Annotated in this window: 36 protein-coding genes and 4 pseudogenes (2 of these 40 only partly in view); 19 read left to right on the top strand and 21 right to left on the bottom strand. The window is 70.8% G+C overall.

All coding sequences use genetic code 11. The features are described from left to right. The 3 genes from SGA01_RS23270 to SGA01_RS23260 all read right to left on the bottom strand — a co-directional run. Nucleotides 1–267, bottom strand: partial view of a hypothetical protein gene (locus SGA01_RS23270; RefSeq protein WP_141298357.1) — the beginning only. Its footprint begins 282 nt before the window's first position; the window shows 267 of its 549 coding nt (coding positions 1–267); the start codon lies at nt 265–267; its stop codon lies off the left edge, out of view. Continuing rightward, the gene (locus SGA01_RS23265; RefSeq protein ID WP_218037847.1) at nt 264–1,334 is read right to left on the bottom strand and encodes a ParA family protein; all 1,071 of its coding nucleotides are present in this window, start codon (nt 1,332–1,334) and stop codon (nt 264–266) included. Before SGA01_RS23265 ends, SGA01_RS23270 begins: the two co-directional genes overlap by 4 nt. A gap of 64 nt (nt 1,335–1,398) precedes the next feature. After that, nucleotides 1,399–1,929 carry an ATP-binding protein gene (locus SGA01_RS23260; RefSeq protein WP_141298356.1) on the bottom strand — a complete coding sequence of 177 codons (531 nt, stop codon included), beginning with the start codon at nt 1,927–1,929 and terminating at the stop codon, nt 1,399–1,401. A 162-nt stretch (nt 1,930–2,091) separates the two neighbouring features. Between SGA01_RS23260 and SGA01_RS23255 the strand changes: the two genes are divergently transcribed. Then, nucleotides 2,092–2,967 carry a helix-turn-helix domain-containing protein gene (locus tag SGA01_RS23255; RefSeq protein WP_141298355.1) on the top strand — a complete coding sequence of 292 codons (876 nt, stop codon included), beginning with the start codon at nt 2,092–2,094 and terminating at the stop codon, nt 2,965–2,967. Next, nucleotides 2,967–3,170 (top strand): DUF397 domain-containing protein, encoded by a 204-nt coding sequence (locus SGA01_RS23250; protein WP_141298354.1) that lies wholly within the window; start codon nt 2,967–2,969, stop codon nt 3,168–3,170. The genes SGA01_RS23255 and SGA01_RS23250 overlap by 1 nt, the downstream gene beginning before the upstream one ends. A gap of 24 nt (nt 3,171–3,194) precedes the next feature. On the opposite strand, the gene SGA01_RS23245 is transcribed toward SGA01_RS23250, so the two are convergent. The 3 genes from SGA01_RS23245 to SGA01_RS23235 all read right to left on the bottom strand — a co-directional run bounded on the left by SGA01_RS23245 (nt 3,195) and on the right by SGA01_RS23235 (nt 15,716). Beyond that, the gene (locus SGA01_RS23245) at nt 3,195–7,346 is read right to left on the bottom strand and encodes an Eco57I restriction-modification methylase domain-containing protein (RefSeq protein ID WP_141298353.1); all 4,152 of its coding nucleotides are present in this window, start codon (nt 7,344–7,346) and stop codon (nt 3,195–3,197) included. Then, a complete protein-coding gene (locus SGA01_RS23240) occupies nt 7,343–10,312 on the bottom strand; it encodes a DUF8741 domain-containing protein (RefSeq protein WP_141298352.1) in 2,970 nt (989 codons plus the stop codon). The genes SGA01_RS23245 and SGA01_RS23240 overlap by 4 nt, the downstream gene beginning before the upstream one ends. Before the next feature lie 124 nt (nt 10,313–10,436). Continuing rightward, the gene (locus tag SGA01_RS23235) at nt 10,437–15,716 is read right to left on the bottom strand and encodes a DEAD/DEAH box helicase (protein ID WP_141298351.1); all 5,280 of its coding nucleotides are present in this window, start codon (nt 15,714–15,716) and stop codon (nt 10,437–10,439) included. Between the two features lie 223 nt (nt 15,717–15,939). On the opposite strand from SGA01_RS23235, the gene SGA01_RS23230 reads away from it, so the two are divergent. Together SGA01_RS23230 and SGA01_RS23225 are read left to right on the top strand one after the other, a co-directional pair. Beyond that, on the top strand, nt 15,940–16,905 hold the full coding sequence (locus SGA01_RS23230) for a serine/threonine-protein kinase (RefSeq protein ID WP_141298350.1): 966 nt from the start codon (nt 15,940–15,942) through the stop codon (nt 16,903–16,905). A 115-nt stretch (nt 16,906–17,020) separates the two neighbouring features. Next, complete coding sequence (locus SGA01_RS23225) at nt 17,021–19,081, top strand: N-6 DNA methylase (protein ID WP_141298349.1); 2,061 nt, start codon at nt 17,021–17,023, stop codon at nt 19,079–19,081. A 28-nt stretch (nt 19,082–19,109) separates the two neighbouring features. Here SGA01_RS23225 and SGA01_RS23220 read toward each other — a convergent pair whose 3' ends face one another. Then, nucleotides 19,110–20,588 (bottom strand): serine/threonine-protein kinase, encoded by a 1,479-nt coding sequence (locus tag SGA01_RS23220; RefSeq protein ID WP_141298348.1) that lies wholly within the window; start codon nt 20,586–20,588, stop codon nt 19,110–19,112. Nucleotides 20,589–20,770: 182 nt separating this feature from the next. Here SGA01_RS23220 and SGA01_RS23215 point away from each other — a divergent pair, with 182 nt between their 5' ends. From SGA01_RS23215 to SGA01_RS42195, 6 genes and pseudogenes are all read left to right on the top strand, one after another. Further along, a complete protein-coding gene (locus SGA01_RS23215; protein ID WP_141298347.1) occupies nt 20,771–22,516 on the top strand; it encodes a PD-(D/E)XK nuclease family protein in 1,746 nt (581 codons plus the stop codon). Next, nucleotides 22,509–23,777, top strand: a complete 1,269-nt coding sequence (locus SGA01_RS23210; protein ID WP_141298346.1) for a pPIWI_RE_Y domain-containing protein — start codon at nt 22,509–22,511, stop codon at nt 23,775–23,777. The genes SGA01_RS23215 and SGA01_RS23210 overlap by 8 nt, the downstream gene beginning before the upstream one ends. Further along, nucleotides 23,770–27,552: a pPIWI_RE_Z domain-containing protein gene (locus tag SGA01_RS23205; RefSeq protein ID WP_141298345.1), complete on the top strand. Its 3,783-nt coding sequence runs from the start codon at nt 23,770–23,772 to the stop codon at nt 27,550–27,552. The genes SGA01_RS23210 and SGA01_RS23205 overlap by 8 nt, the downstream gene beginning before the upstream one ends. A gap of 82 nt (nt 27,553–27,634) precedes the next feature. Further along, a complete protein-coding gene (locus tag SGA01_RS23200; RefSeq protein WP_141298344.1) occupies nt 27,635–30,682 on the top strand; it encodes a pPIWI_RE module domain-containing protein in 3,048 nt (1,015 codons plus the stop codon). A 138-nt stretch (nt 30,683–30,820) separates the two neighbouring features. Then, nucleotides 30,821–31,084, top strand: a pseudogene (locus tag SGA01_RS23195) (transposase); the annotation flags it as partial. Then, nucleotides 31,066–31,221, top strand: a pseudogene (locus SGA01_RS42195) (cytochrome P450); the annotation flags it as partial. The pseudogenes SGA01_RS23195 and SGA01_RS42195, both read left to right, overlap by 19 nt. A 483-nt stretch (nt 31,222–31,704) precedes the next feature. Here the strand turns inward: SGA01_RS42195 and SGA01_RS42190 are convergent. The 7 genes and pseudogenes from SGA01_RS42190 to SGA01_RS23160 all read right to left on the bottom strand — a co-directional run. After that, a pseudogene (locus SGA01_RS42190) lies at nt 31,705–31,815 on the bottom strand (HipA family kinase); the annotation flags it as partial. A gap of 24 nt (nt 31,816–31,839) precedes the next feature. Then, a complete protein-coding gene (locus tag SGA01_RS23185; protein ID WP_141298343.1) occupies nt 31,840–33,765 on the bottom strand; it encodes an APC family permease in 1,926 nt (641 codons plus the stop codon). A gap of 175 nt (nt 33,766–33,940) precedes the next feature. Then, entirely contained in the window at nt 33,941–36,961 is a 3,021-nt protein-coding gene (locus SGA01_RS23180) for an alpha-mannosidase (RefSeq protein WP_141298342.1), read from the bottom strand. Nucleotides 36,962–36,991: 30 nt separating this feature from the next. Then, nucleotides 36,992–38,254, bottom strand: coding sequence for a glycoside hydrolase 5 family protein (locus SGA01_RS23175; protein ID WP_141298341.1), 1,263 nt, complete (start codon nt 38,252–38,254; stop codon nt 36,992–36,994). A 40-nt stretch (nt 38,255–38,294) separates the two neighbouring features. Further along, nucleotides 38,295–39,137, bottom strand: coding sequence for a carbohydrate ABC transporter permease (locus tag SGA01_RS23170; protein WP_141298340.1), 843 nt, complete (start codon nt 39,135–39,137; stop codon nt 38,295–38,297). Nucleotides 39,138–39,140: 3 nt separating this feature from the next. Then, nucleotides 39,141–40,013: a carbohydrate ABC transporter permease gene (locus SGA01_RS23165; protein WP_141298339.1), complete on the bottom strand. Its 873-nt coding sequence runs from the start codon at nt 40,011–40,013 to the stop codon at nt 39,141–39,143. A gap of 111 nt (nt 40,014–40,124) precedes the next feature. Continuing rightward, on the bottom strand, nt 40,125–41,405 hold the full coding sequence (locus SGA01_RS23160) for an ABC transporter substrate-binding protein (protein WP_141298338.1): 1,281 nt from the start codon (nt 41,403–41,405) through the stop codon (nt 40,125–40,127). Nucleotides 41,406–41,525: 120 nt separating this feature from the next. Between SGA01_RS23160 and SGA01_RS23155 the strand changes: the two genes are divergently transcribed. From SGA01_RS23155 to SGA01_RS23140, 4 genes are all read left to right on the top strand, one after another. Further along, nucleotides 41,526–42,542: a LacI family DNA-binding transcriptional regulator gene (locus SGA01_RS23155; protein ID WP_055644699.1), complete on the top strand. Its 1,017-nt coding sequence runs from the start codon at nt 41,526–41,528 to the stop codon at nt 42,540–42,542. A gap of 292 nt (nt 42,543–42,834) precedes the next feature. Continuing rightward, nucleotides 42,835–45,267 carry an endo-beta-N-acetylglucosaminidase gene (locus SGA01_RS23150; RefSeq protein ID WP_141298337.1) on the top strand — a complete coding sequence of 811 codons (2,433 nt, stop codon included), beginning with the start codon at nt 42,835–42,837 and terminating at the stop codon, nt 45,265–45,267. 363 nt (nt 45,268–45,630) lie between these two features. Further along, entirely contained in the window at nt 45,631–45,981 is a 351-nt protein-coding gene (locus SGA01_RS23145; RefSeq protein ID WP_167534166.1) for an STAS domain-containing protein, read from the top strand. A gap of 1,198 nt (nt 45,982–47,179) precedes the next feature. Beyond that, nucleotides 47,180–47,626, top strand: coding sequence for an SRPBCC family protein (locus tag SGA01_RS23140; protein WP_141298335.1), 447 nt, complete (start codon nt 47,180–47,182; stop codon nt 47,624–47,626). Nucleotides 47,627–47,712: 86 nt separating this feature from the next. Here the strand turns inward: SGA01_RS23140 and SGA01_RS23135 are convergent, their stop codons facing one another. The 4 genes and pseudogenes from SGA01_RS23135 to SGA01_RS23120 all read right to left on the bottom strand — a co-directional run. Next, complete coding sequence (locus tag SGA01_RS23135) at nt 47,713–48,009, bottom strand: DUF2188 domain-containing protein (RefSeq protein ID WP_141298334.1); 297 nt, start codon at nt 48,007–48,009, stop codon at nt 47,713–47,715. A gap of 128 nt (nt 48,010–48,137) precedes the next feature. Then, the gene (locus SGA01_RS23130; protein ID WP_141298333.1) at nt 48,138–49,259 is read right to left on the bottom strand and encodes a glutamate--cysteine ligase; all 1,122 of its coding nucleotides are present in this window, start codon (nt 49,257–49,259) and stop codon (nt 48,138–48,140) included. Nucleotides 49,260–49,412: 153 nt separating this feature from the next. After that, complete coding sequence (locus SGA01_RS23125) at nt 49,413–49,586, bottom strand: CsbD family protein (RefSeq protein ID WP_141298332.1); 174 nt, start codon at nt 49,584–49,586, stop codon at nt 49,413–49,415. A gap of 73 nt (nt 49,587–49,659) precedes the next feature. After that, a pseudogene (locus tag SGA01_RS23120) lies at nt 49,660–50,190 on the bottom strand (HAD family hydrolase); the annotation flags it as partial. Nucleotides 50,191–50,432: 242 nt separating this feature from the next. Here SGA01_RS23120 and SGA01_RS23115 point away from each other — a divergent pair. From SGA01_RS23115 to SGA01_RS23105, 3 genes are read left to right on the top strand one after another with little or no spacing between them, the layout of a single operon-like run. Beyond that, entirely contained in the window at nt 50,433–51,122 is a 690-nt protein-coding gene (locus tag SGA01_RS23115; RefSeq protein WP_141298331.1) for a HemK2/MTQ2 family protein methyltransferase, read from the top strand. Further along, nucleotides 51,106–51,360, top strand: coding sequence for a CDGSH iron-sulfur domain-containing protein (locus tag SGA01_RS23110; protein WP_229918337.1), 255 nt, complete (start codon nt 51,106–51,108; stop codon nt 51,358–51,360). The genes SGA01_RS23115 and SGA01_RS23110 overlap by 17 nt, the downstream gene beginning before the upstream one ends. Further along, entirely contained in the window at nt 51,357–52,388 is a 1,032-nt protein-coding gene (locus tag SGA01_RS23105) for an iron-containing redox enzyme family protein (protein WP_141298329.1), read from the top strand. Before SGA01_RS23110 ends, SGA01_RS23105 begins: the two co-directional genes overlap by 4 nt. A gap of 39 nt (nt 52,389–52,427) precedes the next feature. On the opposite strand, the gene SGA01_RS23100 is transcribed toward SGA01_RS23105, so the two are convergent. The 3 genes from SGA01_RS23100 to SGA01_RS23090 are packed head-to-tail and all read right to left on the bottom strand — an operon-like array spanning nt 52,428 to nt 55,142. Beyond that, on the bottom strand, nt 52,428–53,459 hold the full coding sequence (locus SGA01_RS23100; protein ID WP_141298328.1) for an NAD(P)/FAD-dependent oxidoreductase: 1,032 nt from the start codon (nt 53,457–53,459) through the stop codon (nt 52,428–52,430). Then, complete coding sequence (locus SGA01_RS23095; RefSeq protein WP_141298327.1) at nt 53,456–53,971, bottom strand: isoprenylcysteine carboxyl methyltransferase family protein; 516 nt, start codon at nt 53,969–53,971, stop codon at nt 53,456–53,458. The genes SGA01_RS23100 and SGA01_RS23095 overlap by 4 nt, the downstream gene beginning before the upstream one ends. Nucleotides 53,972–53,984: 13 nt before the next feature. Further along, a complete protein-coding gene (locus SGA01_RS23090) occupies nt 53,985–55,142 on the bottom strand; it encodes a type III polyketide synthase (RefSeq protein WP_141298326.1) in 1,158 nt (385 codons plus the stop codon). A 6-nt stretch (nt 55,143–55,148) separates the two neighbouring features. Between SGA01_RS23090 and SGA01_RS23085 the strand changes: the two genes are divergently transcribed. Both SGA01_RS23085 and SGA01_RS23080 read left to right on the top strand, forming a co-directional pair. After that, nucleotides 55,149–56,051: a UbiA family prenyltransferase gene (locus SGA01_RS23085; RefSeq protein ID WP_141298325.1), complete on the top strand. Its 903-nt coding sequence runs from the start codon at nt 55,149–55,151 to the stop codon at nt 56,049–56,051. Nucleotides 56,052–56,220: 169 nt separating this feature from the next. Further along, nucleotides 56,221–57,671: the 5' portion of a glycosyltransferase family 39 protein gene (locus SGA01_RS23080; protein ID WP_141298324.1), read on the top strand. Its footprint extends 85 nt past the window's final position; the window shows 1,451 of its 1,536 coding nt (coding positions 1–1,451); it begins with the start codon at nt 56,221–56,223; its stop codon lies off the right edge, out of view.

Below are 57,671 nucleotides of genomic sequence, written 5' to 3'. Positions count from 1 at the left end.
CACTCCCGGAGCTCGCCGGCTACGCCTCGGGCGTTCTACCGGCTGAGGCGCTGTCTGCGAATCGGGAGGCGTCAGCGCCTTGGCCAGTGCTCGGGCGAAGCGTGTCGTGCGTGCGGCTTCGGACGCCACCACACCGAGGACACGGGCGAGCGTCGCTGCGAGCTCCAGATCGGACGCGCCGAGCTTGTTCAAGGCTTCTTCGGCCTCCCGCACCTGGGCGTTCAGGAGACCGTTGTCGTCGGGCCGACTGTCGCTCTGCTCGATCACGCCTTCTCCTCGACCAGTTCGATGAACTCCTGCGTCATGCCGCGGAAAGCGTCGAACCCGCCCTGGTAGCCGTACTTCTGCCGCAGGGTACCGCGACCGACGAACTCCGCCGAACCGGCGATGTCGTTCTTCTCGGGGATGAAGGTCGGCAGCACGGCCGGGAGCTTGTTGTCTCCCTGAAGTCGCCTGACGGTGTTCCAGTGGACCGTCGAATTGGCCTTGTATTTCGTGATGACGATGCCGATCTCTTTGATGGTCTCCCCCAGGTCTTCCGCGAAGGCCCGCACCCGCCGCTGGATCTGAGGGATCCCGTAGGTGGACAGGACATCGGGAATGGTCGGGATGATATATCCCTCGGAGATGCGCAGACCGTTCAGAGTGACGATTCCGAGGTTGGGAGGGCAATCGACGAGCACGTAGTCATAATCATCAATGATCTTCCGGATCGCCTTGCGCAGGAGATCGGTGGGGTTGTTGGCGTGGAAACGCCCCCTGGGCATGGACGCCAGGCGGTCCTGAACATCGATGAGGTCCAGCGAAGAAGGCAGGAGGTCCACCTTCGTCACCGCATCGACCGATGAGACATTGCGCTGGAGTGTCTTCTCCAGGTCGAACTCCAGAGGCTCGTCCTCGGGCCGCAGTGCGTCCTTGAAGAGGGTCGCCAGGGTGTACCCCTCGTCATTGAGCTCCTCCCACTTCTCCTCGCCGATCAGGACCGTGGTCAGATTGGTCTGCGGGTCGAGATCGACCACCAAGACCCGCTTGCGGAACTCCGCGGAGAGGAACTCCGCAAGTCCGGCCGTGGTGGTGGTCTTCCCGACGCCGCCCTTCAGATTGATGGTCGAGATGACATGGGCTTTGGGTGCCATGTGCTTCTTCCTCCGTTTGAGGTAGCGCTGAATCTGACTCGCCCGGAAAACCGGCCCGCTCCGCAGGTCCGCGATGGGAGCGGGGAAGTATTTGTCACGGGCGCGCCAATTCGCTACGACCGTCCGACCGACCCCCGCCATCTCCGCCACTTCGAACAGTCCGACGAGTTGGTCATCCGCCTCGGGCATGCCTTCCATGACATCTCCCCGTGAACGGCCTTCACGATTACCTGTTAAGCGTGAAGGCCGTTCACAACCACCGTCAATCCCCAACTCCTGCGATTAGGTGCATAGTTGAGTTCACGCGCCCCCCCTTGAGCGCGGGTTCACGCCGGGCGCACTCGGCCCAGACCGTCTTGCCACCCGGGCGGTGGGGCTCGCAGCCCCAGGCGTCGGCGAGCGAGGCGACGAGGGGCAGGCCGCGCCCCGACTCGCCGTCCCCATCTCCGTCGCCGTCTCTGCCTGGCGCCAGTTCGGGCAGGCGGTCACCCCGGGCGTCCGTGACCTCGATGCGCAGGGTGCCGGACGTGAGGGTCAGGGCGAGGCGGGCGTGGCGGCCCCGTACGCGGCCGTGCAGGGCGGCGTTCGCGGCGAGTTCCGCGATGAGGAGGGAGGTCGTGGCCGCGTCCTCGTCGCCGGCCGCGGCCTCAGGGCAGTCCCGCTGGTCGGCGAGCCAGCGTTCGGCAGCGTGGCGGGCGGTGTGGGCGCCGTGTCTGCTGGTGGGGAACATGACGCGGAAGTGGTGGGTGATGACGGTCGGTTCACCGGTGACGATGACGGTTTGCTGGATCACCTCACCAAGAGTGACGGAGCGCTTCTACTGCGTGGAGGGTGCGGGGCGGTACGGAGGATGACTGTCCCGGGGCGGAGGGCGGGATGTCCGGGCGTACGGCCGTGATTGGCCGGACGTTCGGCGGTTCACCCCTGGTGCGACGGAAGTGGGCGGTGGTACGGGATGGCGACACAGGAGGGCGGTTCGGGGGTTCCCGCCGGCGGTGAGGCGGACGTTACGGACGAGGTGGCCGACCTGTTCCGGGCGCTCGGGCGGCAGATCAAGGTCGCGCGGGCACGGGCCGGGATGAGCCAGAAGGAGCTGGGCGACCGGCCCCGGTCTGGGGAGGAGACCATCTCGTCCGTGGAGCGGGGGCGACGGACGCCTCAGCCCGAACTGCTGCGCACGGTCGATGAGTTGCTGGAGTGCGGGGGGCTGCTGGCTGCGGCTGCGGAGGATGCGGAGCGGGCTCGGGCGCGGAGGAGGGTTCGGCATCCGGAGTGGTTCAGGGATTATGCGCGGCTGGAGCGGGACGCGGTTGAGATCAACTTCTACAACAACCATGACATTCCGGGGCTATTGCAGACCGAGCGGCGGGCCCGTGCCCTGTACGAGATGCGTAAGCCGCTGCTGGACGAGGAGACCATCGAGCATCGGGTGACCTCTCGGATGGGACGTCAGGAGATCCTGACCAGTTGGCCTCCGCCAATGGTCAGCGCCGTCATCGAGGAGACCGTGTTGCGGCGCCCTCTTGGCGGGCGAGAAGTCCATGGGGAGCAGCTGGAGCAGCTGCTCAAACTCGGGCAACTGCGCAATGTGGAACTGCAAGTGATGCCAACCGACCGCAGCGAGCACGCGGGGATGGGCGGTGCGTTCGTGCTCCTCACGCCCAAGGGGAAGGCTCAGTTGGGATACACCGAGGCACAGAACTCCAGCCGGTTGATCACGGACCCGGAGGAAGTCCGTATCCTGGCCGCACGGTACGGCAGCATCAGGGGACAAGCGCTCACCATGCGCGAGTCCCTATCCCTGATCGAGAACTTGCTGGGGGAACGATGATGAACACTGCGGAACCTGCGCGACTTGTTTGGTTCAAGAGCAGCTACAGCGGCAACGAGGGCGGCGAATGCCTGGAGCTCGCCGCCGACGGGACCGCCGTCCGCGTACGGGACTCCAAAGAGCGGGGCGACGGGCCGCAACTCGCGTTCACGCGGGACGCGTGGGCCGGGTTCGTCGCGGACCTCGGGCGGGACGGGTTCTGACCGACCCGCCCGAGGCTGCGGCACTCAGGCCTCGTGACGCGGTCCCTTGCCCGGCGGCGGGGCCAGCACGGTTCGGTACTCGCCGCCGGTTGCGCGGGCCTCTTCCATGCGGTCGTAGATGTCGAGGATGAGGTCCTTGGTGCGGTAGGCGCCGCCGTGGGCGGCCTCGTTCTCGCGCTTCACCACGGGGAAGGTGTCCATGACGTACTCCACATCCGCCCGGCTGACCCCGTAGAGGTGGAAGAGCGCCGCGTCCAGCTCCACGCGCAGCAGCTCACGGCGTCCCTCATCCCACCTGAACGAGGCTCCCTCGTAGCCAAGGTCTTCGGCGAAGTCGGCCATGTCACGGCTGGTGTAGGCGAGTTCCACCACACGAGCAGTGAACCACTCCGCCCCGCCTGGCACCGCGCGGAAGTCGGCGAGCAGCGGAACCGGGAGTTGGTAAAGGTAGCCGTACGTCAGGTGCGTTCCGGCGATCTTCTGCCGGATCACGTAGTCGAAGACGAACGACGACATGCACGCCTGAAGCAGCGCAGCCGACTCGGCGTCCTCCGGGAACATGAGCGGGTTGGTGTGCCCGACGCCGTAAGGCGGGAGAACGGTCGCCATGGTCGTCCGGGTGTCAGTGGAGCGGGCGATGTCCCGCCACCCCATCAGCCACCCGTTCCACCACTCCCGCTCCGCAAGCCGCGTCTCCACCCCCGCCCACATGATCCGGTTCCCCTTCTTGTCCCGCTTGCCGGAGTCCACATCCTGCTCCGGCACCCAGTACCGGGGCAGCGGCGCGAAGTCGGGGTCGTCGTGCTGTTCCGGTGTCACGCGCGGGAGGGTGCCGACGTTGGCCTGGGCCTGGGTCTGGCCCTCGTACGTGCCGAGGCGGTGGTCGAAGTGGTGGAGCATCTTCGCCTCGTACAGCGGGAGATAGCGGCGCGTCTTCCCCTCTTCATCGACGCGCGCGAAGACGTTGCCGATCAACTGCCAGCCCTCGTCCTCCAGTTCCCGCTTGCCCCGGAACAGGTGGGAGTCGTTGGACATGTGGAACATGGTCATGAACGTCAGACCCCACGGGTTGGTCCCGCCCCAGCCGTTCTCGTCAGGCTCCTTCATCAGCACCGGGACCCGGTGGTAGATCCCGAGGGTGATCTCCGCGTCCCGCCGGGTGCGGAACACCGGAAGGGTGCCCGTGTTGGGGTTAACCAGCAGGATCTCCTCCGGAGGCATGGCGAACCGCCGGCTCTCCAGGTCATCCATGTACCGGGTACCGAAGGCGAAGGACGCCTCGTCGACGCGCGCACCAACGCCGGTGACGGTGAACAGGGAGAAACGCACCGAGTGGTGCACATCCCGGCTGAGGATGAACGCCTCGTTCTCGAAGTCCAGGAACGACGCGAGCCGAGCCGCGCGCACCAGGTCCGAGAAGAACGGCGCCGTCGTCGCGTCGGTGGCGATGCCGGTCGGCAGGACCAGGCCCAGTCGCCCGGTCGACGCGACGCCCAGGGAGGCGGCCTCGGCGAAGACGGCGTACGTGTTGACGTCGCCCCGTCCGGCCAGTGGGAAGCGGCCCGAGTCGCGCAGCAGATGGCTGACGCCCTCGGAGAGGCGGCGCGCGTCGATGAACTCGGTGTGCAGCGTGCGGTCCGTCTCCTCCTCGCTCTCGGCCAGCGCGTCGATCATGCGCTCACGCGCCGCCTTGTTCGCGGCGTTCGCGATCTTCTCGTCACGGGTGGCGAAGAACTCCTGCTCCTGGAGCTTGACCCGCTCCCACGGCGGGTTCCCCAGCACGCAACTGAACCCGCCCTTCCACCCGGTCCGCTCGTCCACCCCCGGCGCCTTCGCATCCGCCGGAACCCGGAACACCTCCGGGAACTCCAGGTGCCAGTGGAAGAACCGGTACTCCTCCCGCAGCCGTGCAACCTCCTCCACCGTGCCGCCCGGCAAGCTCGCGCCGCCGTCCTCGGAGTGCAGCGTGAGCAGCGACTTCGTAGTCAGCGCGGGCGGCGTCGCCGTCTTCGTCTTCCTCCAGACGAACGCCGCGCACCACGCGTCGGCCAGCTCCACGGCCCTGATGTAGTCCGGGGACGTGGTCAGCTCGCGGTACGCCTTGGCCTGGTTCCGGACGTCGTCCAGCTCCTGCGAGTCCGTCCCGGTGATCGCCGAGACCTTCTCGCCGAACGCCGAGTTGGACTCGGCCAGCACCTCCTCCTCCGCGAACAGGGCGTCCTGGTTCGCCCCGTGCCGCAGCGCGGTCTTCCATGCGGTCCGCTCCGCCGCGTTGCGCTTCTTCAGATCGGTGACGTGCTTCGGCTCGTCGCCCTCCAGCGGCTTGAACGCGTCGTCGGGCAGGCCCTCGGCCAGCAGCTTCGGCGTCGTGCCCAGCAGGCCGTTGCCGTGCTTGATGTGGGCGTCGAGGAAGGTGAGCGGCCGGCCCGGCTCCATCGCCTCGATCCACAGGGACACCTTGGCCAGCTCCACGGCCATCTTGTTGAGATCGACGCCGTACACGCACCGGGCGATAACGTCCCGCAGCGCGTGCCGTACGTCCTCGGCGCTCGGCTCGGGGTCGTCCGTCTCGATCTCGGCGAGGCGGCGGGCGATGCGGCGGGCGGCGGCGACCAGGAAGTGGCCGGAGCCGCAGGCGGGGTCGCACACCGTCAGGGCGAGCAGCGCGTCCTTGCGCTCCTTCTTCGTCGTACCGGACTTGACGGCCTGGTCGATGACCGGGTCGAGGGTGGAGTCGAGGAGGCAGTCGATGAGGGGGGACGGGGTGTAGTAGGACCCGGAGGTCTTGCGGTCGTTGCCGTCCAGCTTGGCCAGGACGTACTCGTTGCCCTCGCCGAGGCGCGGCTCCAGTTCGAGCAGAGACTCGTAGACCGAGCCGAGCTCGTCGGCGCCGAGGTGGCGGTAGTCGACCTTGCGGGGGCGGCCCAGCTTGGCGTCGTACACCTCGCACAGGGCGTGTACGGCCTCGTACAGGGACTGGTTGGACAGGCTGAGGCCGTCCAGGATCGCCTCCGTGGCGGTGGGCTCGAACAGGCCGCCCAGCGCGGGGAGGCCGAGTTCGGGGCGGCCGCCCGGTGTGCCGAGGCCCTCGATGACCAGCCGCAGCGCCTGCCACTGGTCGCCGTGGAGGGTGCCGGTTCGGCGGGCGACCCGGCGCAGGCGGGCCGTGGAGAAGTACTTCTCGTACGTCTCGCGGGCCTTCTCGGTGGCGTCGGGGTGCAGGAGGAGGTCGCGGTCCTCGGTGACGAAGAGGAACAGCAGGCGGTAGGCGAGGCGCAGCAGGGCCGGGTGGAGGTCGTCGCGGACGTTCTTGTCGCGGGTGCGCAGGGCGTCGCGCAGGTCGGCGTTGTCGGGGTGGGCGATCAGGCCCGTCCCGATCACGGTCAGGGCCTTCTCGACGCCCTTGCGGAGTTCCTTCAGGGCGCGGGTGCCGCTGTCGATGGCCTCGGTGCGCCACTTCTCCAGTAGGCAGGTCGCGGCCGGCTCACCCTCGGCACGGGGTTCGAAGCGGGTGCGGTGCAGCAGGCGCCACAGGAGGACGAAGTCGTCGGAGCGGTCGCCGTCGAAAATCGCCCGGAGGTCGAACTCGATGAACGCGGCGCCGGTGAGGGATGCGGACTCGCGCAGCAGGCGCAGCTGGCGGCCGTTGGAGAGGACGCCCCAGAGGGTGGAGTCCGCCGAGCGGTTGAGGTACTCCTGCACCATCGACTGCGGCGCCTGCTTGGCCAGTTCGGTGGTGCGGGTGTCGAGGGGGACGTTCCAGCCGGTGAGGTGGACGGGGACGTGCGCCCAGTGGTGGCTGACCTCGAAGTCCTTCTCGCCGTCGTGGGAGGGCAGGCCGGGCGCGGGGACGGGGGTGAGGGCGCCGAAGCCGAGCTGTTCGAAGAGGGGCAGCAGCCAGCGTTCGGTGGTGACGCCGACCGCGTGCACGCCGGGGTCGGCGTCGGCGCCGTCGCGGGCCAGGGCGTCCTGGTAGGCGGCCCACACGCCGCGCAGATAGCCCCAGGAGCGCTCGGCGGCGTCCCGTACCGAGTCGCCCTTGGCGTACAGGCGGTAGTCGGCGGGCTTGGAGCCGGTCTGCTCCTTGCCCTCCTTGATCCTGACCAGGAGGTCGTACGGCAGGAGGCCGCCGACGGTGGCGACGGAGTCAGTGACCTGGGTCCTGGCGGTGCTCATGCGCCCACTCCCTGGGAGAACGTCGGGGCCGGGCGGTAGTGGTACACGCCCAGGATGTCCGGGTCGCCCTGGGGGACGACCTTCAGGCCCGCGAGACGGGCGCGGGAGGCGGTGCGCACCCTGCGGTGCGAGGCCTCCAGGGTGCGGCCCAACTCGGCCGACTGGTACCGCAGTTCGGGCATGATCGCGGGCAGGGAGGCCAGAATCTCGGCGATGTGCTCGGTGGCGAACTTCGGGTCGGTGTTCTGCGTGGCGCGGGCGTCGAGGAGGGCCACCGCCTCGTCCTCCGGCAGCCATTCGGGGGCATCGGGCCTGCCTCGGTAGGCGACCACGCGGGCGTCCTCGGCGAGCTGCTCGCGCACCGAGCCGTCGCGGGCGGGCAGGTTCAGCTGGAAGCGGTGACGTACGAGCAGGAGCGTGGTGTTCCGCTCCACGGCTGCCGTACGGACGACTCCGCAGCGGCGGGCCGGGCGCTGCCACTCGGGGACCTTGCCGGCGTCGTCGAGGGCCGCGTCCAGCACGAAGCGGGCGACGGCGGCGACCACCGGGTCGGTGCGGGTGAGGGCGGCCTCGCCGCGCGGGGCGCTGGGGGCGTCGTGGAAGACGACCGGGCGGGGGTGGCGGGGGCCGAGCGCGTGCGAGACGGTGTCGCGCAGGCCCTGCGGGAGGGCGTCGGTGTGCGCGGTGAAGCCGCCCTGCTTCGTGGGCGCGGGCATACCGCGCAGGGCGCCCAGGGCGCGGCGGGTGAAGTCCCGTACCTCCTCGCCGGTGCCGAGCGCGGCGCGGACCTCGTCGACCTCGGCGGCCACCTCGTCCTTCTTGATGGTGAGCTGGGCGTACCGGGAGCGGTGGCGCTTCTCCCGGTCGGCGGAGGACTGCCAGGCGATCTCCAGTTGCGCGGCCACCTCCTCCTGCGCAAACAGCCCCTCCTGCTCGTACGGGGACCGCTCGCCGCGCAGGATCAGGCCCTCGAACACGGCCTGCATGGCGCTCTCGGACTCCTGCGGTACGGGCACGGAGATGCCGGTGACGCGGCGGATCCGCTCGTGCTTGCGGAGCAGGACATTGAGGACGATGCCGTCGACGGGGTTGTCCGCGCCGTACAGGGTGAGCGCCTTGACGACGTCGGTGCGCTGGCCGAAGCGGTCCACGCGGCCCTCGCGCTGCTCGTGGCGGGTCGGGTTCCACGCGAGGTCGTAGTGGAGGACCGCATCGAAGGACTCCTGGAGGTTGACGCCCTCGGACAGGCAGTCGGTGGCGACCAGGACGCGGCGTTCGGGCGCGGGGTTGCCCTCCTCGTCGGTGCCGGTCAGCTCGGCGATGCGGGTGACGCGCTGGTCGGGCGAGAGTTCGCCGGTGACGGAGGCGATGGCGACCGGGTGTTCGGTGCCCTTCTTGTTGAGGGCCTTCCTGAGGTGGTCGGCGACGTAGTCGGCGGTCGCGATATAGCGGCAGAAGACGATGGGGCGGTAGCCCTCGTCGAGGAGGCCGGAGACCGTGGCGATCAGCTTCTTCAGCTTGGCGTCGCGGGTCGGTCCGAAGAGCTTCCTGGCTGATTCGGCCATGGCGACCAGGCGGGCCCTCTCCTCGTCGTCGGCCTCGGTGTCTTCGGTGTCGGAGGCGGTGGCCTCGGTGGCGGTGGCCTTCGGGAGGCGGGTGCCCGGTACGGCGTCCGCGGACTCGGGGGTCTCGCTGTCGGCCGGGTCGGAGACGGTGCGCTCCCCGGTGCGGTCCGCCTCGGCGGGGGTGTCCGCCTCCTCGACGCCGGCGCGTGTGTTCAGGGACTGCACGGCGGCGGCCGGGGAGGAGGACAGGGTGCGCAGCAGGGCGAGGGTGGACCACCAGCGCTGACGCTGCTGGAGGGCGCCGTCGGCCGCGCGTACGGTCTCGCGGGCGTACGACAGGACCTCGTCGAGGAGCTTCTTGTAGTCGCGGTGCAGGGTGTAGGCGGTCTCGGCGGTGTCTCGGGACGACGGGAAGTGCGCGCCGTCCTGGAAGTCCTCGCGGATGTCGGCGCGGCGGCGCTGCACGAAGAACTCGGCGAGCAGCCTGCGGCCCGCGTCGGTGTCGAGGGGGACGGCGGCCAGGCGGTCGTCGAGCAGGCCGATCAGGCGGCGGAAAGGCTCCTCCTTGCCACTGTGCGGGGTGGCTGTGACGAGGAGGAGGTGGCGGTCGGTCCGGTCGGCGAGGGCGCGCAGCAGCGCGTACCGCTGCTGGGAGGAGCGGGCGGATGCGCCGACTGTGGTGTCGGAGACGCAGGAGTGCGCCTCGTCGACGATCACCAGGTCGGGGCAGTGGCGCAGGAAGTCCTCCCGGTGACGGGGAGACTTGATGAAGTCGGTGGAGACGACGTACGCGCCGTCGGGGCGAAACACCGACTGGCCGTACGGCGTCTCGCGCTCCAGACGGCTGATCGTGGACGGCAGCACGAGACGGGCGTCGACGCCGAACTTCCCGTACAGCTCGGCCCGCCACTGTTCGGCCAGGGCGGGCGAGCACAGCACGACCAGGCCTCGGGCATCGCCCTGCGCGAGCAGCTCGGCGGCGATCAGCCCGGCCTCGACCGTCTTGCCGATACCGACGTCGTCGGCGATCAGCAGCCGCACGGTGTCCTGGCGCAGCGCCATCAGCAGGGGGACCAGCTGGTACGGGCGGGGGTCGACGGCGATCGAGGCGAGGGAGCGGAAGGGGCCGGCGCCGGAGCGGAAGCCGATGCGCAGGGCGGTGCGCAGCAGCCCGGCGGCCTGCTGGTCGCCCAGGTCGGAAGGGGTGGGCGGGGCGAAGGTGGCGGGGACGACGGTCTCCAGGCCGGGCAGGACGCCCGCGATGTCGTCGTCGGCGCCGCCGAGCGGGCGCAGGACGAGGAGGTCGGGTGTGGAGTCGGGCAGCACGACCCACTCGCGGCCCCGGGCGTGGACGAGGGAGCCGACGGCGTACTGCCGGGTCGGCTGGGCAGCGGTGGTCATGCGGGCCTTCCGGGGTCGGGGCGTAGGAGTCGTTCCGGCGGGTCGGCCGGGGCGGTGGCCGGGCGGATCGGGTGCGGGCTGTGGGACCGGGGCGGATCGAAGAGGTCCGCCCCGGTCCCTGAGATCAACGGCGCGCCTCGCCGAACACCGAAGGATAGTCGGCCACGGCCTTCGACCAGTCGTCGTCGTAGCGGATACGGATGACCTCCCAGCCGATCTCCTTCAGCCGGTCCGCTGCCTCCTCGTCGCGCAGCGTCGTCTCCGCGTGATCGTGGTGCGGGCCGTCGACGAAGACCGCGACGGGGCCGAAGGAGGTGTCGTAGACGAAGTCCGGCTTGGACAGGGCCGCGCTCAGCTTCACCTGCTGGTGATCGGGGAGGCGGTGGCCGTGGGTCCTGAGGTAGGCGACGAACCGCTCCTCCAGGGAGGAGTCGGCGCCCTCGATGAGCGCGTCGGCGTGCTCGTCGCGGGTGCGGCCCGCGCGGCTGGAGCCGACCTCACCGCCCGCGAAGTCCATCAGCAGCTGCTTCACCAGATGGCGGTCGATCATCCGGTGGTGGCGCTGGTTACCGAAGGAGAGCAGGCAGTCGTAGCAGCCCTTCTCGCAGGGGTCGCCATTGGATTTCTCGGCTCCCCGGTCGCGCCCGACCTGGTCGAAGTGCGCGATCTCCAGGGCCCGGCGGGCAGCGCGGGCGAGCGCGTCGGGCTCGGCCTGCAGACGGCGCAGGACGCCCGCGCCGCCCTCGGCGCTCTCGATGAACAGCAGCCGTTCGCGGGGGCCGTCGTGCGGCGGCAGCTCCTCGGTGTCCAGCTCGGAGTCCTCCAGCTGGAACTCGGCCTCGATGCCCCGCTCCAGCGCGTACTGGAGGGTGATCGCGGTGTCCTTGTCGACGGGGGCCGCGAGCTTGAGGACGAGGATGTTGCGGGTGTCCTGGACGTACGGGATGACGGGGATCTTGCGTACGGCCTTCTCCGCGTCGGCGAGCCCCTCGTCCTCCACGGGGGTCTCCCGGCCGGGCGCGCTCGTGCTCTGCTTGCCGGTGGAGCCGGCCAGCCACTGACCGGTGACCGGGTCGAGCCAGAAGCCGATCTCGCCCTTGGCGACCGAGCGGCGGTAGCCCAGGTTGGTGAGCCGGACGGTGGCGCTGTCGCCGTAGACCAGTTCGGCAAGGAGGCGGCCGGCCGCGGCCTTCGCCTCGGCGCGCAGCGAACCGTCTCGGCCGTCCTCGTGCTGCTTGAAACGGTAGGAGATCTCCACCGCATAGCCCGTGCGCTGGCGCTCCTCCTCGTCGGAGGAGATCCGGTCACGGCGGTGGGTGAAGACGGTGTGCAGGTGCAGCAGCCCCGTGCGAGGGTCGCCGTACGAACTGTTGCAGCCCAGGCAGGTGTCCTCGCGCCGCTCCTCGGGGGACAGATATCCGCAGCCCTGGCACACCTTGGCGCTCTCGGTGGTCAGCTCGCCCGCGGTGTCCGGCGGGAGCTGCACCCGGTCCACCTTGAACCGGCTGCCCTCGTGGTAGATCAGCGCGCCCGGCCCGAACTCCCTGATCGCGATGAAACGGGACCGCTGGAGGTAGTCGCCGTCGTAGCCGCGGCTGGTGCGGCCGGTGCCGGGGATGTACGCGGCGAGCGGCAGCCGGGGGAAGGAGTAACCGGGCAGGAAGCCCTCGGAGGCGAAGTAGCGGTACGGGTAGAAGTCGGACAGTACCGTGCGCTCGCCGCCCTGCCTGTTCTCCAGGAGGGCGATCTGGTTCTCCGCCTGGGCGCGGCGGCGGACGGCCTGGGCCTGGGAGCGGCCGGTCGCCGTGCGGTTGCGGATGTTGTCGTGCTGGATCTCCCGCTCCTCCAGGGCCTTGCGGTAGAGGTTCCGCCAGCGTCCGCACTTCTCGTCGAAGCGGCCGGGGGCCTTGGCGACGGTGTCCTCCAGCCACTGCTCGTGCCACCAGGACGTATCGCGCAGGTCGTCGACGCAGCCCGCGAGGACAGTGCGGGCCCGGGCGAGGGCGCGCTGCTGGGCGGCCGGCCTATGGATCTGCTCTCGTACCTCGGGCAGCAGCTCCAGCGAGGGGGTCTTGCCGTCGGTGTCGAGGATCTTCGTCATGGTGCGGCCGAGTTCCAAGCGGGTCTCCGCCAGCCAGATGGCGTGCACATGGGAGGCGATCAGGTCCTCGTTGGCCAGGTCGAGGCGGGGCGCGGCGACGGTGCCCGCGACCATCTGGTCGGAGCGGGTGAAGTAGTACTGGTCGTGGCTGTTACCGGTAGCGCAGTACGTGGTGACCAGCGCCGGCTGGCCCGAGCGGCCCGCGCGGCCGGAGCGCTGGGCGTAGTTGGCGGGGGTCGGCGGGACGTTGCGGAGGTTGACGGCGTTGAGGCTGGCGATGTCGACGCCGAGCTCCATCGTGGGCGAGCAATAGAGGAGGGGCAGCGGAAGGCCCTTGCTGAACAGCCTCTCCCGCTCCTCACGGACCTCGGGGTGGACCTGGGCGGTGTGCTCGGCGGCATGCAGGCCGGCGAAGGTGGACGCGACCTCCTTGTAGAGCCCCTTGAAGAAGGCGTTGACTCGGGGGCCCCGGCCGGTGCGGTAGGTGCGGCGCAGCCGGTCCACCGCGCCGTGCTCGTCGTCGCGGGCGTGCCAGCGGATCACCGGGTGGTGGATCTGGTAGCCGGGATCCTCTCCCCGGCCCTGGGTGATCCTGCTCAGGACACCGCCGTCGGCGAGGATGTCGAGGAGGTCGCGGATCACGTCCTGGGCGTCGTCGAGGGAGAGGTCGTGGCTCCAGTCCGGGAAGGTCTCCGCCTTGCGGACGTGGCGGCCGAAGGCGGTGCGGCCGGTGAGGTTCAGCTCGCTGCGGATGCGTCCGGAGCGGCCGGGCCGGCCGGAGCGGGCCACCGCGACGCCGGGCGCGGGGGGCGCGGACTCGGTCTCGGCGATGGCCCAGGCGTCGTTGAGCTTGGCGGACTCCTTGCCCAGTTCGTTGAACTTGGCCTCGGTGAAGTACGGGGTGTCCACGGCGCGCTGGCGGCGCAGCTCGTCCATGAGGACTCGGGCCAGGTCGAGCCGGGTCGCCGGGGTCGCGGTGCGCAGCGGTCCGGCGGCGCGCTGCCAACGCTCCTCGTCCTCGGCAATCTGGTCGAGGCCCGCGTACTCCAGGCCCAGCAGACCGGTCTGCTCCAGGTTGGGCATGGTGATCCGCCAGCCGCGCTCCAGGTCGAGGAAGAGCCGGTACTCGGCCACCTGGGCCAGGGCGCTCAGTGTCTCCTCGGCGAGCGCCTCCACCTCGGTGGGGTTGTTGGCGTACTCGTGGCGGGCCAGCCCCATGGCGGCCACGACCTCCTCGCCCAGCCGCTTCCAGCGCAGGCCCGACTCCCCGGCCCTCAGCATGGCGCGGTAGAGGGCACCGCGCAGCTGGGTGACCATGACGAAGTCGTTGAAGTGCCCCGCCTGCAGGCTGGCATCCTGACGGTTGTCGACGAAGGTGAGCAACTTGCGTGCGTCCTCGCCGAGTTCGTCCGCGGGCAGGCCCTTGAGGTGGCGGACGATGGAGGCGCTGACGACGGATGTGGCGGTGGAGCGTCCCTCCTGGTCGAGCGTCATCAGCTTGGCGAAGTCACGCTCCTTGACCTGCTCGTAGCTGACCCCGCACTCCAGGCAGAACAGGAACGGGGCGGGCACGTAGGCGGCGTACAGGCCATCCCCGTCCTTGTTCACCGCCGTGCCGTCGGGCCTCACCCACACAGGCTGCGGGGCGCGCTTCTTGCGGCTCGCGGTGAGGACGGGCGCGCCCTTCTTCGGGTCGAGGGTGAGCCAGCTGTCGGGGAAGCGGCGCTGGTCGATCGCGTCCGTGACGCGCTCGGGCCACGGGTTGGCGGCCGAGAGGTAGAGGTAGCCCTGCTCGTCGTCCGCGTCCTCACGGGTACGGAATGCGACCGTGCCGTCGTCGCTCTGCTCGCGGGCCACGGTGAGGTACTCCTGGCCGCACTCGCGGCAGAAGGACAGCGGCAGCAGGAGCTTCTCCCGCTCTCCGGGCACCCGCTGCTGGTAGGTGCGGGTGATGTGGCGGCTGTCCGCCGGCTCCAGGGAGACGTACGCCGAGCCCCCCTTGGAGAGGAACTGGTGGAGGCGGAACGCGAACAGGGCGCGGTCCTCGTCGTCGCGGACCTGCGTGCCCGCCCGGAGCGTGGACCGGATGGCCTTGGCACAGGCGGTGTACGGTTCGTCCTCGGGTGCGTCGCGCGGGATGTCGAAGGCGTCCTCGCGCAGGGCGCGCGCGGCGAGCTCCACGGTCGTGGGCTTGGCGCGCACCAGCAGACGGGTGCCGTCCTCGTCGGTGGTCTCGGTGAGGCCGAACTCGGTCTCGACCCAGCGGGCCAGCGGGTCGGCCTTGAGTGCGTCATACTCCAGCGGCGGGTTGTTCTCCCTTACGCGGGCGGCGAGTTCGGCACGCGTGGGGGGCATGTCGCCGGTCGCGCGGACCAGGGTCTCGGCCACCACCCGGTCCGGGGAGATCTCCGTGTCGAACAGAGTGGAGGCGACCTCGGCGACCTCGCGGCGGCGGGCGGCAGGGGTGCCCTTGGTGGACATGGTGGCGGAGGTGCCGACGCACTGCAGGGCAGGCGACTCGCACGCCTCGCGCACACGCCGGACTAGCAGGGCGACGTCGGCGCCCTGCCGGCCCCGGTAGGTGTGCAGTTCGTCCAGGACGAGAAAACGCAGGCCCTTGGCTTTGCCGATGAGCCGCTTGCGCTCCTCGGGGCGGGTGAGCATCAGCTCCAGCATCACGTAGTTGGTGAGCAGGATGTCCGGGGGCGTGTCGAGGACCGCGTCCTTCTCGACCTGCTTCTCCTGGCCGGTGTAACGGGCGTACGTGACGGGCTCGTCACCCTCGCCGTATCCGGCGGTGAGGAACTTCTTCAGCTCGCCCCGCTGGCTGTTGGCCAGCGCGTTCATCGGGTAGACGATGATCGCCTTGATGCTTGGGGGGTCTCCGGGCCGCTTCTCTCGCAGGATCCGGCTGACGATGGGCACGATGTAGCCGAGGCTCTTGCCGGAGCCGGTACCGGTCGTCAGGACGTACGAGTCCTTCGAGTCGGCAGCCTCGATGGCGTCGCGCTGGTGCCGGTGGAAGCGGATGGGACGGATCGTCGCATCCCGCTTGTCCTTGCCGGTGCGGAAGATCCGCTTGCACTCGGGGTGGAGGAGACCGAGGTCGTCGGCGAGGTGATCGACGGTGCCGCCGGGCGCGAAGCTCGGGTTGAGGGAGAGCCAGGGGTCGGGCCACTGGTCGCCGTCGGCAAGGGACTTGGACACCTTCTCGCCGATCCGCGGGTCGTCGATCACCACCGATCCGGACGTGTACTCCTTGTAGTCCCGGATGAGCCGACGGTGCACCTCGAAGACGTCCACGTGATCCTCACTAGCTCCCGACGTAATCCACGCATCACCGTAGCGGGTGAGGCGCACGGGACGAACCGTCCCGCCTTCACCCCATTAGAGCAAGAGTATGTGAACTCAGTCAACGAATAAATCGTCACGCAGGCGGCATTCGAAGCGCCGCCGTGTCACACTCTCCCTGACACCAGCCCGGGCAGGGCGCGGCAGGGCACGGAGGGGACGGGCCGCAGCGCGAATGGACACCGGAACACTGATCGCCGGTCGCTACCGGATCAAGCACCTCATCGGCCGGGGCGGCATGGGAGTCGTCTGGCTCGCCCATGACGAGAACCTGGGCCGTGACGTGGCGTTGAAAACCATGAACGTCGATTTGGGGCTCACCGAGGGGCAGCGTGCCCGCGACGCCGAAAGGTTCCGCCGGGAGGCGCAGGCCGTCGCGCGGCTCGACCACGCGGGGCTCGCCACCGTCTATGACCTCGGCGAGGAGAACGGCACCCGCTTCCTCGTCATGCAGTACGTGATCGGTCCACCGCTCGACGACCGGATCGTCGAGGAGGGCCCACTCTCCATCGAGGAGACCGCGTCGATCGGCGTCCAGATCGCCTCCGTCCTGGGCTCCGTGCACGCCCGCGACGTCGTGCACCGCGACCTTAAGGGCAGCAACGTCGTGATCCGCACGGACGGCGTGGTCAAGGTCCTGGACTTCGGCGTTGCCGCCTTCCTCGATCCGGACACCACCGGCCTCACCACGACCGGCGAGCGCCCCGGCAGCCTGGAGTGCATGGCGCCGGAGCAGGTGCGGGGCAAGCCGGTCGACCCCCGCACCGATCTGTACGCGCTGGGCTGTCTGCTGTACGCGATGCTGACGGGCGAGCCGGTCTTCACGCACGAGTCCGAACTGATGCTGCCCGGCATGATCCTTGAGCGGCCGCCCGTACCACCCGGAAGGCTCCGCGCGGGCATCCCCTCCGAACTGGAGGACCTGGTGCTCCAGTTGCTGGCCAAGGACCCCGACGATCGACCCGCCCACGCCGGCGAGGTGTGGCGGCGCCTCGCCGTGTGGCTGCCGGAGCGCCGCACCCCCGAACAGGCACTCGCCCCGTGGGCCGAAGTGGACCCGCTGCGGCCCTTCACCCACCCGATGGGACCCGACGCCCGGCCGGTGCGGGCGTGGGCTGCGGGGCGGAACGCGCATCTGTGAACAAAGTCAATGGTCATGTACGCTGGCGGATGCAGTTTGGAGGAAGGGTGGCTTGATCACACACCCATGACCGAGGGAAAGTCCTCCCTCCACCAGAAGTGCCCTGGGAGTGCAGATGTCCACGTCGCGTGCCGTACCGGTGACCTTGGCGGAAATCGCCCGCCTTGCGGGTGTGGGACGAGCCGCGGTGAGTAACTGGCGGAGACGGCATCCCTCCTTCCCCGAGCGGATCGCCGGCACCGACACCAACCCTCAGTTCTCCTTGGCCGACATCGAGGGCTGGCTGCGCGAGAACAAGAAGCTGAAGAAGTCCGCCGAGAGGGAATGGCTCTGGCCCGGTTTCGAGGCGCTCGGCGGGCGTGACGAGACCGGGGCCGCGATCGCCGAGGTGGGCCGACTCCTCTCCGGGCGGGTGAGCGACGAGGGCGCGGGAAGCCGTGAGATCCGTGCCGAGGCGCGGGAGCTGATCGAGCGGGCCGTGGATCTCGGACAGCGCGAGGGCGGCATGGAGACGTTCGCGTTTCTGCTGCGCCGCTGGCTCGACGTCCATGTGCGCCAGATCGCCACGACCCCGGAACTGCTGGCATCCCTCATGGCCGAGCTCGCCCTCTGGGCGGCCGACCGTGTGGCGGGCGACGGCCCGGGGATCTCCGGCGGCACCACGGTCATGGACCCTGCTTGCGGCCCCGGGAACCTCCTCCTGGCCGCGGCCGACGCCGTGAGGGCGTCAGGCGCTGGGGCGCTCACGCTGCTCGGCAGCGACCGGGACGCCGTCCTCTCCTCGCTGGCGGACTCCCGTATGGCACTCGCCGAGAACAAGGGGCAGAAGGAGAAGGAGTGGGCGCGGGTCTCCGTACAGGCTGCGGACTCCCTGCGCAACGACCCGTTCTCCGGCACCCGCGCCGACATCGTCCTGTGCAACCCGCCCTTCAACGAACGGGATTGGGGGTACGAGGAGTTGGCCACCGACGCCCGCTGGAGCCATGGCCTCCCCCCGCGCACCGAGCCCGAACTCGCCTGGGTCCAGCACTGTCTGGCCCAGCTGCGGCCCGGCGGCGCCGCGGTCCTGCTGCTGCCGCCCGCCGTCGCGGCCAGGAAGGCCGGCCGCCGCATTCGCGGCTCGCTGCTGCGCACCGGGCAACTGCGGGCCGTCGTCGCGCTGCCGCCCGGCTGCGCCGCACCGCACAGCGTCTCCCTGCACCTGTGGGTGCTGCGGATGCCCACCGCCGGGGAAGGCGCACCGGCGGGCGATCGGCTGCTGGTCGCCGACGCGGCCTCGCGCTTCCCCCGGGACCCGGAGGAGAAGTGGACCCCCGACTGGACGGCGATCAGCGCTTTCGTACGCGAGGCCGTTGCGGAGGCCGACTCCCCGCACGCCCCTGCCTACGTACGGCAGGTGCCCGTCATCGAGCTCCTCAACGACGAGGTCGACCTCACCCCTGGACGCCACATCGCCCCGTCCCCGGCGGACACCGCACCCCGACTGGCCGAAGCCTGGCGGGAATTCACCGGTCTCACCGCGAAGGTGAACAAGTCGGCCAAGCTGCTCGCGGCGCTGGATCTCGCCACGGCCGAAGCGGACACACCGACGGCGACCACGGTCGCCGAGCTCGCCCGGGCCGGGGCGCTCACCCTGCGCAGCGGCCAGCAGCCGCCGGAGGAGTCAATCCACGCCGGCCCGCCGCCCGACGACGGCATCCCCCTCCTCACCGTCCCCGACCTTCTGGTGGACGGCGAACCCCGCAGCTGGCTCGCCCACGACACCGCGGCGGTCGGCGAGGCCGTGATCGCCGAACCCGGGGACATCGTGGTGGTGGGCGTCGCCCGCGCTTTCTCCGCATGGGTCCACGAGGGGCCGCCGACTGCCCTCGGCCCACAGCTGCATGCCGTGCAAGTGCAGCCCGAACAGCTCGACGCCTGGTTCCTGGCCGGTTCACTGCGGGCTCCCGCCAACGCCCGGCAGGCCGGCACCCACACGACGAACTCCTCCCGCATCGACGTCCGCCGTCTCCAGATCCGCCAGGTTCCCCTCTCGGAGCAGCGGCGCTATGGAGAGGCGTTCCGCGAACTCACCGCCTTCGAAAGGCTGTTGCGTCGCAGCGCCGACCTCGGCACCAGTCTTGCTCGCGACCTCGGCGACGAGCTGGCGGCGGGGCGGCTGGCTCATCAGACGTAGCCCATCGCCCCGCCCACACCGGTCGGCGTCACGCCTCCCTGCCCCTGGGCTCGGCCAGGCGGGCCGTGAGCTGGGCGTCGACCGCTTGGCGTACGGTCTCGACACGAGCCGCGAGTACCGGTGGCAGGCCGGCAGCGATGTGGCCCGCCGCGTCCACCGCCGCGATGGCCGCCTCCAGTTCCCCGAAGGTGAGTTGGCACTCGGCCAAGCACAGCCGGATCAGGGCGCGATCGGCCCGCTCGGCCGGGCCTTCCCCGTGCATGAGGTCGTTGTCGACGGCCTGGTAGAGGCGGGCCGCGGCGCCGAAGTTGCCAGAGAGACGGAATCCGTCCGCGGCCCCCTGCCACACGCGACGCACCAGAGAGCGCCGCTCGCCCCACTCCTCGCGGACGCGTTCTGTCAGGCCGGACAGCCGGTCGGTCGCGTCGCCCGGCTCACCGGACGCGATCTCCGACTCGGCCTGCACGCAGAGCTTTTCCACCACACGGGCGTCCAGCCACTCGTCGGCCGGTGCGGAAGCGACAGGCGGCGTGAGAGCGACCGGACGCGGACGAATCCGGTCCTGCGGCCGACGCAGGGGGGCGGTGGGGTCGGGGTGGGTGCGGGGCCGGGGTTCGGGATCGCCGACCGCCGGGGCGTACGGGGCGAGGACCGCCAGGACCTCGTCGACGGCCGGACGCTGCTCGGGCTTCTTGACGAGCATCCGCAGCACCAGATCGTCGAGCGGCTCCGGGATGCCCGCGGCGTACGCGCTCGGTGGCAGCGGCACTTCGTTGAGGTGCTTGTCGGTCAGGCCGGACTCCGCGCCGAGCGGGAACGGGGGCCGCCCGGTGAGGAGTTCGTAGAGGATGCACCCGAAGCAGTAGACATCCGTACGCGTCGTGGGCTCACGCTCCAGGAGCTGCTCCGGCGCCAGATAGCCGCGGGTGCCGAGCGTCGAACCGTGGGCCGTGTATCGGGTGGCGTCGGCGTGCAGCGGCTTGGCGATGCCGAAGTCGATGAGGACGGCGCAGCCCTCTTCGTCGACCATGATGTTCGCGGGCTTGAGATCCCGGTGGACGACCGGGAGCGTGTGCGCGCACGCCAACGCCCCTGCCACCTGGACGGCGACGGCGACCGCCGTGGCCAGCGGCAGGGGACTGTGCTCGTCGAGGAACGTCCGCAGACTCACTCCGGTCACCAGGCGCATGGCGATGTAGGGGACGCCCCGGTGGGATCCACTTCCGTGCAGTTCGGTGATGCCCGGGTGGTCGAGCGTGCCCAGGAGGCTGGCCTCGCGCCGGAACCGGGCGTTCCTGACGGCGAGTTCGGCATCACGCTCGTACGGGTCGAGGCAGTACAGGGCCTCGGAGTCGTGGCGCAGGAACTTCACCGCCACCTCCCGCCCCGCGGACACTTCCCGAGCCCGCCAGACCTGGGCCATCCCGCCCTTGCCCAGCGAGTCCTTCAACTCGTATCGCCCGTCGACCAGATCACCCACGCCGGGCTTGTACGTATCCGCGTCCACCACCGTGCCCCTTCGCACCACTGCGCATCAGACCCACCAGGGTAGCGTGAAAGATTCTAATCGCGAGACGTCCGTGGACTCAGTTCACAATCTTATGCCATGCTCATGTGGTGCTCGGAAGTCCTCGGACTCCCGTCGCTCCGGGCACCCTTCTGCCCATACCGCCTGCCACGGGGGTCACCATGCAGAACCCACCCGGCGTCGCCGGCCACGACTGGTTGATCAGGGCGAGCCCCCGGACGGCCCGTCCCGACGACGCGGCCTGTCCCACCCACCGGCGCACCGCGATGCGGCCCCTGCTCGTCGCCGACCCGGCCGTGCCCTACTCGCGGCCACCCCGCGAGGAGTTCGGGTTCGGCCCGCTCTTCACCGCCCTCGACCTTGTGGAACACAACGGGTGGCCCGTGGAGCGGGTACGCGAGGAACTCCGGGCCACCCGCGGTCCCTTCCAGGGATGGGGCGCCCCGGTCCACCCCGCCCACCTGGCCTGGACCGCCCACGCTCTGGAGCACTATGTGGCCGCCCGTACCCGCGAACAGGCCGCCGCCGTCGAGGCCGGGCTGCCCGAGACCAAGCCGGTGAAGCAGCCGTGGACGTGGCGCACTTCCCGCACGGACGCTCCCGACGCGCGGGGCGCCCGGCAGTACGAGCACACCGTCTGGGGCCGCATGTACGTCTCCGCCGACGGAAGGGTGCGCGATCTGTGGCTGCCCTCCATGGGCCGGGCCAAGACCGACCGTCCCGACGCGGAACTCGGGGCCGTGGCACAGGTGATGGCCTTCGGCGCGCCCACGCCTCGGCGCAAGCAGCGCGCCCAGCCTCCGCCCACCGAGACCGACAGCACCTGCTTGCCGGATCTGGTCCGCGTCTTCGACGTCGGGTGCGCTGACGGGTCAATGGAGGAGCTGCTCTCCGCAGGCTCCGCCGAGGCGAGTCAGCGGTTTCGGGACGACGCCGCGCCCGCCTTCGTCACGGCTGCCACCGAACCCGGCGTGCGGCCCGGGGAGAGCTGTGTCGACTGCAAGGCCATCGCCGGCTGCACGGATCTGAAGCGCGCCCCGCGGCTGTGGGGTGGACGCCCTCCGGCTCTCGCACGCCCACGCCGCTCCGTCTCCGTCTGGGACCTGCGGCTGCACGCCGAGTGCCCCGCCCAGTACCACCTGGTACGGCGACTGCACCTCAACGACCTCTCGGCCGAGGACCGGGGGGCACGGCGCGGCAGAGCCGTCGACGCCTGGCTCGACGCGGAGCACGCCGAACGCCCGGTGCGCGGCTGCCGGGACCGGGAGATCCCCGGGCCGACGGCTGTACAGGCCAGGGCCGGACTCGACGACACCTCCGCACGCGAGGCCGCCGGGATGCTTGCGGAACACCGACTGCTGTGCCCGCTCAACGGACTCGACGCCGGCGAGCAGGTGCTCGTACAGCATCGGGTGACGGCCTACGTGCCCGAACTCGACATCGTCGTCCTCGCCGTACCCGACCTGGTGTACACCCACCGCGGCCGGTGGATCTGGCGCGAGACCAAGACCTCGGCCCGCCCGCTATGGGAACGCGACTCCCTGCTGCACACCTATCCCCAACTTGCCCTCGGCGTACTGCTGTTCCACGCGGGTGCGCTCGGCGACGACCCGCGCCGCTCCTGGGTCGAACTGGAGCATCTGCGCGAGGCCCGCGGGGAGAGCCGACTCGAACGCATCGACCCCGGCCGCGCCAAGACCGTCGACGAGGCGCGGGCCGTCATCGCCGGACTCGCCCAGCCGCTCCTGGACGACACCGCCTACGAGCCGAGGACCGGACGCCACTGCCACGGCTGTCAGGCCCGGACCTGGTGCCGGCCCGGCAGCGCCTACGTCACCGACCATCCGCGCCCGTCGAGCCCCGCCCCGCAGACCCCGCCGCGAGGAGACGCCCCGCCCCATGCCTGACCAGCAGCTCGTACCGGACTGGCTGTCCAACCCTGATGTCGTCCTCCTGCGGGACGTGGCCACCGCCGTCCTGCACCTGGCGGCCGTCGACCACCTCGACTCCTTCGCCCTGCCCTACCCGCCCGGCGCGCAGCGGGCTCTGGACGCCCTGGTGCTCCAGTGCCTGCGCAACGGCGCCAAGCCTCCGGCCGGGGTGCCCGAGATGATGCGCTGGGCTCGCGCCCGCCCCTTGGGCAGCTGGCCCCTCGACCGGCTGCCCGCCGACCTGTTCGACACCGCAGACCGGCTGATCGACGAGGATTCCGGAGAGCCCTCGCAGCTCTGCCACGAGCTCGCCGTACGGGGCTACGGCGACAGCACCGGACGGCAGTACGACCGCCTGGTGATCCACGAGGCTCTGCGCGCCTGCCGGGCCGTGTCGTCACCCGAGTCGTACACGGCCTTCCGGCGCCTGCTGGTGAATCAGCCCGTCCTCACCGAGGCTGACTGGGCCGAGGTGAGCACCGACCTCTTCCTCGACCCCGTGCGCTTCCTCGTCGAGGAGATCTACGCCCCCGTCCCCCTCGGGTTCCGCCGGGACGGCGCGTACCTGTGCTGTCACCGCTGCCTGACCCTGCTCCATCCGGTGTCCGACACCGAGTGGTGGTGCGAGCGCGACCAGTGCCGACACCAGGGCCCACCACCGCAGGGCCGGCAACTCGTCGCGTCCGAGGTGGGCGAGCTGCGTCAACTGCGGAAACCGCTGCGACAGTTCGTCACCGGGCCCGGACGCGCCGAGGTCTTCCTGGAGGCCGAGCTGCGCGCCCTAGGCCTCACCGTCGAGATGTGGCCCGGCTTCGACGCGTACGACCTTCGCATCACCTTCCCCGACGGACATGTGTGGGCCGTCGACGTCAAGGACTGGGCACACCCCGCCTTCCTCGGACGCGCCGCCACCGCCGTCCGCCCCGAGCCCCCGTACGACGAAGCCTGTTGGGTGGTGCCCGCGTTCCGGGTGCGCGCCCGCCGCGACTATCTGGCCACATACGCCAAGGAGCGGGGCGCGGGGGCGGGCGGTTTGCGACTGCTGACGGACGACCAACTGAAACGGGCCGCGCGGCTGCGGCTGTCCGGCGAACACGGGCCGGACGCGTCCATCGCACCCCCGCACACCGTGCCTCCAGCCAGGGAGCACGGCGGGGCACGCACGGCGTCGTCCCGGTCCGGAAACCAGACGGCGGCGACCGACAGCGCCGGAAAGAAGGGAGCGGACCATGCGTGACCGCAGCAGCTGGTACCAGCCGGTCGTCGCCGCACTGAAGCCCTGGCCCGAAGAACACGCCGGGACCCGGCCCGCTCTGCTCTGCCAGGTCGAGCTCGCCCTGCGGTTGATGGAGACCGTGGCGCCCGGTCACGCCGCCGACGGGGCGTGGACGCTCCTCGGCGGCTACGGCCTCGCCTTCGCACGGGCCTCGAAGCTCCCCACCGGCACCACCGAACAGGTCGCGCTGGCCGCGGCCCGGCACCTGCTCTGGCCCATGCGCCGCGGCCGGATGTGGCGGCAGAGCCTGGACGCCTACCTGGAACTGCCCGAACGGCTGCGCGCGTACCGTGTCCCGGCGGCCGGGGAACCCGCCCACCGGGTCCCCCTCAAGGTGGCGGCCGACCGCTTCACCACCTACGACGACGCGCTCGCGAACCTCCCCGGCTTCGCCACGAAGGCGCTTCCCCCGGCGGGGGCGGGCGAACACCGCTTCATGGACCGCCGTCACCGGCGCACTTCCGTCACCGTCCCCGCCGATCTCGTACGGGACCCTTTCCCCGGCCACCCCCTGACCACCGAACGCCCGGCCACCGCTGGCCCCCTCGACGTGCCACTCGACGAACTCGCCGACATCGCACGGTGGATGGACGCGAAGGAGCGGCGGCGTGGGCTCAAGGCGGGGAACTGGGAGCAGCGCCTCGCCCAACTCGATCTCGACACCCGCACCCCGGACGGGACCGTCTTCGAGGCGGCGTCCGCGCTGCCGCTCGACCGGCTCACCCACCTCGTCGGCATGGTCGGCGCCGGCAAGTCGACCTTGATGACCCTGCTCGCCGTCTGGGCGCACCACAACGGGCTGCACATCACCCTCGTCGTCGGCGACGTGGCCGAACAGCTGACGCTGACCGAGCTGTTCCGCACGCTCGGCCTGAGAGCCGCCCTGGTGCAGGGAGGCACGACACGGCCCCAGCACACCCAGCGGCTGCACCGCAGACTCGCCGCGCGGGGAGAACACTCCCTGCTGGCCCACACCGGTCCCGTCTTCGCCCACCTGAGCACCGCCTGCCCGCTCGACGCCCTGCGCGCACTCGACACGTCCGAGCCCCTGCGCTACGCCGACGCGCCCTGCGCTGCCCTTCACCTTGCCCGGCGCCAGGAGACCGCCGAGGAGCCCGCGGCCGACCGCGCGGTAAGCGAACTCAAACGAGCTCGAGGTGCCGTCGGCAGGGAGGCCCCCACGGACGACACCGACACCGACGAGGAGGAGCAGGGCACCCCGCACGCCTGCCCGCTGTGGAGCGTCTGCCCCCGGCACTCCGCCGCGCGCGACCTCGTGGACGCGTTGATCTGGGTGGCCAACCCGGCCAGTCTCGTCCAGACGGCGGTTCCGCGTCAGCTCAACGCCGAGCGCCTGCGCTATCTGGAGCTGGCCTGCCTGCGCAGCGACATCGTCGTCGTCGACGAGGCCGACCGTGTACAGATGCAGCTCGACCAGATGTTCGCCCCGTCGGCCACGCTCGTCACCACCGGTGTCTCCGACTCCTGGCTCGACCAGCTGCAGACCCACGAGATCGCCGAACTCGCCCGGCAGGGACGGCTGCAGCTCTCCGACCAGGATGTGGAACGGTGGTCCGCCGCCCTGGACATTGTCGGTTCCGCCGCGGACCGGCTGTACGCCATGCTCATCGACGACGGAAGCCTGCGGGACTGGGCGCAGATCGACTACTTCAGCGCGTGGACCCTCCAGGAGAAGCTGCTGCACGCCTGGTATCCGCTGACGCGAGGCCAGCCCGCCGGGCGGCCGGACAGCACGAGCGAAGGGGACGTCGAGGACGAGAGCGCGCTCTACGAGGACGAGGAAGGGCTCGGGGCCGAGGGTGACTCCCCCGTCCCCGAGGCTCCCTGGGCGCAACGACGCACGGAGATCACCGGGTTCTTCGACACGTTCCGCGACGATCCGCTCGGCGGACGCGGCCCCTACGGAACCCCCGCCGACGAGCTCACCGCCCTCGCCCACGACGTCCTGCACACCCTCGACGAGAAGCAGACACGGCGCCGTGTCCGCGCGTTCCTCGACGCTCTCCTCGTCGGAGCGCCGGGCCCGGAACAGCGCCCCATGCCCACCGCCGGGCGAGGCAACAAGCCTGCCCCCGAGGACGTACCGCTCACCGAGGAGTGGCGGGAACTCAACGCGCGACGACTGGAGTTCACCCTCGTCCTCGCCGCCCTGCACCAGCGTCTGGACCGGGTGACATTCCTGTGGCCCCAGGTGGAGGCGGCGCTACGACTGGACTCCGCGGCCCACGAGCTGACCCGCCGCCCGCCTCTCGACTACGCGCCGCTGCTGCCCGAAGCGCCCATGGGCAACGTCCTGGGCTTCCAGTTCCTGGTGGACGAGCGGGCCGCCGCCCGCGACAAGGACGGATACCGCACCGGCACCCTGCGCTTCTTCCGCTGCGCGGGCGTGGGCCGGGAACTACTCCTGGGACTTCCCCAGCTCGGCGCCGACCCCGGCCTCGGCAAGGCGGGCCCACATGTGCTGCTGATGTCGGGCACCAGTTGGGCCGGCACCTCTACCCGGGCCCATGTCCTCGCCCCCGTCCGCGCCGTACTGAAACCGCAGCGCAAGGCCCTCGACGCCATCCGGGAGACCGTGTTCCGCACCGAGTTCCTCTACGACGCCGCAGGGCAGCCGATCCGGCTCTCCGGCCAAGACCCCGACCAGCGTGAGGACGTCCTTCGCCTGATGATCGACCGGCTCGCCCGGTCCCGGAGCGACGGCAACTCCTCTCCCCTCCAGAGCGAACTCGCCCACATTCCCGACCAGCGCCGCAAGCGTGCCCTCCTCCTGGTGGGCAGCTACGCGGAAGCCAAGGTAGCCGCCACCGCCCTCAACGAGATCCCGCGCTGGCGCGGCCGGGTACGCGTCCTGGCCGCCGACGACGCCGAACTGGAGGCCGCCGTCGACGGGACGGCGCCGGCGGGGAGCCAGGCACCGGGCACGGGGTCGGGTGCGGGTGCGGGTGCGGGTGCGGTCCGGCGTGGGGACCTCGCGTCCTTCGCCGACGACCCGGACGCCGAACTGCTCGTGGCACCCCTCCTCGCCGTGGAGCGAGGACACAACATCCTCACCGCCCCCCAGCGGCCCGGCGAGGAGAAGGTGGCGGCGTTCGGGACGGTGTTCTTTCTGGTCCGCCCGCACCCCCGCCCCGACGACCTCTCCCTGGCGGTCTTCGCCATCAACGACTGGGCGACGCGGTTCGTACGCGGTCAGCTGAAGCTGCCGGAGGAAGGGACGTTCAGCGACATGGTCACCCAGACCGGGGACCTGGACGCGGCGGGCAGCGCTTTCAGGACTACCGCACGCGGCGTGTGGCGACACGTGCTGTCACGGCCCTACATCTACTCCTCGCTCTCCGACGACGAGAAGAAGTCCTTCGTCTGGGACCAGCTCGTTACCATCTGGCAGGTCATCGGGCGCCTCGTCCGCGGGGGCGTACCCGCCCGCGTCGTGTTCGTCGACGCGGCCTTCGCACCACGACTCGCCGCGGCACAGGCCCCCTTCACCGGCCATGGCCGGCGTCCATGCCGCGCGGGCGACCCGGGACTGCTCGTCCGGCTGCGGGACGTCCTGGCGCCGTACTTCGCCCAGACCGACACCGAAAGCGACACCGCCGGGTACGGCGCGCGCAGCGACCCCGCCGACGCCGCACTCGTCAAGCTGCTCTACCGCCCGCTGTACGAAGCACTGTGCGCCATGGGGACGTCACCCGGCCCGCGACCGGCCGACTGAAGCACGCCAACCACCGCCCTGGGCAGCGCTCTTGGCAGGCAACCGCACCCGCGCCCGTACGGACATCGCAGGGAGAACCGACATGTACAAGAGCATCCGCCGATCCGCGTACCACCTGGCCGAGGAGGGCACCCCCTGGGCCGAGGACTTCCGCGCGCTCCCCTTCCCCGAACACTGGCATGCCGGACTCCTCGACCTGCACAACCACGGGCGGGACGAGGAGAAGCGGCAGCCGACGCTGCCCACCCGCCGACTCGACGGAGTGCTCCAGACGCTCGCCCCCGACGTGATCGTCCGCCCCCGGCCGCGGATCCCCGTGGAATCGGGGCCGCAGGCCGCCGAGGACTTCTGGATGTACGTACCGGCCTCGGCACCCGCCCCCCTCCCGGGCCGTTCCCTGCGGCAGCTCCTCGACGCCTGGCTGCGTACCCTCGGTCCCAAGAACTCCGCACAGGATCCGCGGTTCCGCGCACTGTTGCTCGCGAGCAGCGCGGAGCTGAAGCAGAACCTGCCCGAGTGGCAGCCGGTCACCAGCGTCGAACTCCTCACCACCTCGACCACCCGGGGCGGCACCGCCGCCCCGGAACCGCGCCAGTTCCAGCTCGCCACCGACGCCCTGGCACGCCGCATCCTGACCCTCGATCCCTTCCCGTTCGAGGGCGGGGAGCTGCGGTTCCGGGCGCTGCCCCGCGGGCCTCGCGACCAGGGCGCGGAACTCATGTCGCAGCCCCTGTGCCGGACCGTGAAACGCAAGGAGTGGTGGTTCTCCGTCCTCCTGAACATCTCCCTGCACACAACACCGTTCGACCCCAGGCCGCGTGTCCACCTGCACTGGGGGGTGCGCCGCTGGGCGACCCATCCCCGGACCACCACCAAACGCCTCAACCTGCCCTACCGGGAGGCCACCACCGTCTACCTGCGGCCCACCATCCCCTGGCTGCCCGGCGCACCGGCCACCGAACGCTACGCACTGGCCCGTCTGCGCCGCGATCGGGCCGCCGACACGTTCGTCTGGTCGGAGAACGACACCGCCGGCATCCTGCGCGGACTCAGCCTCGCCGGCAACTTCCCCGACCCCGAACAGCTCCTCACCGAACCGGTCTCCTGGATCGGCGAGGGCCGCGGCGTCCGCGCCGCCGTGGTCCACAGCACCAGGATGGGCAAGCACGAGATCGGCCCCGGCTTCATGCCCAACCAGCGAGCCCAGCTCACCGAATGGGCCGAGCAGGCCCTCCCTGAAGCACTGGTCCGGGTACCCGACCTCGCGCGCGGGCGCGGCAAGGGCATCGGCGCTCCGCAGAACCGGCGGCCCAAGCCCAGGACCGACGAGGCCAAGAAGGCCGAGCTGCTGCGCGAGGCCCAGGCACGGCGGGTGGCGCTCGCGGCACAGGCCCGGATCGCCTCCCACGGCCCGGAACAGGCCGGCCCGACCGTGGTGGAGGCCCGGCTGCTGTGGCAGTCGCCCGAGGTACGCGGCGAGGCGGTGGAGCAGTTCGCCAAGGCCCTGGGCCTCGACGGCGACGGCGGCGCCAGTGCCGCCCACATCACGGACCGGGACTTCGACGAGGCCACGCCCGGAGCGCCGGTCGTCCTGGAGTGGCGGACGGCGGAGATCACCCTCCGGCTGCGCTGTCTGCCCCTCGCCGACGGACTGGGCGACCGGCTCGTGCCCGACCCGGCGGTCAAGGGCAGAGGCGCGGCACTCGCGGCGGCCGTCGCCGATCGGCGCCGTGCCCTGCGCGCCTGGCTCCGCGCGGACGGAGCGGACCCCTCCCGCCCCGAACTCGCCCTCGTGGAAGTCGCACACCGCAGCACATTCCGCCCTGCGTCGACCGACCCCAAGTTCGCGATCCGCCTCGGGTGCGCCGACGCGGGCCTGCTGACGCAGTTCGTCGTCACCCCGTCCACCGACCGGCAGATCGACAACGCGGACAGCCTCGACCACCGCACACACAGCTCGTGGCTCGACGGACTGCGCCAGCTCGGTGTCCGCGTACTGCCCCAGCACACCCTCGGTGACGACCTTCCGGACGCGCTGCAGTACGCGGCGGTGTGGATGGTGAAGCGCCGCAAGGACGGCCCGACCCGGTTGCCCAAGCACCTGCCTGTGGCGGTACTCGTCACCCCGCTCCCGGCCGGGGACGGCCTTGCGGCCGTACGCGGCTGGGATGACACTGCGGGGGAATGGGTGCCCTACCCGCGGTTCCTTCTCGGACTGGTGAAACAAGCGGAGATCGACCCCGAGGCGTTCACGGAACCCGAGGCTCCAGGCGAGGACGCGCGCCCCTCTCCCCCTCGGGTCACCGGCAAGCAGTGGCGCAGCAACCTCACCCAGCAGCGCAAGGAAACGGCGGCATTCCTCCAGCGCGTGCTGCACTCCCTCCGAGGACAGCCCACCGCGCTGATCACCCACGCTCAGAACAGCCGACTGCACTGGCCCTGGCTCCAGGACGGCCAGACCGAACGCGACCTGATCAAGACCGGCCACGCCCCGGCAGGCCGGCTGGACGACGAACTCCGCCTCGTACGCGTGCGCGGGTGCGGCGGCCGCGAGAGCGCCCAGTGGTGGGGCCTGGCCGAACCAGGCAAGTCCCACGGGCAGCCAGCCGGTTTCTGGGCACAGAATCCTCAGCAGCGGCACGGGGACGGGGCTTCGCCGGGCGAGCGGGTTTTTTACAGCACCACCGAACGCCCCGGAACTCATGCGATCTCCCCCGCACTCGACCGCCTCGCCACCCGGGTCAACGCGGCAGGCAACCTCACCTCGCAGGCGGGCACCAGCGCCTGGAACCCAACCCTGGTAGAGATCGCGGTCCTGGGCTGCCACGAGGACGACGGCTCGGCAGCCCCCGTACGGGGAAGGCCCGACGACCCCGAGGCGCTGGCCCTCGCCATGCACCAGCTCCGCCAGGCCCCGGACTACGCCGCCGCCCTGTCTCTCCCCCTCCCCCTCCACCTGGCGGGGCTGGCCCAGGCATATGTCCTGCCAACACTCGCCGACAGCGACCGGACTCCGGGCGAGGAGTCGGACACACCTTCGGGAAACCAGAGCATGGAGGACCCGGACCTTGCCGACGCGGCCGGACTGTCCACGACGCCGGACGACGAGGCCGATACTGCCCAAGTCTGAGGACGAAGTCGAAACAAGCGCACTGGTGCCTGAGGTCCTGTGTCCTGAGAGACCAATGACAGCTGCTGTGAGTTCCTAGCAGTCGCGTCAGCCGCTGTTCTCGGACCCGGCCATGGCTCGAAGGCCATCAGATGCTCTCTTTCTCAGGTCCTGGCCTTAATGCCCGACATCGGCGTCAGAACCACCGCAGTCCTCCTGGCCACCGTCACAGCTCCTTCCCGAGCGCCGCCCACTTCGCCTCCTGCGCGGGCCGCGACCCCGGCGCCCGCCAGTCGGGAACCCCGGTCCACGGCGAGCTCGCCCCCAGAGGCGGGAACCCGGCAGCTCAAACGGGCGATGTTCCTCTCCGCTTTCGCAGGCCTCCACGATCCCGCTCCCGCGGCGAGAGCCTCGGGGAGGACCTGCTCAGTGCCCTCGTGCACACGGTCGACGAGGGCGGCAACCGGCTCGCCGAGGACGAGCTGATCTCGTTGGCCTTCCTGCTGCTCGTCGCCGGGCACGAGACGACGGTCTACCGGATCGGGAATGCGATGCGCGCTCCTGGAGCAGCGCGCCGTCGTCCTGAGTCGACAGCGGGCTATAGCAAGCACTTCGTCGGCCCCACCGCCGCCCTCAACAGCGACCTCGAGGTCAGGCGTCCTTCTTCACCGGCTCCGGAATCGCCACGCACTCCACGTGGTGCGTCATCGGAAGGACGTCGGCTTCCGACGGCGGGTTCGAACCTAGGAGTGCTCACGCAGAGTCAGAATCACGCCTTGCACTCATCCGCTCGGCCCCAGGCTTCGGCCCTGCCCTCGTAGGCGCTCACTCAATGTGCCCTTGGCAGCGCCTCCGGTGGTGGGACGTCCAGTGCCACCAAGCCCGCCGTCCTGGGGAGAATCTGGGGAGTATCGACGGCCTTGGAGAGCGGGTGGGGAGAATCGACCGCGTAACGCAGCAGAATCCTGAAAGACGCCGAAAGATTCATCCGCGCAGGTCAGGGGCAGACACAGTCGCATCGATGCAGGTCAGCGCCACCAGGTAGACAACTTCATGACGTACGTGCCGAGATCGTCGGCCTCGACGATCCCGGGGAGCGAGCCGCCCTCACGCAAGGGCGTGACGTAGCGGGTCGCTGTCACTTCTGTAAGCATTTCCCCAGGCTATCCATCCCGGCGTCATGTCCTCCGACCCCTGCCCGGCTCGTGGGGCCCGAGCCGGAACCTCAGTCGGCAGACCACGGCGTCCGTGTCCCGCCGTACGGCGTGGGCGACGACCGCGCCCCGCTGGTTCTGCAGCAGCCGCTGCCAGAGATGCTCCGGCTCGGCCTCCGGGACGAGCACGGTGACCCGGGTGCTCGGCTCGGCCGTCCGCAGGTCGCGTACGTACGCGCTGATGGGCCGACCGAGCGAGCGCCGCTCGGAGGGGAGCCGGACCAGGGGTACGCCCGGATTCCAGAGCGCCCAGTCCCGTTCCAGGGCCGCGGTGGCCGCCAGGTCCTCGGCGTCCGGGTGGCAGACCGTGACCGCACGCACCTCCTCGCCCAGGGAGACGGCGGCGGTCAGGGCCTCGCTCGTGAGCCGGGTGAGCGAGGCGACCGGGACCAGGACGAGCGAGCGTTCGCGGTGCGGGGGCTCGGGGATCCGGCCGACGCCCAGCCGCTCGCCGATCCGTCCGTACGTGCGGTGGACGGCCTCGAAGGCGAGGACGAGGACGGGCAGGGCGATCACGATCAGCCAGGCCCCGTCGTGGAACTTGGTGGCGGTGACGACGACCGCCGACACTCCGGTCAGTACGGCCCCGAGGCCGTTCAGCAGGGCCTTCGCCGCCCATGTGGTGCCGCGTTCCCGGAGCTGGTGCAGGACCATGCCGGTCTGGGCGATCGTGAAGCCGACGAAGACGCCGATCGCGAAGAGCGGGACGAGGGTGTTGGTGTCGCCGCCGGAGAAGACGAGCAGGGCGGCGGAGACGACGGCGAGCCAGACGACGCCGTGGCGGTGGACCTGGCGATCGGCCTTCAGGCCGAAGACGTGCGGCACGTAGTTGTCGCGGGCCAGCAGCTTCAGGAGGACGGGCAGACCGCCGAAGGAGGTGTTCGCGGAGAGCGCCAGGAGCACCATGGTCGCGAACTGCACGACGTAGAAAGCCCAGTTGTGACCGAGGGAGGCGTCGGCGAGCTGGGCGAGGACGGTGACGCCCTCGACCGGCTGGAGTCCGAAGCGGGAGATCAGTACGGACAGGCCGATCAGCATCACGCCGAGGAGCCCGCCGAGGGCGACCTCGGCGCGCATGGCCCGGCGGGCCGCAGGGGCCCGGAAGGACGGCACCGCGTTCGCTATCGCTTCCACACCGGTGAGCGCCGAGCAGCCGGAGGCGAACGCCTTCAGCAGGAGCAGGGCGCCGACGGTGGTGGCGTTGTCGGCGAGGGCGGAGGCGTGGCCGGTGGACGCGGCCGTGGAGACGGGGGCGTCGCGGAAGAGGCCGACGGCGATCAGTACGAGGATCGCGCCGATGAAGACGGCGGTCGGGACGATGAACGCGCGCGCCGAGTCGACGATGCCCCGAAGGTTCACCGCCGTGACGAGCACGAGAACGCCCAGACAGATCGCGAGGCGGTGGTCGTACAGGCCCGGGAAGGCGGAGGTGAGGGCGGCGACGCCGGCCGTCACGGCCACGGCCACGTTCAGGACGTAGTCCAGGATCAGCGATCCCGCCGCGACCAGGCTGGTGCGGCGGCCGAGGTGCCTCTTCGCGACGGCGTAGGAGCCGCCGCCGTCCGGGAAGGCCGCGATGACCTGCCGGTACGAGGCGACGAGTACCGCGAGCAGCGCGGCGATGGCGAGCGTGACCGGCAGGGTGAAGCCGAGACCGTGGCCTCCGGCGGCGGCCAGGACCAGGACGATGGCCTCGGGGCCGTACGCGACCGAGGCCATCGCGTCGAGCGAGAGCGCGGCGAGCCCGGTGACGACCGTCAGCTTGTGCCGGGCGCCGGTGTCGACGTCCGTACCCGTGTTGATACCGGTACCGGTGTCGATATCCGTACCGGTATCAGGCGGCTCTTCGGCGCCGGAGACGGCGTTCTTCTCGAGGGTCGGGGCGGCCATGCGGACGAACTCCTTCGGGCTCGTGGATCATGTCCGCCCAGCGTGAGCCCCGTGCAGGACGCCTCCGCCGTTCCTGGCGGGTTCTTGGCGCCTGCACGGTCTCTCTTCACGCGTTCCTGACACGGCCGACGGCAGTCACCGCCTCACCGGGGAGCCCCTCTTCCCGCGCTGCCCTTCAGGCGCGGGTGAAGCGGAGGGTGAGCAGCTGGAAGGGCCGCAGGTGGAGTTCGACGTGCCCGTCCACCGGCTCGACGTCGCCGACCGGGCGTTCGAGCAGGTCGCACGTCCGGACCGGCCCGTGCTCGAACGCCGGCGTGAGGCGGGTGCGGGCGCGGCCGCCGTGGGCTTCGTACAGGCGCACCACCACGTCACCGCTCTCGTCGTCCGCGAGCTTCACCGCGCTGACCACGACCGCGTCGTCGTCGAGCGTGACGAGCGGGGTGACGTCCGCCGTGCCGGTGACCCGGCGCTCGGGCAGGCTGATGCGGTAGCCCTCCCGTACGGCGTCGCCGATGTCGGCGCCGGGAACGAGCGCGTGCCGGAAGCGGTGCAGCCCCTGGTCGGTGTGCGGGTCGGGGAAACGGGGGGCGCGCAGCAGGGAGACCCGGACGGTGGTCGTGGTGCCGCCGTCCTCGGGGCGCACAGCGCGCGTGACGTCGTGGCCGTACGTGGAGGCGGTGACCAGTGCGACGCCCCAGCCGGGTTCCTCCAGGTGGACGAAGCGGTGGTTGCAGGCTTCGAACTTGGCGGCCTCCCAGCTGGTGTTGGTGTGCGTGGGGCGGTTGAGGTGGCCGAACTGGGTCTCGGAGGCGTAACTGTCGGTACGCAGGTCGAGCGGGTAGGAGGCCTTGAGGAACTTCTCGGTCTCGTGCCAGTCGACCTCGGTGCCGAGGTCGAGCCGCGCCTCCCCGGCGGCGAGGGTGAGCGTCTGGACGGCGCGCGAGGAGCCGAAGGAGCGGGTGACCCGCACGGAGACGAGGTGCGGGGTGTCGGTGGCGATCTCGACCGCGTCGGCGTCCGTCAGATCGGTGACGGTGTTGCGGTAGAAGGAGTCGACGTCCCAGGCGTCCCACATGTTGGGGAAGTCGGGGTGGATCTGCAGCAGGTTGGCGGCCCTGCCGGGGGCGAGGGTCTCCCGCCCGGACCGCAGATCGAGCACCGACACCGCGAGCCCCCGCTCGTCCACGGCGACCCGCAGCAGCCCGTTGTCGAGCACGTACCCGCCGCCCGGCCGGTCGGTCACCGTACAGCCCGCACCTGCGCCGGCCTCCGGCGCCGCGCCACCGGCCGGGACACTGCCGCGCGCGTGCGGAGCGGCGTTGAAGACGACGGTGCCCTCCCCCGTGCCGGCCAGCGCCCGCTGCGCCCGGTCGATGATGCCGTTCAGCTCCTCCGCCACGGCGGCGTAGGTGCGCTCCGCCTCCCGGTGCACCCAGGCGATCGACGACCCGGGCAGGATGTCGTGGAACTGGTGCAGCAGCACGGTCTTCCAGATCCGGTCCAACTCCTGGTACGGGTAGGGCGTTCCGAGGCGAACGGCCGCGGCGGCGGACCACAGTTCGGCCTCCCGCAGCAGGTTCTCGCTCGCCCTGTTGCCCTGCTTGGTCCTCGCCTGACTGGTGAGGGTGGCCCGGTGGAGTTCGAGGTACAGCTCGCCCACCCACACCGGCGGGTCGGGGTACTCGGCCTCGGCCTTGGCGAAGAATTCGGCGGGCCGCTCCCACGTCACCCGCGCCGAGCCCTCCAGGTCACGCAGCCGCGCGGCCTTGGCGACCATCTCGCGGGTCGTACCGCCGCCCCCGTCGCCCCATCCGGTCGGGGCGATCGAGTGCCTGGCGCGGCCCTTGTCCTTGAAGTTCCGTACGGCGTGGGCGATCTCCCTGCCCTGCATGGAGCAGTTGTAGGTGTCGACGGGCGGGAAGTGGGTGAAGATCCGGGTGCCGTCGATGCCCTCCCAGAGGAAGGTGTGGTGGGGGAAGGAGTTGATCTGACTCCACGAGATCTTCTGGGTCAGCAGCCACTTGGAGCCGGCCGCCTTGATGATCTGCGGCAGGCCGCCGGCGAAGCCGAAGGTGTCCGGCAGCCAGGCCTCCTCGTTCTCGACGCCGAACTCGTCCAGGAAGAACCGTTTGCCGTGGACGAACTGACGGGCCATCGCCTCGGAGGAGGGCATGTTGGTGTCGGACTCCACCCACATGCCGCCGGCCGGGACGAAGCGGCCCTCGGCGACCGCCTTCTTGACCCGCGCGTACACCTCCGGCCGATGCTCCTTGATCCAGGCGTACTGCTGCGCCTGGGACATGGTGTAGACGAACTCGGGTTCGTCCTCCAGCAGGGCGGTCATGTTGGCGGTGGTCCGGGCGACCTTGCGGACGGTCTCGCGAAGCGGCCAGAGCCAGGCCGAGTCGATGTGGGCGTGCCCGACGGCGCTGATCAGGTGCGCGGACGGCTCGGCCGGCGAGGCCAGTACCCCGACCAGCTCCGAACGTGCCTTCGCCGCCGTCCCGTTGACGTCCTGCAGGTCGACGGTGTCGAGGGCCCGCTCGACGGCACGCAGGATCTCCCATCGGCGCGCGCCCTCCACCGGAAGCTCGGCCATCAGCTCACCGAGCACTTCGAGGTCGATGACCAGCTGCCACACCGTCTCGTCGAAGACGGCGAGCTCCATCCGTTCCAGCCGGTACTGCGGCTTGTCACCGGCCGTCTCCTTCTCGCCCAGCTCGGTCGGCAGGAAGGGGTGGTAGTCCAGGACGACGGGGTTGGACGCGGCCTCGATGTGCAGCAGCACCTGCTCCCCGCCGACCGCCGGGGCGGCGATCCGCACCCACTGGTTGCGGGGATTGAGGCCCTTCACCGGTGTGCCGTCGGGCCGGTAGACCAGGCCTTCGCACTGGAAGCCCGGCATGTTGGCGTCGAACCCGAGGTCGATCAGTGCTTCGACGGTGCGGCCCGCCCACTCCGGCGGGACGGTACCGGAGACGGTCAGCCAGCTGGTGCCCCACGGCGCGCCCCACTCCGTGCCGACGGCGATCGGGGTACGCGGCGCGGCCAGACCTTCCGCGACGGGCACGGGTTCGTCGGGGGCGGTCCAGATGCCGACCGCCAGCGGGACGGACTCGGGGTACACGGCCGGTCGGATGCGCTCCTCCAGGACGCGCTTGAGACGGGACTCGACGAGGCTGCGGTCGTCGTGCATGGAATGTGACTCCCTATGGGTGACGGTTGGTCAGCTGATCGTGTCGACGGTGACGAGTTCGGTGATACCCCGAGCGGCCAGGTGTTCCGCGTCCTCGGAGTGTCCGGCGAGGACGGCGGTCGGCCGGACTCCGTCGGCGGCGAGTCGCATGAACGCCTCGAAGTACGCTCCACCGGGCGCGCAGAGCGACCGCTTGGGCGCCTGGTCCGGCAGGTCGAGGACCAGTGCGGTCGAGCGGACCGGTGGCGGCGACCAGCCCGCGCGGACCTCCGCCACGAGCTCGGCGATGGCCGCACCGGCCGGCTTGACCTCCCGGCCGTTGGTCAACAGGCCGAGGCTGTACTCGAGTTCGGGGAAATCGGCGAGCGACCGGTCGACATCGTGGGAGCACCACCAGGTGACACCCCACAGGTCGGGGCAGTCGAGCGCCGCGGCGACGGTCGTACGGGCGAATCGGGCGGCTCCCTCGGCGGGGATGTGCGGGGCGGGCGCGCCGACCTCCTGGAGCCAGACCGGGCGTCCGGGGTCGTGGGCCCAGGCCTTGGAGAGCTCGATCAGGTACGCCGCGTGCTGCCCTGTGGCGACGGCGGTGGGGCCGTGTCGTTGCGCGGTGCCGTTGAAGACCCAGGAGTGCACGGCGGTGGCCGCGCCGATCCGGGTGCAGTGCGCGGGGGTGAACGGATGGTCGTCCTCGTACCAGGCGGCGTCGTACTCGGCGTGCAGGTGCAGTCTGCCGGGGGCTCCCTCTTCGCAGGCGGCGAGCATCCGGTGCAGCCAGGCCTCGGCCTGGCCGGGGGTGATCGGGTCGGGGTCGGGGTGGGCCTCGCCGGAGAACTGGTTGATCTCGTTGCCGACGGTCATGCCGATGAAGTTGGGCCGGTCGACGAGGGCGGCGGCGAGGGTGCGCAGATAGGCGGCCTGCCCGTCGAGGACCTCGGGGTCGGTGAAGAGGTTGCGCCGGTGCCAGGTGGCGGTCCAGGAGGGCAGGAAGTCGAAGCTGGAGAGGTGGCCCTGCAGGCCGTCGACGGCGATGTCCAGGCCGCGCTCGGCGGCGGCGTCGGCGAGCTGGACCAGCTGCTCGACGGCCCGGGGGCGGATCAGGGTGCGGTTGGGCTGGAAGAGCGGCCAGATCGGGAAGACGCGCAGGTGGTCGAGGCCGAGGGCCGCGACGGAGTCCAGGTCGGCGCGGACCGCGTCGAGGTCGAAGTCGAGCCAGTGGTGGAACCAGCCGTCGCTCGGGGTGTAGTTGACGCCGAAGCGCGGCACGCGGGGGCGGTCCTGGGGAATGGTCATGCTCGGGCGGATTCCTTTGTGAGTACGTTCTCGGTCGCGGTCATCCCTTGACCGCGCCTTCCTCGACGCCTCGGAAGAAGAAGCGCTGGAGGGTGGCGAACACGGCGACGATCGGCAGGAAGGCGATCATGGTCCCGGCGGCGATCACCCGGGGGTTGGCGCTGAACGTGCCGTTCAGGTACTGCAGGCCGACGGTGAGCGTGTACTTGCCGGGGTCGCTGAGGACGATCAACGGCCACAGGAAGTCGTCCCAGGCGCCGATGAAGGTGAAGATCACCACCACGCTGAGCATGCCGCGCACGTTCGGCAGGCCGACGTGGACCAGCCGCTGCCAGGCGTTGGCGCCGTCGACCAGTGCGGCGGCGTCCAGCTCCGGCGGGACGGCCGCGAAGGCGGTGCGCATCAGCAGCACATTCAGCATCGCGATCGCACCCGGGAGCGCGACGCCGGTCAGGGTGTCGGTGAGGCCGAGGCTGCGCACGGTCACGTACTGGGAGACGATCGTGACCTCACCGGGCAGGACGAGTGTGGCCAGGAACAGGCCGAGCACCAGCCGGACACCCCGGAAGCGCAGCCGGGCCAGCGCGAAACCCGCGAGGGTCGCGCCGACGGCGTTGCCGACGACCGCTATCGCCGCCACCACCAGCGAGTTCGCGGCGTACGTCCAGACGGGGACGGTGTCGGCGACCTTCGCGTAGTTGGCGAACGTCAGGTCGCTCGGCAGGAAGCTCGGGGTCCGGGCGTAGACGTCCTCGCCGGGGCCTTTGAGCGAGGTGGACAGCTGCCAGAGGAACGGGCCGACGGTGATCAGCAGGACCAGGACGAGGAGCAGGTAGCGGACCGTCTTCTCGCCGGTCGACGGGGTGCCGAAGCCTCGGGCCATCGCTCAGGCCGCCTTCCTGCCGAGCCGCGCAAGCAGCAGCATCGGCCCGATGGTGATCACGAAGAGCAGCAGGCTGAGCGCCGAGGCGTACCCGATGTGCCCGCTGAAGCCGCGGCTGTACATCTGGATGAGCATCACCACCGACATGTCACGGCCGCCTGGTCCGCCGGTGCCGTTGGAGAGCACGTACAGCTCGGAGAAGACCCGGAGCGCGGAGACCGAGATCAGCACCGAGATCAGCAGCATGGTGGGCCGCACCCCGGGGATCGTGACGTGCCAGAAGCGCCGGAGGGCGGAGGCGCCGTCGACGGCGGCGGCCTCGTGGAGTTCCCGGCCGACGTTCCCCAGCGCCGACAGGTAGATCACCATGTAGTAGCCGAGCCCCTTCCAGGTCGTCAGGGCGATGGCGCTGAACAGCAGCAGCCAGCGGTCGGTGAGGAAGGAGACGGGGCGGTCGGTCAGGCCGAACTGTCCGAGCAGGCCGTTGAGCAGACCGCGGTCGTCGAGGACCCAGCCCCAGATGAGCGCGACGACGACGGCGGAGGCGACCACCGGGGTGTAGAAGGCGGTGCGGAAGAAGGTGATACCGGGCAGCTTCCGTTCCACCAGCAGGGCCAGCAGCAGCGGCAGCAGCGTGAGAAGCGGCAGGCAGACGGCCAGGTAGACGATGCTGTTGACCAGCGCGTCGACCAGCTGGTCGTCGCTGAGCGCGCGTCGGTAGTTGGCGAGGCCGGTGAAGTGCCCGCCGCCGAGCGGCTTGGCGTTGGTGAAGGAGAGGATCACCGTGTTGACGGCGGGCCACAGGTTGAAGACCGCCAGCCAGATCACGGCAGGCCCGGCGAGCAGCCAGGGGGTGAACCAGCGTCGGTGGGTCATGGAGGTGCCTTCCCTTCCCGGAGGGTGACAGCCGACGGGGCAGCGGGAGCGGTGCGCGCCGGGCGGCGCGGCGGCCGAAGGGGAGGACCACTGCGCCGCGGATTCGGCGAGTCAGCCCTTCAGCAGCTGGTTGCAGCGGCTGACGGCGGTGTCCAGTGCCTGCTTGGAACCGGTCTCACCGCTGATGGCGAGGGCGATCTGCTGGTTGACCACGGTCTTCATCGCGTCGTTGACCTCGACGGGCTGGAGTATCCGCGCCTTGGCCAGCGACGTGAACGCGATCACCTTGGCGTTGCCGGCGTTCCCGCCGTCGCTCTGGTTGAAGAACGGGTCTGTGGCAGAGGCCTTGGTGGAGGGGAAGATGCTGGTCAGCCGGGCGAAGGCGGCCTGGTTCTCGGCGTTGGTCACCCAACGGGCCAACGCGACGGCGGCGGCCCGGTTCTTGCTGTTCTTCGCGACCGAGAGTCCCTGCACATAGAGCGGCGGGGTGCCCATCGCCGCGGAAGGGACGACCTTGGGGGCGAGGGTGGGGTTGTCGGTGGCGAGGCTGGTGATGTAGTTGCCGCCGCCGGTGGTCCAGGCGACCGTGCCGGCGTTGAACAGCTTGGCGTTTCCGGCGTACGTCTCGGTGAGGACGTCCTTGGGCAGCAGGCCGTCCTTGAAGGCGCTCCGGTACTTGTCGAGCACGGCGGCGGCCTCGGGGGTGTTGAAGGTGAAGCTCTTGCCGTCGTCGGCCATGATCTTCACCCCCGCGTCGGCGAGATCACCGAGACCGGGCTTGCGGCTCATCAGGTACGCGGCGCCACCGGACTTCTCCTTGACCGTCCGGGCCTGGGCGATCAGCTCGTCCAGGTCGCCCGGCGGCTTCCGGGCGTCCAGGCCGTACTTGCCGAGCAGTTCGGAGTTCCAGTAGTTGACGTCGGTGTTGAGGTACCAGGGGTAGCCGTAGGCGCCGTCCTGGCCGGCGAAGCGGTAGGCGTCGATGCCGCCCTCGACGTAGTCGTCGGCCAGCTTCGGGTCGGCCTCCGCGACGTCCAGCAGCATGCTCTGCCCGGCGAGCGGCAGCGCGAAGTCCGGCGGGAGGTTGACCACATCGGGCAGGGTGCCGCCGGCCGCCTGGCTGAGGACCTTCTCGGAGTAGCCCTCGCCCGGCTGGTCGAGCCACTCCACCTGGACTCCGGGGTACTTCTTCTCGAAGGCGTCGATGACGCCGTCCATGTAGTCGGTGAACTTCGGCTTCAGGGCCCAGGTCTGGATCGACACCTTGCCCTTCACCTCACCGGTGGCGGACACCGGGCCGTCCGAGCTGTTCGGGTCGCCGAGGCCGCAGCCTGCGAGCGTCGCGGCCGCGATCGCGGCCAGTGTCGTCCGTGCCCAGTGGGTGCTTCGCATCAGTGAGGTCTCCCTATCTGGCGAGCAGAGCAACTAAACCGCTTCAGTGCTGCCGGATCATCCACCGGGCTACAATCGCTGTCAAGAGAGTGCGCAGCGCCAGGCAGGCGGGGGATCTTCATGGCCAGACCGACGATCGCCGACATCGCCCGTGAGGCCGGGGTCTCCAAGGGCGCCGTGTCGTTCGCGCTGAACGGCAGGGCAGGCGTCAGCGAGGCCACTCGGGAGCGCATCCTGCGCATCGCGGAACAGATGAACTGGCGCCCCCACAGTGCGGCGCGCGCCCTCGGCGGGGCCAGGGCGGGAGCCGTCGGCCTGGTGCTCGCGCGACCGGCCCGCACCATCGGCCTGGAACCCTTCTTCGGACAGCTGCTCTCCGGCCTGCAGGCCGGACTGTCCGCCTCGGGCACCGCGCTGCAGCTGCTGGTGCTCGAGGACACCGCCGCCGAGATCGAGGTCTACCGGCGCTGGGCGTCCGAGCACCGCGTGGACGGCTTCGTCGTCGTCGACCTCCAGGTCCGCGACCCCCGGATCCCCGTGCTTGAGGAGCTCGGCATCCCCGCGCTCGTGATCGGCGGCCCCGGCCGGCACGGCAGCCTGCCCAGCGTCTGGGCGGACGACCGGGAGGCCATGATCTCGATCGTCGACTACCTGGCCGCCCTCGGCCACCGCCGGATCGCCCACCTGGCCGGTCTGCCCGCCTTCCAGCACACCCAGCGCCGGATCCGCGCGGTGCGCGACTGCGCCCGCCGACTCGGCCTGACCGAGGCGGTCTCCCTGCCGACCGACTTCAGCGACGCCGAGGGCGCTGCCGCCACCCGCACGCTGCTGGCCCGGCCCGACCGGCCCACCGCGATCATCTACGACAGCGACGTCATGGCGGTGGCCGGCCTGGGAGTGGCCGCCGAGATGGGCGTCGCGGTACCCGGCGAGCTGTCGCTCGTCTCCTTCGACGACTCGACCCTCGCCCGGATCGTCCACCCCTCGCTCACCGCGCTCTCCCGCGACACCTTCGCTCTCGGCGAGCAGGTCGCCCGGGAGCTGCTCGCCGTGATCGCCGACCCGTCGTCGGCGCGCGACGTGCAGAACCCCACCCCACGGCTGACGGTCCGCGAGTCCACGGCCCGCCCGCTGTAGGACCTCGGCGCCGAAGGCCCGCCGGATACGTCGTCGCCGAACGCCCGCTGGACGCCTCGGCGCCGATCGCCCGCTGCGCGACTTCGGCGCTTCTCATCACCCTCTCCATCGACGTGACTTCTTCGGCCGCATCTGCCCTTGACCGTCACGACTAAAGGGCTTTAGCCTCCCGGACTGAACCTGCGGGGTCGCCGGTGGACCTGCCGTCCCGCCTCGTCGCCCCCCGCTGCTTCGCGTCATCCGTACCACCAGAGCGCCAGTACCCACCCCTCCTGCTGGACCGGAGACCCGGATGAACCGACGCCCGCTGACCCTGATGATGAGCGCCGCGTTAACCGCCGCCGCCATCGCCCTCATCCCCGCCCAGACCACCGCTGCCACCGGAACTGCCGCCGATGCCACCACCACCGGCAGCCAGCCGTACGCGTCGTACTGGTACCCGAACACCCTCCTCGACTGGGACCCGGGCACCGACCCCGACGCACCGTTCAACCGCTCGCGCGTCCCCCTTCAGCCGCGCACCTCGGACCCGGCACTCAAGGCCAACGCCAACGCCCGGGCCGGGGAGGGCAAGGTGGTCTCGCTGGTGTCCTTCGGACCCACCTCGAACAACCCTTCCCAGGGCTCCAGCAGCCCGAACCACTACGCCTTCGGGCACTGGCAGTACGTGGACACCCTGGTGTTCTGGGGCGGTTCCGCCGGCGAGGGCCTGATCCTCGCGCCCAACTCCACCGTGATCGACGCCGCCCACCGCAACGGCGTCAAGGTCTACGGCACGGTGTTCTTCCCGCCCGCCGCCTATGGCGGCCAGTTGCAGTGGGTCAAGGACTTCACCAAGAAGTCCGGCAGCACCTACCCGGTGGCCGACAAGCTCGCGCAGGTCGCCCAGCACTACGGCTTCGACGGCTGGTTCGTCAACCAGGAGACCGCGGGCGGGGATTCGACCCTGGCCACCGAAGTCCGCAACACCATGCGCTACGCCCGCACCCTGGGTCCGGTCGAGTTCATGTGGTACGACGCGATGACCGAGTCCGGCCCGGTGAGCTGGCAGAACGCGCTCACCCCGGCCAATGACGCCTTCCTCCAGGAAGGGACGCAACGCACCACGGACTCGATGTTCCTGAACTTCAACTGGACCGCCTCGGGCCTCAACTCCTCACGCACTCTGGCTGGTTCGCTGGGCCGCGACGAGCACGAGCTCTTCTCCGGCATCGACACCGAGGCCAACGGCTACAACACCTCGGTGAACTGGGCCTCGCTCTTCCCGGCCGGCCAGCCGCACGTCACGTCGCTAGGCCTGTACCGCCCCGAGTGGACGTACACCTCCGCGAGCTCCAGGGCCGACTCGTACACCCGCGAGGCCCGGTACTGGGACGGCGCCAACGGCGACCCCTCCAACACCACCACCGGCTCCAGCTGGAAGGGCCTGGCGCACTACATCCCCGAGGCCTCGCCCGTGACCACGAAGCCGTTCGTCACCTCCTTCGACAGCGGCCAGGGCGACTTCTACAACTCCGGCGGCGTCCGGGTGAGTTCCACCGGCTGGAACAACCTCTCGCTCCAGGACGTACCGCCCACCTATCGCTGGCTGGTCGGTTCCACCGGCTCCAAGCTCACCCCGTCGATCGACTTCACCGACGCCTACGAGGGCGGCTCCTCGCTGCGCCTCACCGGCACCCTCGACGCGGAGAACACCATCCGGCTCTACCAGACCCGGTTGCCGGTCGCCGCCGACACCCGGCTGTCGGCCGTCGTGAAGACCCCGGCGGCCGGACCGACCCGCCTGAAGGCCGCCGTCTCCTTCACGGACTCGCCCACCACCTTCACCACCCTCGACCTCGGCTCCACGACCACCACCGGCTGGGAGCGCAGAACCTTCGACCTGTCGGCGTACGCCGGACGCACCATCGCCCAGATCGGCCTGCGGACCACCGGCACCGCCTCCGCGTACGACCTGAAGCTCGGCCAACTCGCCGTCTACGACGGAACAGTGGACAGCGCCGCCGCGCCGACCGGGCTGACCGTCCTGGGCAGCACCGACGTCAGCTCCACCGGCAAGTCGCTGCGACTGTCCTGGACCGCCTCGGCCACGGGCTCGGTCCACCACTACGAGGTGTACCGGCGCAACCCCGACGGCAGCCGCACCTTCCTCGGCGCCACGCCGAACGACGCGTACTTCGTCCCCCGGCTCGACCGGGTCGGCACCGAGGCCTCCACCACGCTCGACGTGGAAGCGGTCTCCACCGAGTACGGCCGCTCGACACCCGCCACCACCACGGTGAACTGGTCCGCCCCCACCGCGAGCAACCTGGCGCTGAACCGTCCGGCGACCGCCTCCGGCCAGTGCAGCGGCACCGAGACGGCGGCCAAGGCCGTGAACGGCTCGGTCTCCGGCGGCAACAGCGACAAGTGGTGCACGCTGACCACCGGCAAGTGGCTGGAGGTGGACCTCGGCTCGTCCCGCAGCCTGTCGAGTTTCGTGGTCAAGCACGCCCAGGCCGGCGGTGAGAGCTCGTCCTGGAACACCCGCGCCTTCACCGTCCAGGTGCGCAACACCACGAACGACCCGTGGACGACCGCCGTCACCGTCACCGGCAACACCGCGGGCACCACCACCCACCCGGTCGGCCTGACCGCCCGCTACGTCCGCCTGGCGATCACCACCCCGACCCAGAACACCGACCCGGCCGCCCGCATCTACGAGTTCGAGGCCTGGGGCGGGTAGCGCCCGGGGAACGTCCGCCCTGCCCCCGGCAGCGCTGCTGCCGGGGGCAGCCCGTTCAAGCTCCTCGCACTGGCCGTCGGTGCCCTTCGAGACGATTCTGCGGAGTGCGGATCTCGGTGACACCGCGCCCCAGGCTTCGTCCGACAGGACCGGAACTGGGGCACCGGCCGCACCGCAGGCGTCTCACTGCCTCGTACGGGTGAGAACTTTCCCTCTCACCGGGGATCGGTGCTGGTCGCATGGGGTGAAACGGCCGCGTGTCTCGTGCCCTGGCACCGGGGGAAGGCCGTTGATGGACATGTGAGCACCTCAAGCACCGCCCCGATACTGCCCGCCACTCCAGCGCCTCTGGCCACTCCCCTCGTGCACGACTCGGGCGCGGACACCGCGCCCGGCGTCATAGTCGTCGACTCCTGCACCAGCCTCGGCACCACCCTGGTCCTCCATCTCAGGGGAGAGATCGACCACTGCAGCTCCGCTCCACTGCGGGCGCTTCTGGCTTCGGCGGCCGACCACGGTTACACCGGCCTCGTACTGGACACGTCGCAGGTCACCTTCTGTGACTCCGAACTCCTCGCCGTCCTCGAGTCATGGCCCCGGCACGGACGCCGCGTCAGGCTCGCGAGCCGCTCCCGGGCCGTCCAACGCCTCCTGGCCGCCGCCACGGCAGGACGGCAGCCGGCCCAGGCGCCGACGATGGCCGCCACGTCATGACGTTCATACTCCTGACCTGCGTCCCGATGCTCGCGGCACTCCTTCTTGCGCGCTGGAAACCCGCGAACCGCGACGCCGCCGTCTCGCCCAACCGCTCCGGCCCACATTTCGCAGGGCCTTGATCCACAGCCGATCGGCGGCCCTGCTCCTGGGCCCCATGGCATGACCGAGGAAAGGTGTGGGGGGGCGCCGCCAGCCCGCGGGCCCCCGCACCTGCTGATGGGCCCCGCACGATCGTGGAGTCGATCGCGACCGGCCGGTCCACCTCCCCCGGACACGCTGGCGTTCCCGCTTGTTTGCGCGCTCAACTGGGGTGTGGGGGCTGTGCGGTTCAGCCCGTGGCTCGTCGCGCTGTCGATCACCGCCCGCCCTTCCGGGTCCCCCACCCAGGCGCTGTCCGGCGCGAAGGTCCTGACGGTCCGATCCTCGCCGACCTCCATGCCCGTCCAGAGGTCACGCCCCCTCCCGCCGTCGACGGCCGCCAGCTTGAGGGCGTCCTCCGCTCCGCGCCTCTGGCCAAGGACCCGCGTCCCTTGGACCAGCTGCGCCTTGAAGGCGGTTTCGCTCCAGGTCACCTTGTGGGTGACGAGGTCGATCCCGTACGTCACGGGGTATCGGTTCTCACCGTGGGACACGACGACTGCCGTACGGCCGGTGACCCCGGCGACGTAGGTCACGAGATGCGTGTCGTAGGACTTCGGAAGATCCCATTTCGTCCGCCACGCCTCCTGCCCGCTCTCGGCGTCCATGGCCACCACCTCGACGCCGACGGTGTCGCCGGCGCTTCCCTCCCCCTTCGTGCGGAACGGAAATGCCGCGACTGCGTACCGTCTGCCTTCGGCGGTGCCGAGTCCCGGGGCGTACGGGAGGTCGTCGGAGGACGAGGTCCCGGCCTTTACAGCCCCGATGTCCTCATTGCCGGCGAGGTCCTGGGCGACGAGCTCGCCGGCGGCGAGGTCTTGGCCGAAGCACAAGCACCGATGCACGCATCCCGGTCCGGCGATGCTCGTACGCTCCGGATTGGGTGAGATGCGAGGACATACGAGTGCGCGCACCATGACTATGGAGACAGCACGCACTCGGCGAACCGGTGCACGCGGCGGCGGAGGGGTTCACTCCGATCCTCGCAGGACGCGGTCGCACCGCATGATGCGACCGCGTCGCCCGCCTTCACGAAGGCGCAAGGAGGATTTCTTCCATGGCTGTACGTCACCAGCTGATCCGGTGTTCCCCGCGCGCGGTGTGGGCCGTACTCGCCGATCCGACCCGGTACGCGGAGTGGGTCGTGGGCCCGTCCGAATCCACGCCGCTCGATCACGCATGGCCCGATGTCGGATCCCGGCTCCGCTACACCGTGCCCTTGGGTCCCTGGTCGGCCGAGGGAGTGACGACCGTACGCCACCGCGAGTCCGGCAAGGAGCTGGAACTGGAAGCGGCGTTCAAGGCTCTCGGTACGGCGAGGATCTTCCTCCAGCTCCGTCCGTGGGGCGAAGATACCCTCCTCGTCTGCGACGAGCACCCCCTACGCGGCCTGGGTGGAACGTTCCACAACCCCGCCTTCGAGGCACTGCTCCAGCTCCGCCACCGAGGAATGCTGGCCCGCCTGGCCAAGGTCGTGGAGCAGGAGCACACAGGTGCCACCTGAGCCGGCGGTGATCTCTGCCGGCTGCCCCGCTGCCCCGTGTGGACAGTAGCCCCGAACATCCGGTCACCCGACCCACCGGACAGGACCTAGAAGAGGCCCCCGCGCGCCCCTGCCCTGCGGCCGCGTTCATCGGGGGATGCCATGGGGGCGTCGCCGTAGGTGTAAGCGGTTCGGATGTGCCCGTCGCGGGCATGGACGATGACCTGTGCGGGGGTGTGCTCCTTGGCATGCCGACGTGCGGAGTCGATCGCGTCCTTCTGTGTCCGGTGTGGCTCGTGCATCAGCCGGCGGCCTTCCCTGCCCTCGACCTGCCACTTCACACCCGCAGCCGCCGCCCGCTCGCCGGACGGTGCGACGTGGTAGACGGTCCGTTTCGCTGCCATGACCCTTCTCCTCGCCTTTCAAGCGGACTTCCGGCGCCGGAATGTCGCCGCCTGTCGCCGCCTTCTACGGAGCCGGCTTCGTGGCCGGGGCCTTCCTCGCGTCCGCCTCCTTCGTCGGTTCTGGCATCTCAGGCTCGGGAGCCGCTCGTGATACGCGCGCACCGGGTGACCACCGAGGTGAGAGTGCCATGGGTGCGCAGGAGCCCGCGCTGGATGCGAGCCCCGTTACCCCCTTCCAGCAGACCGGCGATGCCTTCGCGGACCCGTTCTTCGTCGCCGCTCTCGACCAGGGCCTCTCGGACATGGGCGTACAGCGCCTGGACGACCTCCACCGCCGGCGCCTCTCGCATGGTTTCGGGATGGAGGAGGGGGCCGTCCAAGCCTGACCGGCTGGCCTGCCATGCCGCCAACCGGAGCAGGTCCGTGCTGACGCGGGAGGGGGGATCCCCTCCGCACCAGGACCTGGCGGCAGTCTCGACGAGCGCGCGCACCAGGGCGGCGAGGAGTACGGGCGTCGACGCTTCGAGGCACACGTCAGCCACTCTGACTTCCACAGTGGGGTAGGTGGCCGACAGCCGGGCGTCGAAGTAGATCATCCCCTCGTCGCGCAGGACTCCGGTGTCGAGCATGGCACGGACCTGCTCGTGGTAGCGATCGGCAGAGCCGAAGACGTCCATCGGGCCGGCCGAGGGCAGCCTGTTCCACACCCGGCTGCGATAACTCGAGTACTTGCTGTCCTCACCCTGCCAGAAGGGCGAGTTCGCGCTCATCGCGGTCAGAACGGAAAGCCAGGGCCGGATCCTGTCCAGTACGGCGACCCCTTCCTCGTCCGACTCGACCGAGACGTGGACGTGGCAGCCGCAGGTGAGTTGTTCCTGCGCGGTCAGGCCGAACTGTTCGCCCAGCCACGCATATCGCTTGCCCGCGTTCAACGAGGGCCGGGCGGGTAGCGGCGAGGTGGCGAGGGCCGCCACGCGGGCGCCTGCGGACGCGGCGTGCCGACCGGCCTCGGCGCGACACCGGGTGATCTCATCCTCGAGTTCGCCCATCTCCGTCACCGGTTTGGTGGCGAACTCCACCTGCTCCTTCTGCAGTTCCTTCTCGAAGACGTGTCCTGGCGCGCCATCATCGTGCGGCTGCTGCCTTCCGAACCGGTCCGCAGCCGCGAGGACAGCACCTGCCAGAGCGAGGGGCTCCCCGCTGCGGGCATGCACGAGAAGCAGCTCTTCCTCCACACCCACGCTTCTCATTCGGCCACCGCCGTTCACTCCTCTTCATGAGCGGGAAGACCTGCCGTCTCACATGGGTGCCCCTGAGGCGGTCGTGGGCGAACGGCTCTTCACCGCCCCATGGTGCTCGACAACCACCGCGGTTCCTCGCCCACGACTCACACCATCGGCGGGTCAGCCCTTGAAGACGTCCTTGATCTTCTCCTTGGCCTGGCGGGCGTTCCCCTTCGTCTTCTCGGCACGGCCCTCGGCAGTCATGCGTTCATTGCCCACCGCACGGCCCGCAGTCTCCTTGAGCTTGCCTTTGGCCTGCTCGGCCTTGGCCCTGCCCTTCTCCTTGTTCGACACGATCGATCACTCCCTGAAAATGGGACCAAACCATACATATAGCTTCTGACCGACATTCCGACCGGCAAACCTGGGGCGCTTCAGCGAGATGGGCCAGCAGAACGGCGGGATCGCGGTACACGGCGGCGGCACCGGCCAGGTCGGCCCGCGGGATTCCGCCGCAGAGAAGGCCCACGGCAGTCACACGAGCACGGGTGGCACCTGGGCCGGCCGAAGGGCATATCGGACGGGCTCCGGTGCGGGTTTGCCTTCCTCGACGTCATCAGACGGACTGGTTTCGGCGATGGCGTCGTCGGCGTCGATGGCTCGGCGCAGGGCCGAGAGTTCGCTGTCCTTCGCCGACGTGACGAGGACGACCCGCCAGCCGCTGCCGGCAAGCGCGCGCAACAGGTCGGCGGCCGATGCCAGGGCCGGGCAGGCGGTCGAAGAAGGTGGCGTACAGGGTGTGGCGCGCGACGCTCAGGCGGTCGTCCTGCGCTGGGTCGCGGTCGCCTCCCAGGAGGTGGTCGAGCAGATCCTTGCCGGGCAGACCGATCGCCCTGTGGACGGAGTGCATCGGCACCTGGTGGTCGGCCTGGCGCAGCGCCTCCCACCATGCCACCACGTGGCCCGCCGTCCCGCGGCCCGGTCGCCCGAATGCGTCGAGCGGCGGACGAGGCGGCCCCGCGCCACAATGGAGCCGTGTTCTGGCTGGAAGGAGCCCCCTCCCACGCCACGGCCGCCGAGCGGGAGACGGCACCGTTTCCGAGCCATCGGAAACGGGGGGCCCGGGAAAGGGATCGCGATCCCGGCCGTTCCCTCGCCGACGACGGGCCCTCCCCCGCGAACTCAGAGATCCGGAGGTTCATGGTGCCCAGTACGGCTCTGGCCTTCGGCACGCTTCCCAGGGCGCTCATCGCCCTGCCCGGCGTGTACCGCCCGCAGGCCGACACCTGGCTCCTCGCGGAGGCTCTCTCGCACGAACGGATGGACGCGGACACCGACGTGCTCGACATCGGCACCGGAACGGGTGTCATTGCGCTGTCCGCGGCGCGTACCGGGGCCCGGGTCGAAGCCGTCGACGTCTCGTGGCCCGCTGTCATCGCGGCCGGCCTGAACGCCTTCCGTCAGCGACTGCCACTGAGAGTGACGCACGGCGATTTCGCGACCCGTACCCAAGGCCGGCGCTTCGACGTCGTCCTCGCCAACCCGCCTTACGTACCCTCGCCACGATCCCGGCCGCCGCCGCACGGGGCCGCCCGCGCCTGGGACGCCGGCCCCGACGGGCGGGCCGTCATCGACCGCGTCTGCGCGTGCGCGCCGTCCCTGCTGCGACCCGGTGGCGTCCTGCTGATGGTGCACTCCGGGATGTGCGGTCCACCGGCCACGCTTGCCCGTCTGGAAGCGGGCGGGCTGTCCGCCGAGGTAACGGCGCGGGCCTCCGTCCCATGGGGTCTGGTACTGCGTGCGCGACGCACCTGGCTGCAGAAGCAGGGCATCGCCGGCGCAGGCGACGAGCACGAAGAGCTGGTGATCATCCGTGCCGAGCGCCCCTGACGGTGTGACGCCGGCGGGCCCCTCGTGCCCCGCACGCCGGGTGGCCATCGATCCGCAGGGCCCGATCCTGGTCGAGGGCCCGGTGGAGATGGTGCTGGACGACGGGACCCTCGCCCGATCCGACCGGTTCATGGTCGCGCTGTGCACGTGCGGCCGTAGCCGTGCGTATCCCTGGTGCGACACCAGCCACCGCCGCCGGGAGCGTGTGGCACCATCCGAGGACAGGAGCCTCACATGACCCCGTCCAGCACGAGCGTCACGGAATCCGGCCCCCACCTCGTCGCAGCGCGGGGTGACCTTTCCGGCGCCGTCGAGAGGGCCCTTCGCACCGGCCGGCCACCCGCATACACCGAGGCCAGCCTCCGAAGAGCGGACCCCTGGGGAGAGGACCTCCAGCTCGCGCTGTACCTGCTGTACGAGCTCCACTACCGGGGCTTCGAGGGCGTCGACGACGATCGCGAATGGGACCCGGACCTGCTGCGTCTGCGGCGGGATTCGGAAAACCTGTTCCTCCATGCGCTGCGCACCGCACTCCCCGATGCGCCCCGATCCGTCGAGGAGGCCTTCGCCCCGCTGCTCGTCGAACAGGCGAATCCGGCCGACAGCGCCAGCCACTACCTGGAAACCGAGGGCGAGCTGTGGCAGTTGCGCGAGTACACCGCCCTGCGTTCCCTCTACCACCTCAAGGAGGCGGACCCGCACGCCTGGGTCATCCCGCGTCTGACCGGCCGAGCCAAGGCTGCGATGGTGGCCGTCGAGTACGACGAGTTCGGCGCCGGGCACCCCGCGCGCATTCACGCGCAGCTCTTCGCGGACCTCATGACCGACCTCGACCTGGACCCGGCCTACGGCCACTACCTGGATCACGCCCCCGCCCCGCTGCTCGCCACCGTCAATCTCATGTCCCTCTTCGGACTGCACCGGGCCCTGCGCGGAGCGCTGGTCGGCCACTTCGCCTGTGTCGAGGTCACCTCCCCGCCCGGCTCGCGAAGGCTCGCCCAGGCCATGCGCCGCTGCGGCGCGGGGCCGGCCGCCGAGCACTTCTACGCCGAGCACGTCGAGGCCGATGCCGTCCACGAACAGGTCGTACGGCGCGAGGTCATCGGCGGGCTCCTCGCCGACGAACCCTCCCTGGAGCCGGACATCGCCTTCGGGAGCGCGGCCACCGTCCTGCTCGAGAACAAATTCGGCGCCCACGTTCGCACCGCGTGGTCGGCGGGGCGCTCCGCGCTCCGCAGCCCCCTGCCACCGCACCCGAGGAGCTGACCGTGGCCGGCCTCGACGGCTTCACGGCAGGGAGGACGCTCAGGCGAGGGCGTTCACCGCGAGGGTGAAGACGCGGGGAAGCCGGGCCGCGGCCGGCACGATCTTGTCCGCCAGCCGGGGCCGTTGCCGAGCTCGCACCAGACAGTCGGTAAGGAGCCTGTGCCGGAGGGTCGCACGCTGCCAGGCGGCCTCGTACGAGCCGGCTGAGCCGCGACGCAGCTGATCTACCAGGACCCTGGCGCCGGTGAGAGCCAGTGAGATGCCCTCGCCCGTCAGCGCGTCGACGTAGCCGGCGGCATCGCCCACCAGCAGGACCCGCCCATGGACGCGCGTGCGGACCTTCTGGCGGAGGGGACCCGCACCACGCACGGCGCCGATCGCGGCCTGCCGGGGCAGAGTGGCCGCCAGTTCGGGGAAGCCGGCCAGCTGTTCGTCGAAGGGGGCACGCCGTGAGGTCAGGAGGGCGACGCCCAGGAGCTGTGGCCCGAGTGGGGTCACGTACGCCTCGCCGTGGGGACCCCAATGGACCTCGACGTACGAGGAGGGCGGCGCCACGGCGTAATGCCGGCGGAGCCCGTAACGCGGGACGCCCTTGCCGGGCATGCCGAGCCCCAGCGAACGCCGCACCGGCGAGTGCAGTCCGTCCGCGGCGACGAGCCACCTGGCGCGCACACCCGTGGCGCCGTCGAAGACGCCCGTGGCATCCTGACGCACGTCCCGTACGCGTACCGGCAGGACGGGCACTCGGGCGGCGAGGACGGCCGCGTGCAGGGCGGCGTGCAGTACGGTGCGACGCACTCCGAGGCCGAGGCTGTGCCGGAACTCCGCCTGGGCGTGGTGCGGGCCCTGCCGGTAGCGGATGCCGAGGATCGGCCGTCCGGGCACGTCCAGTCCCAGCGCGCCCAGTTCCCTGACCGCCCCAGGCATCAGCCCCTCTCCGCAGGCCTTGTCGACGGGCAGGCCTCGCGGCTCTGCCAGGACGACGTCCAACCCTGCCCGCACCGCATACAGCGCGGTGGCCAGCCCCGCGGGGCCGCCGCCCGCGATCAGCAGATCGTGGGTGCGGCTCACGCCACGCTCACCCGCGCCAGGGCGGAGTTCTCACACCGGACGCGGACGGTGAGCAGCGCCGCGTTGGCCACGGTGAAGACGGTCGCGGTCAGCCACGCGGAGTGCACCAGAGGAAGCGCCACGATCTCCGCCACGACCGCGACGTAGTTGGGGTGGCGTGCGAAGCGGTACGGTCCGGCGCGCACGAGACGGGCGCCGGGGACCACGATGACCCGCGTGTTCCAGTACGGGCCCAGGGTCGTGACACACCACCAGCGCAGCGCCTGGGCCAGGACGACGACGGCCAGCATGGTCCAGCCGAGTACGGGCAGGAACGGTCGGTGGGCCAGCCAGGCCTCGGTCAGACAGCTCGCGAGCAGAGCCGTGTGCAGGGCCACCATGACCGGGTAGTGACCGCGGCCGTACTCGACCCCGAGACGGGCCAGGGTCCAGGCCGCGTTGCGTCGTGCCACGACGAGTTCGACGAGGCGTTCCGCCGCGACGCCCGCCAGGAGGAGCGTGTACCAGAGCATGATCCGTGATCCCTCACCAGCGCAGGAGGACGAACTCGACACAGAAACCCGGACCCATCGCCATCATCAGGCCCCATGAGCCCGGTGGCGGAGGGGTGTCGGTGGTGACGTCCTCCAGGATCCGCAGTACCGAGGCGGAGGACATGTTCCCCGACACCGCCAGGGCCCGGTGGGCCGAGTCGAGTGCACCGTCGGGAAGGTCAAGGGCGTGTGCCACTGCTGTGAGGATCCGCGGTCCCCCGGGGTGGCAGATCCAGGTCTCGATGTCGTCCGGAGCCAGGCCCTGGGCGGCCAGGAAGTCCCGGAGGTCCGGACCGATCCGGGCCCCCACGACATCGGGGATGGCGGCGTCCACCACCGGTCGGAACCCTCCGGCACCAATCGTCCAGCCCAGCAGGTGCTCGGTGTCCGGGTAGAGGAGACTGCGGGTGGCCACCACCGCCGGCCGACCGGACCGGTGGTCGTCGGCCCGCGCGGCATGCGCGACGACCGCCGCCGCACCGTCGCCGAACAGGGCACCGGCGACGAGGTTGGCCGGTGAGTCGTCGCGCTGCTGCAGGGTGAGTGAGCACAGCTCCACGCTGAGCAGCACGGCCACCTCGCCCTGATGGCCGAGCAAGTAGTCGTGGAGCCGGGCAAGACCGGCCGCTCCCGCCACGCAGCCGAGCCCGAACACGGGAATCCGCTTCACATCCGGCCGCATGCCCATGCGCGAGGCGAGCCGGGCGTCGAGCGACGGCGCGGCGATGCCGGTGATGGAGGTGCACACCAGAAGATCCACCTCCGAGGGCGACAGCACGGCAGCTTCGAGCGCACACGTCAGAGCCCGTTCGCCGAGTTCCAGACCGGCGGCCATCCATGCCGCGTTCGTCTCACCGAAGTCCCCCAGAGCCGCGTACCGGTCGAGCGGCAGAGCGAGATGACGAGTCCGCACCCCGGCGGCCCCGTGCAGCCGGCGCAGCACCGTGCGGTCCGCTCCCGGGGCGAGGCAGAGGTCGCCGATCAGCTCGGTGAGCTCGTCCTGGGTGTACCGATGCTCCGGCAGGGCCGTACGGACGGCGACGACGACGCTCTTCCATCCGTCCGGATCGGTCCGCTCACCGATGGGGCCGCCGGCGGGCGCGGCCGAGGGCGTGACGGGGGCGAGCGGGTCGGCTGTGGGGACACGCATTCCGGGATGTCTCCTCACGACCGACGGCGCGATTACCTTGCTCCCGTGTCTCTATACCTCCCTGGTCTTCCGGTGCGAGCGACACACCGGCTCGCGACGCTGCTCCACTCGTGCCACCCGGAGCCGACACTCGCGGTGACGGCGTTCGTCACCGCTCTGGCCGCCACGTCGGGGCGAGGACCGGGGGGCGCCGTGGCGGTCGGAGCGGCGGTGCTCGCCGGTCAGCTCTCGATCGGGTGGTGCAACGACGCGGTGGACGCGGGCCGGGACACCGCCAGCGGCCGCCGCGACAAACCGATCGCGACCGGGGCTCTGCACCCACGGACGGCCGCCGTGGCCGCCGTGGTGGCGCTCGCCGCCTGTGTCCCGCTCTCCTTGCTCAGTGGCCCGGCCGCCGCGACCGTCCACCTCACGGGCGTGATCGCCGGCGGGTGGGCGTACAACCTGGTCCTGAAGAGAACCCCGATCTCGCCCGTGCCGTACGCCGTCGGGTTCGCGTCCCTGCCCGCCTTCGTGACGCTCGGCCCGCCGACGCACGCCTGGCCCGCCTGGTGGGCCGTGGTCACGAGCGGCCTGCTCGGTGTCGGCGCCCACTGGGTGAACGCACTGCCGGACATCGCGGACGATCTCGCGACGGGCGTGCGTGGACTGCCTCAGCGCCTCGGTCCCGTGGCCTGTCGCCGGCTCGCTCTGGTCACGATGCTGACCGCGGTCGCGATCGTCACCGTGTGCCCGCCCGGGACGGCGGGAGCACCGGGCTGGGCGTGTGCGACGGCGGCGGGATGCGCCGCGGTGATGGGTACCGTCCCGAGGTGGCGTGAGGGCAGCCGATGGCCGTTCCGGGCGGCGATCGCGGTTGCGGGGCTGGCCGTCGTACAGCTCCTGTCAAGGGGCTCTGTCATCGCCTGAGGCCGGAGTGCGGGTGTTCTCCGTCCAGCCCGCCGCTGGTCGAGTCCTGCGCATGGCACGGGCATCAGCGGCGACACCGCGTCCCGCTCCAGCTCCGTTGAGGTGACAGGGCGTTCACCCAACAGGGTTGAACTGGGGCAAATACGTCTGAAACGCCTAAGGTCCGAGCATGCACACGGCGAACTCACCCGTCAGCAGCACCCCGCCCCGGTACGTCCCGGACGGTGACCGCACACCTCCGCCCGCCGTCCCGCCGAGCCGCCTCGCCACCGCGGGCGCGGTCCTCGTGCCCGCTGCCGTCATGCTCGGCATCGCGCTGTGGGGCCTGAACCGCGGCACGATGTGGCGCGACGAGTCCGCGACGTTCCAGATCGCCCGGCGCTCGGTACCGGACATCTGGCGTCTCCTCGGCGAGCTGGACGCCGTCCACGGCCTCTACTACCTCCTGATGCACGCCGTCCTCGCCGTCCGGGCCGACGAGGTGATGCTGCGGCTCCCGTCGGTGCTCGGCGCGGCATGCTCCGCAGGACTGGTCGCCGCGATCGGCTGCCGGCTGGCCCGCCCCCGGGTGGGCCTGTGGGCCGGGCTGCTGTACGCGGCCACCCCGTTCACCTCCTTCTACGCACAGGAGGGCCGCTCGTACGCCCTCGTGGCGGCCGGTGCCGCGCTCGCCACCTGGTGCCTGGTGAGCGCCATCGAGCACGACTCGGCCGGACGCTGGGCCGGGTACGCGGCCGCCGTCGCCGGCACGGCCCTGCTGCACGAGTTCGCCGTGCTGATGCTGGTCGCCCATGGGGCCACGGTGCTGGCGGCCGGGTCCCGTACCGGGGCCTTGCGACGGTGGGCGGCGGCCGCGGGCGCGGCGGTCGTGCCGCTGGTGCCGCTCGCGCTGGTCTCCTCCCGACAGGGCAGTCAGACCTCGTGGATCCAGGAGCCGGGAGTGGAGGAACTGAGGCTGCTCGCCCTGCAGTTCGCGGGCCCGGACATCCGGGTGCTGACGGTCGCGGCGCTGCTCGCCGGGCTCGCCGTGCTGTCGCCTCTGCGGCGCACCGGCCGTGTCGGCCTGACCGCGGTGGCGCTGCCGCTCGTCGTCCTGCCGGTGGCGCTGCTCTTCGCGGTCTCGCTCGTGAAGCCGCTGTTCGTCGACCGCTACCTGCTGTTCGCGTTCGCCGGATTCCCGCTGCTGGTCGGCGCGGGTTGGGAACGCCTCCTGGGCGCGCTGCGCTCCGCGCCCTGGCGGCCGGTGGTGACGGCGGCCGGCGTCGTGGCGGTCGCGGCCGCGTTCTGGTGCCAGCTCCCGTTCCAGGAGCAGGAGCGCGGCAAGGACGGCCGCATCGACGACCTCCGGGAGCTCGCCGCGTACGTGGCCGCGCAGACGCGCCCGAACGACGCGGTGCTGTTCGTCCCCTCGTACCAGCGGCACATCTTCCTCACCTACGACCGGGAGTTCGCCGGCCGCCGCGACATCGCCCTCAAAGTGGACGCGGCCGCGTCGGGCACGTTCTACGGCCAGGAGTTCGACGCGGACCGGATCGGAGCGCGCATCGGCGCGGAACGGCGGGTCTGGGTGGTGGCCTGGCCGAGCGCCTGGAGCGAGCAGTGGTTCGACGAGGACCCGAA

It is taken from the genome of Streptomyces gardneri (assembly GCF_006539185.1).
Classification (GTDB): Bacteria; Actinomycetota; Actinomycetes; order Streptomycetales; family Streptomycetaceae; genus Streptomyces; species Streptomyces gardneri.
The sequence above is the reverse complement of the archived record's forward strand: the minus strand, read 5'-3'. Positions and strand labels throughout refer to the sequence as shown.

Coding starts and splice junctions, on each gene's coding strand:
- SGA01_RS23265 (WP_218037847.1), bottom strand. CDS start 1,334: ATGGAAGGCATGCCCGAGGCGGATGACCAACTCGTCGGACTGTTCGAA.
- SGA01_RS23255 (WP_141298355.1), top strand. CDS start 2,092: ATGGCGACACAGGAGGGCGGTTCGGGGGTTCCCGCCGGCGGTGAGGCG.
- SGA01_RS23250 (WP_141298354.1), top strand. CDS start 2,967: ATGAACACTGCGGAACCTGCGCGACTTGTTTGGTTCAAGAGCAGCTAC.
- SGA01_RS23245 (WP_141298353.1), bottom strand. CDS start 7,346: ATGAGCACCGCCAGGACCCAGGTCACTGACTCCGTCGCCACCGTCGGC.
- SGA01_RS23240 (WP_141298352.1), bottom strand. CDS start 10,312: ATGACCACCGCTGCCCAGCCGACCCGGCAGTACGCCGTCGGCTCCCTC.
- SGA01_RS23230 (WP_141298350.1), top strand. CDS start 15,940: ATGGACACCGGAACACTGATCGCCGGTCGCTACCGGATCAAGCACCTC.
- SGA01_RS23225 (WP_141298349.1), top strand. CDS start 17,021: ATGTCCACGTCGCGTGCCGTACCGGTGACCTTGGCGGAAATCGCCCGC.
- SGA01_RS23215 (WP_141298347.1), top strand. CDS start 20,771: ATGCAGAACCCACCCGGCGTCGCCGGCCACGACTGGTTGATCAGGGCG.
- SGA01_RS23210 (WP_141298346.1), top strand. CDS start 22,509: ATGCCTGACCAGCAGCTCGTACCGGACTGGCTGTCCAACCCTGATGTC.
- SGA01_RS23205 (WP_141298345.1), top strand. CDS start 23,770: ATGCGTGACCGCAGCAGCTGGTACCAGCCGGTCGTCGCCGCACTGAAG.
- SGA01_RS23200 (WP_141298344.1), top strand. CDS start 27,635: ATGTACAAGAGCATCCGCCGATCCGCGTACCACCTGGCCGAGGAGGGC.
- SGA01_RS23185 (WP_141298343.1), bottom strand. CDS start 33,765: ATGGCCGCCCCGACCCTCGAGAAGAACGCCGTCTCCGGCGCCGAAGAG.
- SGA01_RS23180 (WP_141298342.1), bottom strand. CDS start 36,961: ATGCACGACGACCGCAGCCTCGTCGAGTCCCGTCTCAAGCGCGTCCTG.
- SGA01_RS23175 (WP_141298341.1), bottom strand. CDS start 38,254: ATGACCATTCCCCAGGACCGCCCCCGCGTGCCGCGCTTCGGCGTCAAC.
- SGA01_RS23170 (WP_141298340.1), bottom strand. CDS start 39,137: ATGGCCCGAGGCTTCGGCACCCCGTCGACCGGCGAGAAGACGGTCCGC.
- SGA01_RS23165 (WP_141298339.1), bottom strand. CDS start 40,013: ATGACCCACCGACGCTGGTTCACCCCCTGGCTGCTCGCCGGGCCTGCC.
- SGA01_RS23160 (WP_141298338.1), bottom strand. CDS start 41,405: ATGCGAAGCACCCACTGGGCACGGACGACACTGGCCGCGATCGCGGCC.
- SGA01_RS23155 (WP_055644699.1), top strand. CDS start 41,526: ATGGCCAGACCGACGATCGCCGACATCGCCCGTGAGGCCGGGGTCTCC.
- SGA01_RS23150 (WP_141298337.1), top strand. CDS start 42,835: ATGAACCGACGCCCGCTGACCCTGATGATGAGCGCCGCGTTAACCGCC.
- SGA01_RS23140 (WP_141298335.1), top strand. CDS start 47,180: ATGGCTGTACGTCACCAGCTGATCCGGTGTTCCCCGCGCGCGGTGTGG.
- SGA01_RS23135 (WP_141298334.1), bottom strand. CDS start 48,009: ATGGCAGCGAAACGGACCGTCTACCACGTCGCACCGTCCGGCGAGCGG.
- SGA01_RS23130 (WP_141298333.1), bottom strand. CDS start 49,259: ATGAGAAGCGTGGGTGTGGAGGAAGAGCTGCTTCTCGTGCATGCCCGC.
- SGA01_RS23115 (WP_141298331.1), top strand. CDS start 50,433: ATGGTGCCCAGTACGGCTCTGGCCTTCGGCACGCTTCCCAGGGCGCTC.
- SGA01_RS23105 (WP_141298329.1), top strand. CDS start 51,357: ATGACCCCGTCCAGCACGAGCGTCACGGAATCCGGCCCCCACCTCGTC.
- SGA01_RS23095 (WP_141298327.1), bottom strand. CDS start 53,971: ATGCTCTGGTACACGCTCCTCCTGGCGGGCGTCGCGGCGGAACGCCTC.
- SGA01_RS23090 (WP_141298326.1), bottom strand. CDS start 55,142: ATGCGTGTCCCCACAGCCGACCCGCTCGCCCCCGTCACGCCCTCGGCC.
- SGA01_RS23085 (WP_141298325.1), top strand. CDS start 55,149: ATGTCTCCTCACGACCGACGGCGCGATTACCTTGCTCCCGTGTCTCTA.